Here is a 57,671-nt window from a genome sequence, read left to right on the forward strand (position 1 = left end):
GGTGATGCCTTGTACTTTCGACATGGACGATGTCCCTCTCTACGTCAAAAAAAACTTCAAAAACTGCATCGCCCTACCCTTTTTCAGCGGTCAACTCGTGCCAACTGAATCCCACCGGCCTGAGGGCAGAAACCGGTCATGCCCATAGAATAGAAACTATCCGGGCGCTGAAAAGCGGTTTTTAGAGTAATTAGTCGAAAAAAGCAGAAACGCCCTGTAAATCAGAAACCACTGTGGGAAACGTTACCGGAAATGTCTTGTTTCACAGCCGCGCCATTGTCACGCCATCAATCATTTTTGCTCTGCCACCGAACGGTTTAAGCTATTTGGCATCTGTTTAAAGTCCGTTGCGTTTGGCCGAAGGCATGTCCGAACCTCCATTTTTGATCCCGCACGTGCCAGGAACGGCACGGGATTGTTCACGACAGGTTGTACTTATGCACCGCAGGAATTTGCTCAAAGCGTCCATGGCCATCGCCGCCTACACCGGTTTGTCCGCCTCCGGCCTGCTGGCCGCGCGGGCCTGGGCCGGCAACGACACGGCTGATGGCGAGGCTCAGGCGTTCGATTTCGAAGCCCTGAAGATCCAGGCCAAGCAGCTTGCCGGCAACCGCTATCAGGACACCAAGCAGGTGCTGCCGCCGACCCTGGCGACCATGACCCCACAAAATTTCAACGCGATCCGCTACGACGCCAATCATTCCCTGTGGAAGGATTTGAAAGGTCAGCTGGATGTGCAGTTTTTCCACGTCGGCATGGGTTTCAAGCAGCCGGTGCGCATGTACAGCGTCGACCCCAAGACGCGTCAGGCGCGGGAGGTGCATTTCCGCCCTTCGCTGTTCAACTATGAAAAAACCACGGTCGATACCAAGCAGCTCACAGGGGACCTGGGTTTTTCCGGGTTCAAGCTGTTCAAGGCGCCTGAACTGGACCGGCACGATGTGTTGTCGTTCCTCGGCGCCAGCTATTTCCGTGCGGTAGATGCCACTGGCCAATACGGCCTGTCGGCGCGCGGTCTGGCAGTCGATACCTATGCCAAGAAACGTGAAGAATTCCCGGACTTCACCAAGTTCTGGTTTGAAACCCCGGACAAGGACAGCACCCGTTTCGTGGTGTATGCCCTGCTGGATTCACCGAGCGCGACCGGTGCCTACCGTTTTGACATCGATTGCCAGGCCAGTCAGGTCGTCATGGCCGTCGACGCTCATATCAACGCGCGTACCGCCATCGAACAATTGGGCATCGCACCGATGACCAGCATGTTCAGCTGTGGCACCCATGAGCGGCGCATGTGCGACACCATTCACCCGCAGATCCATGACTCGGATCGCCTGGCGATGTGGCGTGGCAATGGCGAGTGGATCTGCCGACCGCTGAACAATCCGGCCACCCTGCAATTCAACGCCTTCGCCGACACCGACCCGAAAGGTTTCGGCCTGGTACAGACCGATCACGAATTCGCCAATTATCAGGACACGGTCGACTGGTACAGCAAGCGCCCAAGCCTGTGGGTCGAACCTACAACCGCGTGGGGCGAAGGCTCTATCGATCTGTTGGAAATTCCTACGACCGGCGAAACCCTGGATAACATCGTCGCGTTCTGGACCCCGAAAAAACCGGTCGCGGCGGGTGATTCCCTGAACTACGGCTACAAGCTGTACTGGAGCGCTTTGCCGCCGGTCGGCACGCCGCTGGCGCGAGTCGCCGCGACCCGTTCGGGCATGGGCGGCTTCACTGAAGGCTGGGCGCCGGGCGAGCATTACCCCGAGGTGTGGGCACGCCGGTTTGCGGTGGACTTCACTGGCGGCGGCCTGGACCGCTTGCCGGAAGGCACAGGCATTGAGCCGGTGGTCACGTGCTCCAACGGCGAGGTCAAAGACTTCAATGTGCTGGTGCTGGATGACATCAAGGGCTACCGGATTACGTTCGACTGGTTCCCGACCAACGACAGTGTGGCACCGGTGGAGCTGCGGTTGTTCATCCGGACCAATGACCGGACGTTGAGCGAGACCTGGTTGTATCAGTACTTCCCGCCGGCGCCGGAGAAGCGTAAGTACACCTGACGTTAAAGGGTTGTCCGCACAAAAACACAAAAGCCCCGATCACTTCGACCGGGGCTTTTTGCTTTTTCCGCCTCACTCAGTCACGCAAATCCGACTCATGAATCGGCTGATCCCTGTGCGTTGCACGCTGATATTGCGCCGGCCAGATGGCCTTGCGCCCCCCCAAATCATCATCCGCATGCAACGGCCAATACGGATCGCGCAACAGCTCACGGGCGAGGAAGATGATGTCTGCCTGACAGGTGCGCAGGATGTGCTCGGCCTGGGCCGGCTCGGTGATCATTCCTACGGTGCCGGTGGCGATGCCCGACTCCTTGCGCACTCGTTCGGCGAAGCGGGTTTGATAACCGGGACCGGTAGGAATTTCCGCGTTGGCCGCCGTGCCTCCCGACGACACATCGATCAGGTCCACACCCAAACCTTTGAGGCGTCGCGCCAGTTCAACGGTTTCATCCGGGTTCCAGCCGTCCTCCACCCAATCGGTGGCGGAAACGCGCACGAACACCGGCAATTCCTCAGGCCAGACAGCCCGCACCGCTTCGGTGACTTGCAGCACCAGCCGAATTCGATTCTCGAACGAACCACCATATTGATCGCGCCGCTGATTGCTCAGGGGTGACAGAAACTGGTGCAGCAGGTAACCGTGGGCGGCGTGGACTTCGACAACTTTGAAACCGGCGGTCAGCGCGCGTTTCGCAGAGTCGACGAACGCCTGGATAACTTCGGCAATTTCGCCCTCATTGAGCTGCTTCGGTGGAGTGTGTTGCGGGTCGAACGCAATGGGTGAAGGACCGACCGGCATCCAGCCACCGTCTTCCAGTTTGACGCTACCGTGCTTGCCAATCCACGGCCGATGGGTGCTGGCCTTGCGCCCGGCGTGGGCCAACTGAATGCCGGCGACGGCACCTTGGGCGGCGATGAAGCGAGTGATGCGTTGCAGGGGTTCGATCTGTTCGTCATTCCACAAGCCGAGGTCTTCGCCGGTGATGCGTCCATCGGCGGTGACGGCCGTGGCTTCGGTAAAAATCAGACCGGCGCCACCGACAGCACGGCTGCCGAGGTGGACCAGGTGCCAGTCATTGGCCAGGCCATCGACGCTGGAGTACTGGCACATCGGTGACACCGCGATACGGTTGAGCAGGGTCAATTGACGAAGGGTATAGGGTTCAAGCAGCAGACTCATGGGGCACCTCTCGAATCAGTGGGCAGGCTCCAGGGTTCTGTTTGAAAAGTCGACGAGTGACAGGAAAAAGGTGCAGCACCCGCCCCCGCGGGCAAAAAATTCGACAAGACGTCACAAGGCCAATCAAGCAGTGCTTAGAGCCTAGTCGACAATGGGCGATGAGGGAGGGTTCCAAGAGATTCAGCGTCAGCAAAATCGCTATCGCCAGCAAGCCGGCTCCTACAGGGTGTGCGCAAATCCTGTAGGAGCTGACTTGCCGGCGATGGGATCAACGCGGTTCGATGTGGGCAATCATCAACTGGACCGTCTCATTCCCGCGAAACTCGTTGAGGTCGAGTTTGTAGGCCAATTCCACCCACTTGATGGTCGGATTTGGCCAGATATCACGGTCGATGCCAAAGGCAATGCCGTCGAGTTTGACCGAACCACATTCACTTTTGAGCACCACTTTGAGGTGCCGTTCGCCAACAACGCGTTGTTCGACCAACTGGAATACGCCATGGAACAACGGCTCCGGGAAGTGTTGCCCCCAAGGACCGGCATGCCGCAGCGCTCGCGCCAGTTCGAGGTGGAACTCTTCAACGGCTAAGGTCCCGTCCGACAACAGTCTTCCGGTCAGGTCCTCCTCGCGCAATTGCCTACGCACTTCAGCGTCAAAGGCTTCGGCGAACAGCGGAAAATTCGCTTCCGGTAAAGTCAAACCTGCCGCCATGGCGTGACCGCCATACTTGCTGATCAAGTTTGGATGCTGCGCCGCCACCACGCTCAAGGCGTCGCGAATATGGAAGCCCTGCACTGAACGCCCCGAGCCCTTCAGCAATCCGTCGCCTGCATCGGCAAAGGCGAACGTCGGACGGAAATAGCGCTCTTTCATACGCGAAGCGAGGATTCCGATGACACCCTGGTGCCACTCGGGATCGAACAGGCACAGGCCGAACGGCATCGATTCCACCGGCAAGTCCTTGAGCTGGGCCAGCGCCTCGCGCTGCATGCCTTGCTCGATGGATTTGCGGTCCTGGTTCATGCCGTCGAGCTGAACGGCCATTTCCCGGGCGAGTGCGGCATCTTCGGTGAGCAGGCATTCGATGCCCAGACTCATGTCATCCAACCGCCCTGCCGCGTTCAGGCGCGGGCCGACGATGAACCCGAGGTCGGTGGAAGTGATGCGCGCATGATCGCGCTTCGCCACTTCGAGGATTGCCTTGATCCCCGGCCGCGCACGTCCGGCGCGAATTCGCTCCAGGCCTTGATGCACGAGAATCCGGTTATTGGCATCCAGCGGTACCACGTCAGCGACGCTGCCCAACGCCACCAGATCCAGCAATTCACCAATGTTCGGTTGCTGCTGGTTCTCGTACCAGCCGAGGCTGCGCAGGCGTGCGCGCAGGGCCATCAGCACGTAGAAAATCACCCCGACGCCGGCCAGTGCCTTGCTCGGGAACCCGCACCCCGGCTGGTTGGGATTGACGATGGCATCGGCCAACGGCAGTTCATCGCCGGGCAAGTGGTGGTCGGTGACCAGCACCTGAAGGCCGGCCTTTTTCGCCGCCGCCACACCTTCGACACTGGAGATGCCGTTGTCCACGGTGATCAGCAACTGCGGCGTGCGGGTCAGGGCCACTTCGACGATTTCAGGTGTAAGGCCGTAGCCATACTCGAAGCGGTTCGGCACCAGATAATCAACGTGAGCCGCGCCCAACAGGCGCAGGCCCAACATGCCCACAGTACTGGCCGTCGCGCCGTCGGCGTCGAAGTCGCCGACGATCAGAATCCGCTGACGCTGCTCCAGCGCGGTCACCAGCAAATCCACCGCGACATCAATGCCCTTGAGCTGCTGGAACGGAATCAGCCGCGCCAGGCTCTTGTCCAGTTCAGCCTCGGACAGCACGCCCCGCGCCGCGTACAAACGGGTCAGCAGCGGTGGGAGATCACCGAGGAATGGCAGGGTGTCGGGCAACAGGCGAGGTTCGATGCGCATGGGGTAACAGATGCTTCTCTTGAATACGTAGGACAAAACCGAATGACGTGACGAAAAATCAGCCGCGTTCGCCGCTCAGCCACTGCAACTGGACTTCGTGCTGACCACGGTCGTCGGTGACGAAAATCGTCCCTTCGCTGATCATCACGTCCCACTTGATAACGCGAGGCATGTCTTTGGCAAGGGTTTCCAGGACTTCCTGCGGCACAGCAGCAATGTGCACGTTTTTCAGGTTCTTGATCGCCGGGATTACTTTGGTTTCCCAGACGCGCAGGCTGCCGTAGGCCAGCAGGCTGGTACGCTCGGTGCGGCGCGAGCACCAGGTCAGGCGATCGGCGTCGGGCTGACCGACTTCGATCCAGTGCAGGACACGATCATCCAGGCTCTTTTCCCACAAGGCGGGCTCATCCACGTCTGACAGACCACGGCCAAACGACAGCTGCTCGTTGTACCAGAAGGCGTAGGCCAGCAGCCGCACGGTCATGCGCTCTTCGGTCTCCGAAGGGTGACGGGCGATAGTCTGCTTCACCGTCTCGTAAACACTACGGTCGAGGTCGGTGAGGTTCAGTTCAAACTTGTAGGTCGTGGACGGCTGGGCCATGAACGGGCTTCTTGATACGTGGAAAGGCGGCAAGTCTAACCGATGCGGCAGGCAATCAACGAATTCGCGACCATCAACCGTGAGCGACTGACAGCGGGCTGTGCTAAAACGCTCTATCAGCCAAGTCTTTGTCCTACAGGATCCAGCATGCCGTTCACCGCCAAACCCCTCTCAGGCCTGAAAGTCATCGAACTGGGCACGTTGATCGCGGGGCCGTTTGCCTCGCGCATCTGCGGCGAATTCGGTGCCGAAGTGATCAAGATCGAATCCCCCGACGGCGGTGATCCGCTGCGCAAATGGCGCAAGTTGTATGAAGGCACCTCGCTCTGGTGGTTCGTTCAGGCGCGTAACAAGAAGTCCCTGACCCTGAACCTGAAACACCCGGATGGCTTGGCGATCCTGAAAAAGCTGCTCGGTGAAGCGGACATCCTGATCGAGAATTTTCGCCCCGGCGTGTTGGAAAAGCTCGGCCTGGGCTGGGACGTCTTGCACCAACTGAACCCGAAACTGGTGATGGTGCGCCTTTCGGGTTTCGGCCAGACCGGGCCGATGAAGGATCAACCAGGATTTGGTGCGGTCGGCGAATCCATGGGCGGCCTGCGCTATATCACCGGGTTTGAAGACCGGCCGCCGGTGCGCACCGGGATTTCCATCGGCGACTCGATTGCCGCGCTGTGGGGCGTGATTGGTGCGCTGATGGCTTTGCGTCATCGCGAGGTCAACGGCGGTCTGGGTCAAGTGGTGGATGTGGCGCTGTACGAAGCGATCTTCGCCATGATGGAAAGCATGGTCCCGGAGTTCGATGTGTTCGGCTTCATCCGCGAACGCACAGGCAACATCATGCCGGGCATCACGCCCTCCTCGATCCACACCAGCGCCGACGGCAAACATGTGCAGATCGGCGCCAATGGCGACGCGATTTTCAAGCGATTCATGCTGACCATCGGCCGTGAAGACCTGGCCAATGACCCGGCCCTGGCCAGCAACGACGGGCGTGATAGCCGTCGCGACGAGATTTATGGGGTGATTGATCGTTGGGTCAACTCGCTACCGCTAGACACCATCATCGAGCAGTTGAATCAGGCCGATGTCCCCGCCAGCCGTATCTTCAGCGCCGAAGATATGTTCAGTGATCCGCAGTACCTGGCGCGAGAAATGTTCCTGAAGGCAAAGCTTCCGGACGGCAAAGATTTCAAGATGCCGGGAATTGTGCCGAAACTCTCAGAGACACCCGGCAGTTCTGAATGGGTCGGGCCGCAGTTGGGCGAACACAATGCGCAGGTACTCAACGATCTTGGCTACGACAAGGAACAGATCGCAAAGCTGCGTGAAGACGGGGCCATCTAAGCTGAAACGCCTGCTTTCGCTGGTTACCACAGCCTGCCTGTCGCACGGCAGGAGGGTGATGTGCGCGTTCGCGGCGACCGTCCTGCTCGTCGGTCCGACCTCGTCGGCGATGGCGCAGCCCGAGGACACCATGATCTGGCTGTTGCGGGATCTGCCACCGCTGACGATTTTCGAAGGACCGAAAAAGGGCCAGGGCGTTATTGATCAACTGTTGCCACTGTTGATCGCCGGCATGCCGCAATACAAACACACCTTGATGCGGGTCAACCGTGCTCGCGCCTTGCAAATGCTCCACGAGTCGTCCCTTACCTGCGATGCGGCGCTGAACCGGAGCAAGGAACGCGAACGCTGGATCGCGTTTTCCATTCCAGTGTTTCGGGCCATGAGTAACGGCGTCGCCGTGCGGCGCGTTGACCGTGAGACGCTTGCGCCCTTCATCCAGGACGGTGAACTGGACTTGGCGGCCTTCCTGGCGAATGGCGGCGAGAAGTTGGGCATTATCGCCGAGCGTAACTACGGTGATTACCTCGACGCGCTGCTCAAACAAGCACCGCCTGACTCGCTCACCCCGCACTACGGCAACGACGCCTTGGGGAGCCTGTTGCAGATGCAGCGCCTGGGGCGCTTGCGGTTGCTGCTGGGGTACCGTCCGGAAATCCGCTACCAGGCCCAACAGCAAGGGATCGCCGAGGATGAGTTGCAGTTCTACCCGATTCGCGGTGCGGAGAAATTCCTGTCCGGATACATCGGCTGCACCGACACGCCGAAAGGCCGGCAGGCGATTGTCGAGATCAATCAACTGCTGCGCAAAATGCCCCACGATCGCTTGAGCGAGGCGTACGCCGCGTGGCTCGACCCGGAAAGTCGCGGCGCCTACCTGGAAGAATCCCGCAAGTATTTCGAGCAACAGGCTCAGGAATGACAAATCGCGGGCAAAAAGAAACCCCGAGAAGTGGGGAGACGACTCGGGGTTAAACGTGGTCTACAAAAAGACCAGTGGCAGCACGACTACAAGCACCGGAGCACAATGCTTGATCCTGCTGTTACATGCTCTGACTGACCTTGGGCCCGTAAGGTTCCCATAAAAAATAATTCACTTACGGCCGGCCCAGGACCTTGTCCTGTGCCGCATTGCGCAACGCCGCGATTACGCAGGGTTCCAGGCGTCCTTCGGCAATCAGCAAATCGCGATGCAACCCGTCGACCACATCCGTGAGCAGACGCTTGTCGGTCAACTGAGCCTGATTGAACTCCCGCTCGACCACGATGGCGCCGGTCGAGCTCTTCAGTGTCACCAGGCATTCACCGTGGGTGCCTGATGGGGTCAACGTTACTTGGTAAGGGCTCAGAGCCTCGCCGAGCAATAGACTGATACTTTCCATCTCGATCACCACTCAATAGTCCAAAAACGAGGTGCCTGGGGCGTGTCTACAATAAGTGACCACCGGCCCGAGAAGAAAGTTCTGGATTCCAGTTGCAGACGCGTCGGCGTCTCTGGTTGGTAGAGCATGCATGATGCAGATGACAGGTTTGTGTATGGCTTGGGTGGGAGTGGGGGATTGGGATTGGGATTGGGATTGGGATTGGGATTGGGATTGGGATTGGGTGAATATCCGTTTCTTCGGTAACGGCCACTATTGATTTCGCTTTTACAGCGAGTCACTTGGAAAAGCGCCAAGTAACCAAGCGCTCTTGCCCCTTTCGTTCGGTGCCTCGCTGTGGCTCGGCATGCCCTCGCTCCGGTCCTGCTCCGTGGGCCCGCCGCCATCGGCCATCCATGGCCGGGGGCGGCTAACCCGGCATCCCTGCCGGGTTGCCCACTGCGCAGAACCTGCGCTCGGCCTCTCGAGGGGGCGCTCAGATCAAAAGCTGAAGGCGAGCTAACGCTCGGCCTGATGAGTGGTGGAAATCAAAAGCGTACGGCGCCCCTTGTAGGAGCCGGCTTGCCGGCGATAGCGGTGGGTCAGGCAATGAGTGCGCGACTGAACGGACGCCATCGCCGGCAAGCCAGCTCCTACAGGGGATCGGTGTACATATCCGGAATGAGTGGCCGCAGCAGTGAAGGAGAACGCGTACGCAAGATGAGCCAAGTCGGCTATCAAGCCGCCTCGGCGGCTGTGGCGGTAGCCGCCCCCGGCCATGGATGGCCGATGGCGGCGGGCCCACGGAGCAGGACCGGAGCGAGGCACCGAACGAAAGGGGAAAAAGCGCTTGGTTACTTGGCGCTTCTCCAAGTGACTCGCTGTAAAAGCGAAACCAATAGCCGCCGTTACCGCAGCAACGGATCTGCCCCCAATCAATCTACCCGATTACAACGGCTTACCACGATTCCCATGCTGACTGACAAACGCCTGAACAGCCTTCAAGTCATTCGGCAACACGGTGCACCGCTCATCCCGCTCAAACAGATCAGCCAGGTGAACAGGCAGCTCCAGCGCCTTACCGACGCCAGCCTTCTCCACCGCATCCGGGAATTTTACCGGGTGAGCAGTGCCAAGAATCACCATCGGAATATCCAGACTGCGACGGCATTCACGCGCAGCCTTCACGCCGATAGCCGTGTGCGGATCCAGCAACTCACCCGTCTGCTCATAGACTTCAGCGATGGTTTCGCACGTTTGCGCATCATCCACAGCCAGCGAATCGAACAGCTTGCGTGCTTCAGTCCAGCGCTCTTGTTCAACGCTGAAACCGCCGCCCTGCTTGAACGAATCCATCAACCCGGCAATCGCCGCGCCGTTACGACCGTGCAAGTCGAACAGCAGACGCTCGAAGTTCGACGACACCATGATGTCCATCGACGGCGACAACGTGGCGTGCAGGGTTTCCTTGACGTACTGATTGCCACTCATGAAGCGGTGCAGGATGTCGTTGCGGTTGGTGGCGACGATCAACTGGTTGATCGGCAGGCCCATATTGCGCGCCAGGTAACCGGCGAAGATGTCGCCGAAGTTGCCGGTCGGCACCGAGAACGACACCGAACGCGCCGGGCCGCCCAACTGCAGGGCTGCGTGGAAGTAGTACACGATCTGGGCCATGATCCGCGCCCAGTTGATCGAGTTCACGGCTACCAGACGCGTGCCTTTCAGGAAGCTCTGGTCGGCGAAGCTGTTCTTGACCATTTCCTGGCAGTCATCGAAGTTGCCTTCGATGGCGATGTTGTGGATGTTCTCGCCGAAGATGGTGGTCATCTGGCGACGCTGCACTTCCGACACGCGGTTGTGCGGGTGCAGGATAAAGATGTCGACGTTTTCGCAGTGCTTGCAGCCTTCGATGGCGGCCGAACCGGTGTCACCAGAGGTCGCACCGACGATCACCACGCGCTCACCGCGTTTTTCCAGCACATAGTCGAGCAAACGACCGAGCAGTTGCAGGGCGAAGTCTTTGAACGCCAGGGTCGGGCCGTGGAACAGCTCCAGGACCCATTCGTTGCCGTTCAGCTGACGCAAAGGGGCCACGGCGCTGTGGGAAAACACACCGTAGGTTTCTTCAAGGATCTTTTTGAAATCGGCGTCCGGAATGCTGCCGGCAACGAACGGGCGCATCACCCGGAAGGCCAGCTCGTGATACGGCAGGCCGGCCCAGGAAGCAATTTCTTCCTGGGTGAAACGTGGCAGGCATTCCGGCACGTACAAGCCGCCGTCAGTGGCCAGACCGGCCAGCAAAACGTCTTCGAAATTCAGGGCCGGTGCCTGGCCGCGGGTACTGATATAACGCATGACTGGCTCCAATAGACAGTGTTCGCAAACCCGGGCCCGCACGCGGGCCCGGTGAACGATAACGGCTTAGTTCAGGTGCTCGACCCGGATCCGTACAACCGGACCGACCACGCCTGTCAGGGCTTCGAGGGCGGCGATCGCGTCGTTCATGTGCTGTTCCAGCACACGGTGCGTCAGCAGGATCATCGGCACCAGACCGTCATGTTCTTCGACTTCTTTCTGCATGATCGATTCGATGTTGATGCCACGCTCGGACAGGATGCTCGCGACCTGAGCCAGCACGCCCGGATGGTCCTTGGCCTGAATCCGCAGGTAGTAGGCGCTTTCGCAGGCTTCGATCGGCAGGATCGGATGCGCCGACAACGAATCCGGCTGGAAGGCGAGGTGCGGCACACGGTTTTCCGGGTCGGAGGTCATGGCGCGAACCACGTCCACCAGGTCGGCGATCACCGACGAAGCGGTCGGCTCCATGCCGGCGCCGGCGCCATAGAACAAGGTCGAACCGGCAGCGTCACCGTTGACCATCACCGCGTTCATCACGCCGTTGACGTTGGCGATCAGGCGATCGGCCGGGATCAGCGTCGGGTGCACACGCAACTCGATGCCCGCCGCAGTGCTGCGCGCCACGCCCAGATGCTTGATGCGATAGCCCAGCGCTTCGGCGTAGTTCACGTCAGCCGTGGTCAACTTGGTGATGCCCTCGGTGTAAGCCTTGTCGAATTGCAGCGGAATGCCGAACGCGATGGAGGCCAGGATCGTCAGCTTGTGGGCCGCGTCAATGCCTTCAACGTCGAAGGTCGGATCGGCTTCGGCGTAACCCAGGGCCTGCGCCTCGGCGAGCACGTCTTCGAAGGTGCGACCCTTCTCGCGCATCTCGGTGAGGATGAAGTTGCCGGTGCCGTTGATGATGCCGGCGACCCAGTTGATACGGTTGGCGGACAGGCCTTCACGGATCGCCTTGATCACCGGAATGCCACCGGCCACGGCCGCTTCGAACGCCACGATCACGCCTTTCTCGCGAGCCTTGGCGAAAATTTCATTACCGTGAACGGCAATCAGTGCCTTGTTCGCGGTGACCACATGCTTGCCATTCTCGATGGCCTTGAGTACCAGCTCGCGGGCAACGGTGTAGCCGCCCATCAGCTCTATAACGATGTCGATCTCAGGGTTCGTGGCCACTTCGAAGACATCGTTGGTAATCGCAATACCGGTCGTTTGGAACTGAGGCTTTGGCGTGCGCATGGCAATTTGTGCCACTTCGATTTCACGCCCGGCACGACGAGCAATTTCCTCGGCGTTGCGCTGAAGTACGTTGAAGGTACCGCCACCGACGGTCCCTAACCCACAGATGCCTACTTTGACCGGTTTCACTGTGAACTCCCCATAAAACGGCCGACTCAAGGCCGGCCGTGAAAACAGCCGCATGCTCGCGGCTCTCTATTGATGGCCCGGCAAATGTTGCCGCCGGACCATGATCGTCAAAGACTGGCCGTGACGATGCGAATTTACTTCGCGCCCAGCGCCAGTTTGGCGACTTGTGGCGCAGGCTGGTAGCCCGGAATGACCTGACCGTCGGCCAAAACGATGGCCGGTGTACCGTTCACGCCAATCGACTGGCCGAGGGCGAACTGTTTGGAAACCGGGTTATCGCACTTGGCGGCCTTGATTTCCTTGCCGTCGACCATTTTGTCCATGGCCGCTTTCTTGTCCTTGGAGCACCAGACCGCTTGCAGCTGTTCGTCACCCGGCGAGCCCAGGCCCTGGCGCGGGAACGCGACGTAACGCACTTCGATGCCGCGCTTGTTCAGCTCGGGCACTTCGGCATGCAGCTTGTGGCAGTACGGGCAGGTGGTGTCGGTGAACACGGTGATGTGCGATTTGGTTTCGCCGATAGCCGGGTAGACCACGGTTTCCGCGACCGGAATAGCGTTGACCAGCTTGGAAACGCCCAGGCGTTCGGTTTTCTCGGTCAGGTTGACCGGTTTACCGTCCTTGAGCTGAAACATGTAGCCCTGAACGACGTACTGGCCATCGGCGCTGGCATAGAGCACGCGACTGCCCTGCAATTTGACTTCGTACAGGCCCGGCAACGGACTGGCGGAAATGCTTTCCACCGGCACTTCGAGCTGGAGGGTTTCCAGGCTTTTTCGGATGGCTTTGTCGGCCGCGTCATCGGCGACGGCAAAGGTGCTGACCAACGCAATGGCTGCGGCGGCGAAAATCTGGGTCAGACGCATGAGAACTCCTGAAGGCGGACAAATGGGACGATCAGAACGCCCGTGCCAAAACACCGGGTCATAACCGCCCATCGTGCAAACCCGCAAAGCCTACCACATAAGGTCGGCGGGGCCGAATGTGGCTGATGCAGGGCATCGCGGGGTGCCTTGCAGGCGCAAGCGTGCTCGCGATGGTCGTCAACGATGACGCGTGTTGTCTGGATGAATGCGTTTGTGCCTGCGTTTTTCGCGAGCGAGTTCGCTCCTGCTGGGGATGTACTCAACCGCGCGGGTGATGTTTGGCATGCAGATCCTGCAAGCGTGCCCGGGCAACGTGGGTGTAGATCTGGGTGGTCGACAGGTCGCTGTGGCCGAGCAGCATCTGCACCACCCGCAAATCGGCGCCGTGGTTGAGCAGATGCGTGGCGAAGGCATGGCGCAAGGTATGCGGCGACAGCGACTTGCCGATCCCGGCGACCTTGGCCTGATGCTTGATGCGGTGCCAGAACGTCTGGCGGGTCATCTGCTCGCCGCGCTGACTGGGGAACATGACATCACTGGGACGTCCGCCGAGCAGCTCTTGACGGCCATCGCGCATATAACGCTCGACCCAGACAATCGCCTCCTCGCCCATCGGCACCAGCCGCTCCTTGCTGCCCTTGCCCATCACCCGCAGCACGCCCTGGCGCAGGTTGACCTGCTCCAGCGTCAGGCTGATCAGTTCCGTCACCCGCAGGCCGCAGGCATACAGCACTTCGAGCATGGCGCGGTCACGCTGGCCGATCGCATCACTCAGATCCGGCGCCTTCAGTAGCGCTTCCACATCGGCTTCCGACAAGGATTTTGGCAGCGGCCTACCGAGTTGAGGCATATCGACGCGTAACGTCGGATCGACCGCGATCAACTTTTCCCGCAACAGATAGCGATAAAAGCCACGCACACCCGAGAGAAATCGCGCAGTGGAACGGGGCTTGTAGTTCTGCTCCAGGCGCCAGGCCAGGTGATCGAGGATCAACTCACGGCCGGCATTGATCAACTCCAAGCCCTTCTCCTGCAGCCAGCCGTTGAAGAGGGCCAGGTCGCTGCGATAGGCATCGCGGGTGTTATCGGAGAGACCTTTCTCCAGCCATAGCGCGTCGAGAAACTGGTCTATCAAAGGATGATCGATGGCGGGCATAAAGGCTCAGGCAAGACCGGCAGTACGGCCATGGAAGATAAATCGCAGGCAACAAAAAAGCAGCCCGTAGGCTGCTTTTTTCTGCATCGGAAGCTGGACTTAAGCCAGTTTTTCCTTGATGCGAGCTGCTTTACCAGACAGGTCACGCAGGTAGTACAGCTTGGCTTTACGTACGTCACCGCGACGTTTAACGGCCATGCTGTCGATTTGCGGGCTGTAGGTCTGGAAAGTACGCTCTACGCCAACACCGTTGGAGATTTTACGAACGGTGAAAGCACTGTTTACGCCGCGGTTACGCTTGGCGATAACAACACCTTCGAACGCTTGCAGACGCGAACGGTCGCCTTCCTTCACTTTCACCTGAACGACAATGGTGTCGCCCGGGGCAAAGGTAGGGATCTCTTTGGTCATCTGCTCTGCTTCGAGTGCAAGGATGATTTTGTTAGTCATGCTGTGCTCCTAAGGTAAATCAACGGACTTACCATCGATACGTTGTTAACTATCGTCCCGCTCGCGGATGTATTCCTCGAGCAGCTTCTTCTCTTCTCCAGAAAGCGAGCGGCTTTCCAGAAGATCGGCGCGTCGTTCAAAGGTCCTACCAAGGGACTGCTGTAAACGCCAACGCCGGATATGCGCGTGATTGCCACTTAGCAACACGTCGGGAACACGCTGATCCGCATACACCTCCGGTCGGGTGTAGTGCGGGCAATCCAGCAGACCATCCGTAAAGGAATCTTCCTCGGCGGAGTCCGCATGCCCTAAAGCTCCAGGCAGCAGTCGTGTAACCGCATCGATCAGGACCATCGCCGGCAGCTCGCCGCCAGACAGTACATAGTCGCCAATCGACCACTCTTCATCGACATGAGCATCAATAAAACGCTCGTCAATGCCTTCATAGCGGCCGGCAATCAGGATCAATGCATCCAGATTCGCCAACTCGCGCACCGCCGACTGAGTCAGTTGACGGCCTTGGGGGGACAGGTAAATCACCTTCGCCGCCTCCCCGGCTGCTGCCTTGGCCTGAACCAGTGCATCTTCCAGGGGCTTGATCTTCATCACCATGCCCGGACCACCGCCAAATGGGCGATCATCCACAGTGTGATGTCGATCCGTCGTGTAGTCTCGCGGATTCCAACAGGTAAGCTGCAAGAGCCCCTGTTTCACCGCCCGACTGGTGATGCCGTACTCGCTGATGGCGGAGAACATCTCGGGAAACAAACTGATCACTTCTACGCGCAAGTTAGCCACGCTTAGAAGTCCGCGTCCCAATCCACCTTCATCTCGCCTGCGGCCAGGTCGACGGCCAACACGCATTGCTCGGTATAGGGCAACAGGCGTTCGCGATCATCCAGGCTGCCAGCGCAAGGCTTGACCACCATTACATCATTGGCGCCGGTTTCCAGAAGATGATCGATTTTCCCGAGCAATTGCCCGAGTTGATCAATAACCTTCAGACCTTCCAGCTGGTACCAGTAGTACTCGCCGTCGGTCAATTCAGGGAACAGGTTGCGCGGCACGCAGATCTCATAACCGGCCAGAAGACGGGCTTCTTCACGATCATCAAGACCCTTGAGCTTCGCGACCAGGAACTTGTCGTTCCCACGTCCGCTGACCAGCTCGACCTGTTTCACATTGCCTTCGCGCTTGAGCGTCCAGGTTTTGTACTGCAACAGGTTTTCTGTCGGATCAGTAAAGGAATACACCTTCACTTCGCCGCGAACGCCATGAACAGAATAAATCTTGCCGATAACGATCAAATCATCAGCAATGGCTGGCGTCGCGTTCATATTGCTCAGGCCGCAGCCTTAGCCGAGTCCTTCAGCAACTGAGCAACACGCTCAGAAGGCTGTGCACCAACGCTCAGCCAGTAGGCTACGCGCTCTTGGTTCACGGACAGACGGACTTCTTGACCACGAGCAACAGGGTTGAAGAAACCAACCTGTTCCTTGTGCGAACCGTCGCGCGGGTTGCGGCTGTCGGTTACGGTCAAGTGGTAAAACGGGCGCTTTTTGGAGCCGCCAAGGGCAAGACGGATTGTTAGCATGTGAACATCGTTCCTGTAGTCGGTGCTGCAAATCTAAAGGCACAGCGGGCATAGGTGCCCGAAAGGCCGCATATTCTAAGGAATATCCGGACTTTTGCAAATGTCTTTTTCCGGCGGCCTATCGGCCGCCATCCAGATTTGCTATAGAGCCGTCGTTGAAAACGGCCAGTCAGCTCCCGCCAAGTGCGGGTTTGCTGGAGATCCCACTTCCGTGTGGGCTGCGCAAGAGCAAGCCCTTGCGCGAATTCTTTACATTTTCGGCATGCCGCCGCCGGGCAACATACCGCCCATGCCGCGCATCATTTTGGCCATTCCGCCTTTCGCGGAGAATTTCTTCATCATCTTCTGCATCTGCTTGTGCTGCTTGATCAAGCGACCGATGTCCTGCACCTGGGTACCGGAACCCATGGCGATCCGGCGTTTGCGCGAACCGCTGATCAGCTCAGGGTCGCGGCGCTCGGCCGGGGTCATGGAATTGATGATGGCTTCCATCTGCTTGAATTGCTTCTCTGCCGCACCCTGGGCATTGCCCATCTGCGCCAGATTGACACCACCGATGTTTGGCAGTTTGTCCATGAGGCCGCCGAGGCCGCCCATGTTCTTCATCTGTTGCAGCTGATCGCGGAAGTCTTCGAGGTCGAAGCCCTTGCCCTTCTTCAGCTTCTTGGCCAGTTTGTCGGCCTTGTCCTTGTCGAGCGTCGCTTCCGCCTGTTCGATCAGGCTGAGCACGTCGCCCATGCCGAGGATGCGCGATGCGATACGCTCAGGGTGGAACGGTTCGAGCGCTTCGCTCTTCTCGCCCATACCGATGAACTTGATCGGCTTGCCGGTGATAGCGCGGACCGACAACGCGGCACCGCCACGGGCATCGCCGTCGACCTTGGTCAGGATCACACCGGTCAGCGGCAGTGCATCGCCAAAGGCCTTCGCCGTGTTGGCGGCGTCCTGGCCGGTCATGGCGTCGACCACGAACAGGGTTTCGACCGGGTTGATCGCAGCGTGCAGCGCCTTGATCTCGCCCATCATCTCTTCGTCGATGTGCAGACGACCGGCGGTATCGACGATGACCACGTCGATGAATTTCAGTTTTGCTTCTTTAATAGCCGCTTGCGCAATCTCGACCGGCTTCTGGCTCAGGTCGGACGGGAAGAAGGTCACGCCGACTTCACCGGCAAGCATTTCCAGCTGCTTGATCGCCGCCGGACGGTAAACGTCCGCGGACACGACCATCACCGACTTCTTCTTGCGCTCTTTAAGGAAGCGCGCAAGTTTGCCGGCGGTGGTGGTTTTACCCGCGCCCTGCAAACCGGCCATCAATACGACGGCAGGCGGAACAGCGCTCAGGTTCAGGTCTTCGTTGGCCGCGCCCATCAGGCTTTCGAGTTCGGCCTGGACGATCTTCACGAAGGCCTGGCCCGGCGTCAGGCTGCGCGACACCTCGGTGCCGACGGCGCGTTCCTTGACCGAATTGACGAAGTCCTTAACCACCGGCAAGGCGACGTCGGCTTCGAGCAACGCCATGCGCACTTCGCGCAGGGTGTCTTTGATGTTGTCTTCGGTCAGCTTGGCCTTGCCGGTGACATGGCGCAGCGTCTGCGAGAGACGGTCGGTTAAGTTTTCAAACATTGCGCGATCCTTTCAGGCCCTGTGTAGACCGGGATAATGGCGGCCCAGACCGGAATCAACATGTGCTCGGCGAGCCTGCGGCGTGGGCAGGTCGCGGATTATAGCGAAGACTGCGACTCGCGGACACCTCGCACTTTCGTGGTGTGTGGGTTCTATGCCAAACTCAGCGCCTTTCGGGCTTGCCTAACAGGATTTATGCTCCCCTTGTCACCCAGTTTGCTGACTACCCTCGCCGCCGCATGCTTATATGCCGCTGCGACCCTCTATCAAGGCTCTCGCCTGGCCACCGGTGCCAAGGCGAACAAGCGCCTGTTGGTCACGCTCGGCGTGCTCGCCGTGCTGGCTCACAGCGCCAGCCTGTTCACCCATCTGCTGACACCGATCGGCCTGGGCCTGGATTTTTTCAGCGCTGCCAGCCTGATCGCCGCGGCGGTCATTGCCTTGACCCTGCTGGCCTGCTCGCGGATCCCGGTGGAAAACCTGCTGATATTGCTGTTCCCGCTGGGCGCCGCGACCGTGCTGCTGGCACAGTTCGCACCGGCCGGTACGGTGCAGATCATTGATGAAGAGCCGGGCATCCTCGCGCACATCCTGCTGTCGATCCTGGCCTACGGCATGTTCACCATCGCGGTGTTCCAGGCCTTGCTGTTGCTGGTTCAGGACCATCAACTCAAGCACAAGCATCCGTCCGGACTGATCAAGAACTTCCCGCCGCTGCAAACCATGGAAAGCCTGTTGTTCGGCTTCCTGTGGGCCGGCTGGACCTTGCTGTCGCTGTCGCTGATCTCTGGCTGGTTGTTCGTCGAAAACCTGTTCGCCCAGCATCTGGTGCACAAAACCTTGCTGGCGTGCCTGGCCTGGATCGTCTTCAGTGTGCTGCTCTGGGGCCGCAACCGCCTCGGCTGGCGCGGACACAAGGCCATTCGCTGGACCCTCGCCGGTTTCTGCCTGTTGATGCTCGCGTATTTCGGCAGCAAGCTGGTCCGTGAATACATCCTGCACATCTGACGGGCGGCATAAATGGACGACTTGCCCATAGGGCCGATGTTCGCCGTGGTAGCCCTGCTGATTTTATGGTCGGGGCTGTTCACCGCCATCGAAGCGGCTCAGCAGCACTTACTGGCGCAACGCACCGCCTCGCGCTCCAGCGACAAACCGGTGGCAAGGCTGAGTTTTCCGCTCAACAGCCTGATTCTCTGTAACACCTTGTGCCGCGCACTGGTGGTGGTCATCAGCACCCTGCTGGCGATTTTCACCTGGGCCGAGAACGGTCCATGGGCCGCGTGGCTGGGGGCCGGTGCGCTTCTGCTGGTGTTTGCCGATTACCTGCCACGCACCCTCGCCGCTCGCTATCCCGATGCGGTCCTGGCGCTGGGCAACACCCTGCTCCGCGCACCGCTGAAAATCATCTACCCGGCCGCCTGGCTGCTCAATGGTATCAGCCAGCTCCTGATGCGCCCGTTCGCCCGCAAAGCCAAAGTGGTGCAGCAAAGCGAGGACGAAACGCCGAACGATCGTCACGACGATCAACAAGCGGTTTGCCGTCCGCACCCGCTGGCCGGCATCCACGCACTGGACAACATCACGGTTAACGACATTCTGGTGCCGCGCAGTGACGTTGACGGGATCAACCTCGACGACTCGATAGAAGAGATCCTCGAACAGCTGCGGGCCAATCGGCGCACGCGCCTGCCGGTTTTCCACAGCGACATCAATCAGGTCGAGGCGGTGCTCAACACCCGTCAGATCCGCCATCTGCTGCCCGACGGCCTGCTGACTCGCGAAGCACTGCTGGCGGCGTGTCACGACCCGTATTTCGTGCCGGAAAGCACGCCGTTGCAGCTGCAATTGCTGAACTTCCACAAGCAGCAGCGGCGCCTGGGCATGGTGGTCGACGAGTACGGCGAAGTGCTCGGCATCGTCACGCTGGAAGACATTCTCGAAGAAATCGTCGGCGAATTCGAAAGCCAGCACAGCCTGGATAACCCGCACATCCATCCGCAGGCCGATGGACGCCTGGTGATCGATGGTGCGGCGTCGATTCGCGACCTGAACAAAAGCCTCGGCTGGCACCTGCCCAGCGACGGCCCGAAAACCCTTAACGGGCTGGTGACCGAGGCGCTGGAGACGATTCCGGACAGCGCGGTATGCCTGAAGATCGGGCGTTATCGGCTGGAGATTCTGGAGACCGAAGACAACCGCGTTACCCGCGTGTTGATCTGGCATACGGCCGCCATCCCCACACCAGCCTGACAACACGCCCCTGTAGGAGCCGGCTTGCCGGCGATAGCGCACCTCAGATCGCTATCGCCGGCAAGCCGGCTCCTACAAATAGCGCTAAAGTCCATGGCATAATCGGCCCCGCTTACCCAAGCCCCGCCCCACCCCCGTGCTACCCGCACCCCGCATCAAACCCACATCCCTGGGTGTTCGACCATAATAATTCGCTCCACTGGAGCACATGACTGTCAGGGATTACCGCATGACGACCAGCACGACCTCTACCGAAACCACGCCTGCGCAACCGACGAACTCCGCCACCCGCGTGGCCACCGCGAGTTTCATCGGCACCGCCATCGAATTCTACGATTTCTACGTGTATGCCACCGCCGCGGCGCTGGTGATCGGGCCGGTGTTCTTCCCACAAACCTCCGGCACCGCCCAGATGCTCTCGGCGTTTCTCACGTTCGGCATCGCGTTCCTCGCCAGGCCACTGGGCTCGGCGCTGTTCGGCCACTTCGGTGACCGCATCGGGCGCAAATCGACCCTGGTCGCTTCCTTGCTGCTGATGGGCGTGTGCACCACGCTGATCGGCGTGTTGCCGGGTTACGACAGCATCGGGGCCTGGGCACCGATCCTGCTCTGCGTGCTGCGCTTCGGCCAGGGTTTGGGCCTGGGCGGCGAATGGGGCGGGGCGGCGTTACTGGCGACAGAGAACGCGCCCAAGGGCAAGCGCGCCTGGTTCGGCATGTTCCCGCAGCTCGGGCCTTCGATCGGCTTTCTCGCCGCCAACGGGTTATTCCTGACGCTAGCGATGACGCTGAACGACGAACAGTTCCGCTCGTGGGGCTGGCGGATTCCGTTCCTGCTCAGCGCCGCGCTGGTGATGGTCGGCCTGTACGTGCGCCTCAAGTTGCACGAAACCCCGGTGTTCGCCAATGCCATGGCACGGCAGGAGCGAGTGAAGATCCCGCTGGTCGAGCTGTTCAGCCAGTATTGGGCGCCCATGCTGTTGGGCGCCGGTTCGATGGTAGTGTGCTACGCGCTGTTCTACATCTCGACCGTATTTTCGCTGAGTTATGGCGTGTCGACGCTGGGTTACACCCGCGAAACCTTCCTCGCGCTGCTGTGCTTCGCCGTGCTGTTCATGGCCGCTGCGACGCCGTTGTCGGCCTGGGCCAGTGACCGTTACGGGCGCAAACCGGTGCTGATCATCGGTGGTGTGCTGGCGATTCTGTCCGGCTTCTTGATGGAACCGCTGCTGACCCAAGGTTCGACCTGGGGTGTGGCGCTGTTCCTGTGCATCGAGCTGTTTCTGATGGGCGTGACGTTTGCGCCGATGGGTGCGCTGCTGCCGGAACTGTTTCCGACCCACGTGCGCTACACCGGTGCGTCAGCGGCCTACAACCTGGGCGGCATTGTCGGAGCCTCGGCGGCGCCGTTCTTTGCGCAGAAGCTGGTGGCGATGGGCGGTTTGAGTTATGTCGGCGGGTATGTGTCGGGGGCGGCGGTGCTGAGTTTGATTGCGGTGTTGTGCCTGAAAGAGACGCGTAATAACGATTTGAATCGGGTTGCCTGATAGGCCGCCATCGCGGGCAAGCCCGCTCCCACATGACCTGAGTTGTACACAACATCTGCGAACAACCTAAATCCTGTGGGAGCGGGCTTGCCCGCGATAGCCGCGCCTCGGTTTTACAGCTCGACTACAACAGCCTTGGAAGCACGGGTCGCTTTAGCGCGAGCAGCCTCGATCGACTCATCCCGCGCCAGCGCCACACCCATCCGCCGCTGACCATTCACTTCTGGCTTGCCGAACAGACGCAACGCGGTATCCGGTTCGCTCAAGGCAGCGCCGAGATTGGCGAAAGCCGTCTGTGTCGACTGCCCTTCCACCAGAATCACTGCCGAAGCCGAAGGCCCGAACTGACGGATCAATGGAATCGGCAGCCCCAAAATGGCCCGAGCGTGCAGCGCGAATTGCGACAGGTCCTGAGAAATCAGGGTCACCAGGCCGGTGTCATGCGGGCGCGGCGAGACTTCGCTGAACCACACCTGATCGCCCTTGATGAACAACTCGACGCCGAACAGACCACGGCCGCCCAAGGCTTCGGTGACCGCTTTGGCCACGCGCTCGGATTCCGCCAGGGCAATCGGGCTCATGGCTTGAGGCTGCCAGGATTCCTGGTAGTCGCCCTTCTCCTGACGGTGACCGACCGGCGCACAGAATGTGGTGCCGCCGACGTGACGCACGGTCAGCAGGGTGATTTCGTAGTCGAAGTCGATGAAGCCCTCGACGATCACCCGACCTTTACCGGCCCGGCCGCCTTCTTGCGCGTAATCCCACGCGGCTTTCACGTCATCGACGCTGCGCAGCAGGCTCTGGCCCTTGCCCGAAGAGCTCATGACAGGCTTGACCACACACGGGAAGCCCAGGTCCTGAACGGCTTTGCTGTAATCCTCGAAGGTGTCGGCAAAGTGGTACGGCGAGGTCGGCAGGTCCAGCTCTTCAGCGGCCAGGCGACGGATGCCTTCACGGTTCATGGTCAGTTGCGCGGCGCGCGCGGTCGGGATCACGGTGAACCCTTCGGCTTCCAGTTCGACCAGGGTCGCGGTGGCGATGGCTTCGATTTCCGGCACGATGAAGTGCGGTTTCTCGGCTTCGATCACTGCACGCAGGGCGGCGCCGTCGAGCATGTTGATCACGTGGCTGCGATGCGCGACTTGCATGGCTGGCGCGTTGGCGTAGCGGTCGACGGCAATCACTTCAACGCCCAGGCGTTGCAGCTCGATCACCACTTCCTTGCCCAACTCACCACAGCCACACATCAATACGCGGGTCGCGGTTGGCGACAATGGAGTTCCGATACGGGTCATCTCAGGTCCTCAAAGGAGCGGATCATCGAGGGATGCTGTGCCTGGCACGCTTCCCATGGGGAGAAAGCGCGGCATTTTACATGAACCTGAGGGTTTGGCTTCAGCCGGCGACGGCCTGTTTGCGCATGCGCCACGCCATGATCAGCCACACAGCGGTCACGCCGGCGAACTTCGAGCCCATGGCGGTGAGGGTCACGGCCGGGGTGAGGGCGTCGATCATGCCGAAGAAGATGAAGGTATCGAGCGGAATGCTCAGGGCCGAACTTATCCACAGGCGGTCGTGCAGCGGGCGCTTGGTGATGCTGAACACCAGCCAGTCGATGCATTCGGAGACCGCGAACGCCGTGGCGCTGGCCAGAGCGATGGACGGATCGGACGTGACGTAGGACAGCACCAGCGCTGCCAGCATTGCCACGATCGCACCGTGGCCGAAGCGGATTTGCACCATGTCGCGCAGGACGAAGACCAGACCGCCCCAGGCGGACCAGATGATGTCCAGGTGCGGGGCGGTGGAAAAGGCGTAGTTGATCAGCACGACGCTGCTGATGTAGGCGATCAGAAAGAGCATGGAATTAGGGGCGACCTGTCAATTTGGGGCGAAGGGTACTTCAGGGCAGTGGTTCGGCCAAGGAGAGTGATATTGCCGGCAAGGCCCTCATCGCTGGCAAGCCAGCGCCTAAAAGGGCAGCGCAACACCTGTAGGCGCTGGCTTGCCAGCGATCAATTGTCGGATTTGTTGCCTATCATCCAAAGCAGCCCACTGGACTTGGCCCGCTCATGACACAGCCCCAACACCGTTCGGCGTTCGTCATTGCTCATCCGGCTCCAGCGCGTTATCTCTTCCACCGTGCGCTGACACCCGGTGCAAATATCATCCTCGTCCAGCGCACAAATGCTCACGCAGGGCGATAGCACCGGGCGTTCGGGCGTGCTCATTGTTCCTGCTCTGCCAGGTCGCGGGCATAACGTTGCGAGTTATGCACATAGTGCGCAGCGCTGGCCTCGAGCATTTTCTTCTGCGCCTCGGTGAGCTCGCGCACGACCTTGCCGGGCGAGCCCATGACCAGCGAACCGTCCGGAATTTCCTTGCCTTCGCCGATCAGCGAGTTGGCGCCGATGATGCAGTTCTTGCCGATTTTCGCGCCGTTGAGAATCACCGCGTTAATGCCGATCAGGCTGTAATCGCCGACGGTGCAGCCGTGGAGCATGGCGTTGTGGCCGATGGTCACGCCGGTGCCGATGGTCAGCGGGTAGCCCATGTCGGTGTGCATCACGGTGCCGTCCTGGACGTTGCTGTTCTTGCCGATCAGGATCAGTTCATTGTCGCCACGCAGCACGGCGTTAAACCAGACGTTGGCGCCCTCTTCCAGTTTGACCTTGCCCACCAGCACGGCGTTGGGGGCGACCCAGCTCTGTGGATGGGTCTCGACGCGGGCGTCGCCCAGGCGGTATTTCATCGTGTTGTCCTCAGGCTCAGGCAGCCGCGGCTTAACGCCATACGAACGATGGCTTCAGGTGTTGATAAAACTCTTGGGCGGCTGGTGCAGGCTGATTTTGGCGTCATAGAGCAGGTTGATCAACTCGACGATCATGATCGCCGTCAGGCCCCAGATCTTGTATTCGCCGTAACGATAACTCGGCACATACCAGCTGCGGCCCTGGTAATCGATGCGATGGGTATGTTCACGCGGGTCCTTGCGGAAGAATTCCAGGGGCACGCTGAACACCGCGGCGATCTCGGCGTCGTTGGCCAGATACTCGACAAAATCCGGAACCACGCCGACATAAGGCGTGACCTTGATGCCATGCAGGGAAATCAGCGGGCTCAACGGCCCGATCACTTCGACCAGTCCCGGTGGCAGGCCGATTTCTTCTTCGGCCTCACGTAGCGCGGTGAAAATCAGGTCAGGGTCTTCCGGGTCGCGGCGTCCGCCGGGGAAGGCCACTTCGCCGCCATGGGTCGAGAGCCCGCTGGCGCGCAGGGTCAGAACCAGTTCCGGTTCATCACTGCGAGTGATGGGCACCAGAACCGCGGCCTCCGGGAAACGCTTGTCGGTTTCCAGTGTGCGTGGGGTGTGGTTGCTTACTCGATGCAGTAGCTCGTCCAGCATGAGTCTTCTCGATTTATTCGCTACCTCGCATCATGCACCAATCACACCGACCGCCCAAGCCCCGAACTGCCGTGTGTCGCTAAACGACAACTTGCCGACAGACACCGCCGCACGCCAAGATAGGCGCAGCATTCAGGAACCCAAGCATGAAATTTTGCAGTCAGTGCGGCAACCCGGTCACCCAACGCATTCCCGAAGGCGATTCGCGTCTGCGTTTTGTCTGTGACAGCTGTCAGGCGATTCACTACCAGAACCCCAATATCGTCGCCGGTTGTGTGGCGACCTGGGGCTCGAAAGTGTTGCTGTGCCGACGCGCCATCGAGCCACGGCTCGGTTACTGGACCCTGCCCGCCGGTTTCATGGAAAACGGTGAAACCATCGAGCAGGCGGCCATTCGCGAGACGGCCGAGGAAGCCTGCGCGCGGGTGCGCAACCTGAACATCTATACATTGATCGATGTGCCGCACATCAGTCAGGTGCATGTGTTCTTTCGCGCAGAGCTGGTCGACCTGGATTTTTCCGCCGGTCCCGAGAGCCTGGAAGTGGCACTTTTCGACGAAGCCGACATCCCGTGGTCCGACCTCGCTTTCCGCACGGTGGGCCGTACCTTAGAATGCTTCTTCGCTGACCGGCGGACCGAGGTCTACCCCGTGCGATCCGAGTCGATCCCGCCGCTTGCTCAGCCTGCCATCACCTAAAAAACCTCTATAAATAAAATAGCCGCGACACCTCTCAGGGATATCGTTTCAATGCGCTGGTTGCTTGCCGTGTTTTGCTTGTCGTTCGTCGCTCTGTCACAGGCTTCCGTTGCGGAAACCCTGAACGGCAAAGTCATCGAAAAAGTTCTGGTGCTCAAATCCGCCCACCAATTGCAATTGATCAACGACGGCAAGCCGCTGAAGACCTATCGCATCTCCCTGGGCAAACGCCCCAAGGGGCCGAAGCTGATGGAAGGCGACAAGCGCACGCCGGAAGGTTTCTATTGGCTGGACTGGCGCAAGGTCAGCGATAAATTCAACCTGGCGATGCACATTTCCTACCCGAACATCAGCGACTCCGCGCGCGCGCGGCGCGAAGGCGTCGAGCCCGGCGGCATGATCATGATTCACGGTACGCCGGACACCGAAGAAAACCCCGAAGACCTGTTCCACACACTGGACTGGACCGACGGCTGCATCGCCATGCGCAACATGGACATGCGCGAAGTGTGGGGGTTGGTGCCGGACGGGACGATGATCGAGATTCGTCCGTAAAAAGACCGTCCTCGCGGGCAAACCTTGTACCTGCAGGGACTGCACAGACCCCGTAGAAGCGAGGTCGCCCGCGCCGCGCCCCGAGCAACCGGAACGTTACTTCTCGATCACGTCCCCGCGCATCGGCGCCAACCGCGCAATCAACCGATTCTGTACCGGCACAGCAATGCCCTGCGCATCCATCGCCGCAATCAGATCTTCCACCAGTGCATTGAAATCGCTGCGACTGACGTTCTGCCCCTTGTGGCTCTCGGCCATACTGTCGCCGGTATAGCTACAGGGCCCGCCCGCCTCCACGCAAAACTGCTCGATCAGCTTGTCGCGCAAACGCTGGATATCGATTTTGCGAAAGCGATCGACGATGCGTTCGTCCCGAGCAATGTTCAGCAACATGCCTTCCACAATCAGAGTGATGCCCGGTCGTTCGCCGAGCGCCCGATAAAGGTGATCATCCTTGGCTGGCTGTTGTGCACAACCACTGAGTAATACCACCAGGATCAGCAATACAAAGCGCATCAAAAACTCCCCTGCACGGACAGATACGTGCCGTTTTGATGATCCAGCGTGGCGATTTCGCCTAGGCGGGCGTAGGCCAATACCCACGACAAGTGCTTATTGGGGAAATACCCGACAAACACATCCGCCCAATCGCTTTCCCCGGCAAACGACAGATTGTCCGGCTTCTCGCGGTACTCGACGCCTACGGCCCAGCGCGGATTAAACAGTACCGCCAACGAACCTTCCTTGAGCAGACTGCGGGTATCACGACGGTCGCCACCGAACCCCAGCAACCCCAATTCGTTCGCCCGGCTGTAACGCAGACTGCCATTGACCAGCACGTTGTAGCCAAACGCCGCCCCCATGAACAAACGACTGGCGGCCAAATAGCCTTCGGTGTCGCTGTCACGGTTGGCGCCCACCAGGCTCGGAATCAGGAAATTGCGCTGATGCTTGTACTCAAACCCCAGGGACACCTGCGGCAGGTCATCGTAGATAACGTCGCCAAACAACCGCACTTTCACCCCGAGTACGTCCTGACCAAGGCTGTCTTCGGGCAGGCTCAACTTGCTCACCAGCGAGCCCAGATCAAACCGTTGCCGGGCGAAAGACAGCTCGACCCGATTGTCATAGGCCACCGCCAATCCGGCCACATCGAGTCGATAATCCGGCAGGTTGACCGTAGTGGCGAACGCCGTAGCGCCCCACTCACCCTTCTCTCCATAACCGGCGAGCACCGCCCACGGCGTGATTCCACCCCCCGCCGCACCTTCAAGGCTGCTGGCACCACCGGTGGCGATCAGTCGGCCGTTATCGGCCAGAGCGGTTTGCAGGGTCAGGCCGACAAGGCAGCCGATCAACAGGGAAATACGCGACGTCATGACCATCAATGAACCATGGAAGTTTGAGCAGCCAGGGGTAACGCGACCCAGGCTTCGAAAGCCGCCGCAGTCAGCGGGCGGCTGATGAGATAACCCTGCGCCGTGTCGCATTGCCAGCGTTCGAGCAGGCGCAGGCTGTGTGCGTACTCGACGCCTTCGGCAACCACTTTGAGCCCAAGGTTGTGGCTCATTTCGATGGTGGAACGGACGATCACCGCGTCCTCGCTGGTTTCATCCAGATCGCGCACAAAGGACTGATCGATTTTCAGCTCCTGCACCGGCAAACGCTTGAGGTGAGCCAAGGACGAGTAACCCGTGCCGAAGTCATCAACCGACAGACTGATGCCACAATCGCGTAACTGATGCAGGACTTTCAGCGCGTGTTCCGGCTCACGCATGACCGCGCTTTCGGTGATTTCGAAAATCAATTGCTCGGCCGGCAAACGATGAACTTTGAGCAACGCCGAAACCCGACCTGCCAGATCATCGCCAAGCAAGTCATCGGCCGAAATGTTCAGCGACAACTGCAAGCGCAAACCACGGCGGTTCCACTCCGAGAGCTGGCGCATGCCTTCGCCGATCACCCAATTGGTCAAGGTGCGAATGCTGCCGGTGCGTTCGGCCAAGGGAATGAATTCCGCCGGTGACACCATTCCGAACTGCGGATGCTGCCAACGCAACAAGGCTTCGGCCTGACGCACGTGACCTTTGCGGATATCCAGTTTCGGCTGGTAATGCAGTAAAAGCTCACCGTTGACAGCGGCCTGACGCAAGTCGCGGATCAGGGTGACTTGACGACGATGAGCGAGGTCGCGCCCCTGCTCGTAGATTTGCAGCCGGCCGGGTATTTGAGCCGCATCTTTCATGGCGATGGCCGCACGCTCAAGCAAGGTTTGCGCGCTTTGCCCGTCGACCGGAAATGCAGCAATCCCGAGCCGGCAGTCCAGGGCTACATCGTGGCCATTGATACGCTGCGACTTGAGCAGCAATTGCTGAAGCTGGTCGGCCACCGCCACCGCCGCATCACTGTCGAAACCATCGAGCAACAGCAGAAACTCATCGGCAATCAGGTGAGCCACCGTATCACCGGGGCGCAGCGCGACTTGCAGGCGCTCGCCCGTTTGCCTGAGCAGTTGGTCAACCGACTCGGGGCCGGCGGCCTCACTGATTGCGCGCAAGTTGTCGATGCCCAGGTAGACCAGAGCCATCGGTCGCTGCGCCGAGATCGCACTGCCCAGGCGTTCCATGGCCAGCGCACGGTTTGGCAACCCGGTCAGCCGATCGTGCAACGCGTTGTGAGCCAGTTGCTGCTCACGTTCGGCGATGCCGCTTTGCATCGAATTGAAGGCTCCGGCCAGCAGGCCAAGTTCGTCGCTGCGCTGAAGGTTGACCGGCGTCTGGTAATCGCCCTGACCAATGCGCTCGGCAGCCTCGGCCAGCGCTCGCACTGGCTGTGACACGCTACGCGCCAGCAACAAAGCGCCCGCCAGGGAAGCAAGCAACGCCACCAATGCAATGCCGAGGATCTTTTCATCCAGCGGCGCAAACGCCTGCATCGCGGCATTCAGCGGACTTTGCAGCAACGCGATGACTTGGTTGTCGCGGCCCTCGAGAGCACCGGCCAACATTAATGTCCGGCCCAGAAAATTCGGGTCCTGACGTTCGCTCAACGGCACCTGACTGTCCTGCCGACTGGCGAGCATCAAGCGCACCAGGCTGTCGTTCATCGAATCCGGCTGAGTGCTGACCAACTGACCGAGCTGCTGGCGGTCTACGGTGATGAACGACACCTCCAGATTGGTCAACGAACGCAGCTCTTCAGCCCACGAGGCGTCCATCCTGAAGCCCATCACCACTCGCGCGATTGGCAGCGGCGCCAGCACCGTGGCTTCCACCAGCAAATGAGGCTTGCCCTGTAACGGCACGATGACCATGGTTTGTTGATTGCGTCGGGCTTCGCGCAAGGCCTGGTCATAACGGAAGGGCGAGCCCTCAACCACATCGTCGAGGGTGCTGGAGAGAACTTTACCGTCCATGCCCAGCAGGATCATGTCACTGGCATTGATGCGTTTGCCATGATTTAACAGCACCGAAGCCATCGTCGCCGAATCGCCGCTGGCCACCGCATCGCGAAAGCCAAAATCTGCCGAGAGCAATTGCGCACCATCGGCCAGGCGCCGGCCACGTACGTCCAACAGGCGCTCGAATACTCGTGTCCCCACGTCCAACTGAGCGTTGGCCTGAGCACGGACCGCCGAGTTGGTCACCGCTTTCACGCTGAAATACAGCGCGCCGACCACCACCAGCAACAGCAGAATCAGAACGCAGGCGATGCGAGCCTGAAAACTACTGCGCAGTTTCATGGGCGGCTCGCTTGAACGCATCGCCAAAGGCACTGGATGTCGGCGCGGTTGGGCTTTGCGTGGCCTGGGCTTCGAGGTTCAGAGCAAAAACTTGCTGCAGACCTTGAGCGGGAATCTTCACTTCACCGCCGTTCACCGGTTGCATGTCCAGCGCCTGCGGATGCCACAGGGTGACGTGGTAAACCCCGGCCGGCACATTGAGCGCCAATTGGCCCTGGGTATCGGTCACGCCGAAACGCGGGTCTTCGGTGACGTAGACGTAGCCAAGCATCCAGTCGTGAATGTTGCAGCCGAGCACCACGACGCCGGGTTTGTCGAACAGCACCGGATCTGATGGCGTGCCTTCATACAGTCGCAATTCGAAGCGCTTGGCCGGTGAGAAGGAATACACCTGATGGCGAATGTTGTCGCTGTTGGGAAACTTGATCGGCGTGCCGGTATGCACCGCCAGCACGTGAGGGGCAAATTGCTGAGAACGCTGATCCATGTCGGCCTTGAGCGCACCCGCAGGCTGACCGGCCGGGCCTTGCAAAGTGACCACGGCATCGACCAATGGCTGGCCACGCTGGTCATGCATCTGGATTTGCAGCGTCGCGGCGCTGGCCATGCCACTGGAGCAAAGGGTTGCGGCGATAAAAAACAGCGAACGAAAACGGGCCATGGGGCTTCCGAAAAAGTCAGGGAGTCGAAATCGCCTGCCTTGGCTATAAGCTGATGCAAATGCTTGAGCGAGGGAGATAATGCCTGAGATAAGGCTAAGTGCCACTACCTATTATTGCTTGGTACATGACCGCTTGTCCGAGAAAAACTTATGCAATCGATCAGCTTCTGTATAGGTTATCGACCACCCGTGAAAAAGCTGAAGCAAGGTCTTTGCCGCGGCCTCATTGATTGGTGGGTCAACTGTCAAATACCTGAACACCCGCGCTGAAATTCCCCCATCCATTGAAACCACCCTCCACCTGCCCCATCTAAGACCCATACCCCATTGCGCAGGTGCCCCATGAGCGACCAGCAAGAATTCCCCGAAGACCCGAGCGAATACGCCGACCCCGAGAACGCCGAACACCACTCCACCGGCACAGGCCTCGCCCTGCCCGGCCAGAACTTGCCAGACAAGGTCTACATCATCCCGATCCACAACCGCCCGTTCTTCCCGGCCCAAGTGCTGCCGGTCATCGTCAACGAAGAACCGTGGGCTGAAACGCTGGATCTGGTGAGCAAGTCCGATCATCACTCCCTGGCCCTGTTCTACATGGACACGCCCCAGGAAGACCCGCGCCATTTCGACACCTCGGCCCTGCCGCTCTACGGCACGCTGGTCAAGGTGCACCACGCCAGCCGCGAAAACGGCAAACTGCAATTCGTCGCCCAGGGCCTGACCCGCGTGCGCATTCGCACCTGGCTCAAGCACCATCGCCCGCCGTACCTGGTGGAAGTCGAATACCCGCACCAGCCCACCGAGCCGACCGACGAGGTCAAGGCCTACGGCATGGCGCTGATCAACGCGATCAAGGAACTGCTGCCGCTCAACCCGCTGTACAGCGAAGAGCTGAAAAACTACCTCAACCGCTTCAGCCCCAACGATCCGTCGCCGCTGACCGACTTCGCCGCCGCCCTCACCTCGGCGACAGGGATTGAGTTGCAGGAAGTGCTCGACTGCGTGCCAATGCTCAAGCGCATGGAAAAAGTCCTGCCGATGCTGCGCAAGGAAGTCGAGGTCGCGCGCCTGCAGAAAGAAATCTCCGCCGAAGTTAACCGCAAGATCGGCGAGCATCAGCGCGAGTTCTTCCTCAAGGAGCAACTCAAGGTCATCCAGCAAGAGCTGGGGCTGACCAAGGACGACCGCAGCGCTGACATCGAACAGTTCGAACAGCGTCTGACCGGTAAGGTGTTGTCGACGCAGGCACAGAAACGCATCGAAGAGGAAATGAACAAACTGTCGATCCTCGAGACCGGTTCGCCGGAGTACGCGGTGACCCGCAACTACCTCGACTGGGCCACCTCGGTGCCGTGGGGCGTGTACGGCGAGGACAAACTCGACCTCAAGCACGCGCGCAAGGTCCTGGACAAACACCACGCCGGCCTCGACGACATCAAGGACCGCATCCTCGAATTCCTCGCGGTCGGTGCCTATAAAGGTGAAATCAGTGGCTCCATCGTGCTGCTGGTCGGTCCGCCGGGCGTGGGTAAAACCAGCGTCGGCAAATCCATCGCCGAATCCCTCGGCCGGCCGTTCTATCGCTTCAGCCTCGGCGGCATGCGCGACGAAGCCGAAATCAAGGGCCACCGCCGCACCTACATCGGCGCGCAACCGGGCAAACTGGTGCAGGCGTTGAAAGACGTCGAAGTGATGAACCCGGTGATCATGCTCGACGAGATCGACAAGATGGGCCAGAGCTACCAGGGCGATCCGGCCTCGGCGTTGCTGGAAACCCTCGACCCGGAACAGAACGTCGAATTCCTCGACCATTACCTCGACCTGCGCATGGACCTGTCGAAAGTGCTGTTCATCTGCACCGCCAACACCCTGGATTCGATCCCCGGCCCATTGCTGGACCGGATGGAAATCATTCGCCTGTCGGGTTACATCACCGAAGAAAAAATCGCCATCGCCAAGCGCCACTTGTGGCCCAAGCAGCTTGAGAAAGCAGGCGTATCTAAAGGCAGCCTGAGCATCAGCGACAGTGCGCTGAAGGCATTGATCGACGGTTACGCGCGTGAAGCCGGGGTGCGCCAGTTGGAAAAACAACTGGGCAAACTGGTGCGCAAAGCCGTGGTGAAGTTGATCGACGAGCCGAAAGCGGTAATCAAAATTGCGCCTAAGGACCTTGAAGCTTCGTTGGGGCACCCAGTGTTCCGCAACGAACAAGTGCTGTCCGGCACCGGCGTGATCACCGGCCTGGCCTGGACCAGCATGGGCGGCGCGACGTTGCCGATCGAAGCGACGCGGATTCACACGCTGAACCGTGGCTTCAAACTCACCGGGCAATTGGGCGAGGTGATGAAAGAGTCGGCGGAAATTGCCTACAGCTACGTCAGCTCCAACCTGAAATCGTTTGGCGGGGATCCGAAGTTCTTCGACGAAGCCTTCGTCCACCTGCACGTCCCGGAAGGCGCCACACCGAAAGACGGCCCGAGCGCCGGCGTGACCATGGCCAGCGCCCTGCTCTCGCTCGCCCGCAATCAGCCGCCGAAAAAAGGCGTGGCCATGACCGGGGAGCTGACGCTGACAGGGCATGTTTTGCCGATTGGCGGGGTGCGCGAGAAGGTGATTGCGGCGCGGCGGCAGAAGATTTTTGAATTGATCTTGCCGGAGCCTAACCGTGGCAGCTTTGATGAGCTGCCGGATTACCTGAAGGAAGGGATTACCGTGCATTTCGCCAAGCGCTTTGCGGATGTGGCGAAGGTGTTGTTCTGATGGTCATGTAGCGTCTGCGGGATCGCCATCGCCGGCAAGCCGGCTCCTACACGGGGTTGTGTCATTCACCTGTTTTGTGGCTGACACCCCATCCTCTGTAGGCGCCGGCTTGCCGGCGATGGCGTCAGTTCTGACAACGCAAACTCCCGCAGCTCGTCACACTTTGTCTCATCTTCAGTTATGCTCGCCGTTCGTCGTGAATGCCGGAGCCGCTGACCTCATGTCCCCCACCCGCCTGTTTGTCCCCCTCGCCCTCGCCTTGCTGGCCGCGTGCGCCACGCAACCGAAACACAATGTGACCGTGGAAAAACAAAGCGAATGCCCGGTGAAACTCACCAGTGGGCAAAACCTGATCCTGACCCTGCCGAGCAACCCGACCACGGGTTACCGCTGGGCGATCCAGGATTCGGCCGGTGGCGTGTTGCGCGCGTTAGGGCCAGAGGTTTATCGAAATCCGGAGGATGCTGGCGTCGTCGGTGCTGCCGGTGTTTCTACCTGGCGTTTCCAGGCATTCGCAAACGGTGACGGACGCTTGCGCCTGACCTCGCAACAGCCGTGGGCACCGGAAGTGTTGCCGGTTGAGACCTTCGATTGCGCGATTTCGGTTAACTGATCATGGGCTGGCTGATTCTGGCGCTGATGGGCGCGGTGACCTTTCTTTACGGCCTGAGCGTGCACGCCGCGCTGCTCTGCCTGCTGGTCAAACCGTTGCCCGTGTTGGCTCTGCTTGGCTGGCTGCACGACGCGCCGCCCAGCGAATATCGACGGTGGATCAGCCTTGGATTGATGTTCTCTCTACTGGGCGATGTGTTGCTGGCGTGGCCGGGGGATTTGTTCGTGTTCGGCCTCGGGGCGTTTTTGGTCGCGCACCTCGCCTATTTGAAAGCGTATTTGAGCGATTGCCGGCGATTGGCGCTGTTGCCACTAGTGATCGCGCTGGGTGTTGGCGCGGTGCTGTTGGGGATTTTGATTGCCAATGGCTTGGGCCCGTTGCTGATCCCGGTGATCGTCTACGGTCTGGCCATCAGCGCCATGCTTTGGCGGGCACTGGCTCGACTGGGTACCGATGTGCCAAAACGCTCGGCATTGCTGGCGGCGGGCGGCGCGTTGGCGTTTGTGTTCTCGGACAGCGTGATTGGCATCAACCGGTTTGTTGCACCGTTTCATGCCGCGCCTTACGTGATCATCCTCAGTTACTGGCTGGGGCAGTGGGGGATAACAGCGTCGGCGTTCACGCAAAAACCGAGTTCAATTCATCGCGGGCAAGCCCGCTCCCACAAGGATTGAGATAACCCTGTGGGAGCGGGCTTGCCCGCGATGGCGGTATCACGAACGAAACGAATTTCTGCCTGCCCGCCGGTTTATCAGACAACCCGCGCATCCCCGCGCCAAGTTGGCTAAAATGCCGGCCTTTTCCACATACGCCGCTGGAACCGCCGTGAGCAAAGAACCCGATCGCCTTTTCGCCCAGCCCTTGGCCCAGGTGCCCGACTTCGCCTTTAACGAGGACGTGGTGCGGGTGTTCCTGGACATGATCAAGCGCTCGGTGCCCGGCTATCCGACCATCGTTGAAAACCTCGGCGTGCTCGCCGCGCAATTCGCCCAGCCCCACAGCGTGCTCTACGACCTCGGCTCGTCCCTCGGCGCCGTGACCCAGGCGTTGCGCCGTCACGTGCGCACCGACGGTTGCCGCGTCATCGCTGTGGATAACTCCGCGGCGATGGTCGAGCGCTGCCGCGAATACCTCAACGGCCAGGATTCGATGTTCCAGGAGTTGCTGCCGGTCGAAGTGATCGAAGGCGACATCCTCGCCCTCGACTTTCAGCCGGCCTCAGTGGTGGCGCTGAACTTCACCCTGCAGTTCATCGCCCCCGAGCAGCGCACCGCGTTGCTCAGCCGTATCCATCAATCGCTGCTGCCCGGTGGTGCGCTGATTCTCTCGGAGAAGCTGCGCTTCAACGACGCCGAAGAACACACGTTGCTCACCGACCTGCACGTCGCGTTCAAACGCGCCAACGGCTACAGCGAACTGGAAATCGCCCAGAAGCGCAGCGCCATCGAAAACGTCATGAAGCCCGATAGCCTCGAAGAACACCGCGAGCGCCTGCTGGCTGCCGGGTTCTCGAAAGTCGTGCCGTGGTTCCAGTGTCTTAACTTTGCCTCGTTGATTGCCTTGCCATGATTGATCTATCCCCCCTCGTCCGCCGTCTGGCCGGCACACCGCTGGCCGATTGGGCTAACACCCTGCAAGCGCAACTCGACAAGAAAATGGAAAAGGGTCACGGCGACCTGGAGCGCTGGCAAAGTGCGCTGGACGCCTTGCCGAAGATCCAGCCTGGCGAAGTCGATTTACTCAACGGCCTGACCCTGGACACCGATTGCGACGACGCCACCCGTGCGCAAATGCACACGGCGCTGATGGGCTTGTCGCCGTGGCGTAAGGGTCCCTTCGATCTGTTTGGCGTGCACGTCGACACCGAATGGCGCTCGGACTGGAAGTGGTCGCGCGTCGCGCCGCATCTGGACCTGAAGGGCAAACGCATCCTCGATGTCGGCTGCGGCAATGGCTACTACATGTGGCGCATGCTCGGCGCCGGTGCGGACAGCGTGATCGGCGTCGATCCGAACTGGCTGTTCTTCTGCCAGTTCCAGGCCGTTCAGCGCTATTTGTCCGAGCCGAATGCCTGGCACCTGCCCTTCCCCTTCGAAGACCTGCCACCGGAGCTCGAAGGCTTCGACACGGTGTTTTCCATGGGTGTGTTCTACCACCGCCGTTCACCGATTGAGCATTTGCTGGCGTTGAAGGATTGCCTGGTCAAGGGCGGTGAACTGGTGTTGGAAACGCTGGTGATCGAAGGTGATCAACAACAGGTGCTGGTGCCGGAAGATCGTTACGCGCAGATGCGTAACGTGTGGTTTTTGCCATCGGTGCCGGCGCTTATGCTCTGGTTGCGGCGTGCCGGTTTCACGGACGTGAAGTGTGTGGATGTCAGTGTAACGACCGTCGAGGAACAACGCGGGACGGAGTGGATGAAGTATCAGTCGCTCAGCGACTTCCTCGATCCGGAAGATCACAGCAAGACGATTGAAGGGCTGCCGGCGCCGATGCGTGCGGTGATCGTGGCGCGCAAGTAACCCCCGATCTCCAGGCAACCAATAACCCTGTGGGAGCGGACTTGCCCGCGATGGCGGTGTTTCAGTCGACATCATTGTTGGATGTGCCGCCGCCATCGCGAGCAAGCTCGCCCCTACAGGGGCGCGGTGCTCAGTCTGCGGGTTTCGCGCGTCTTGCCTTGAAGAACTCGCTAAGCACCGCCCCACATTCCTCCGCCAACACCCCGCCTTCAAACAAAACCCGATGGTTGAGAAACCCTTGGGTAAAAAACTGCCCCTGACTTTGCACAATCCCGGCTTTCGGTTCCAAAGCGCCATACACCACGCGCGCAATCCGCGAATGCACGATCAGCCCGGCGCACATGCTGCACGGTTCAAGCGTCACGTACAGCGTGCTGCCCGGCAGGCGATAGTTGCTGGCCGCTAATGCCGCGGCGCGGATCGCGACCATCTCGGCATGCGCGCTCGGGTCGTTGCCGCTGATCGGGCAATTGAAGCCGCGACCGATGATTTCACCGTCCTGCACCAGCACCGCGCCCACCGGCACTTCACCCAGAGCCGCACCTTGAGCGGCGAGGGCCAGGGCTTCGCGCATGAAGTCGCGGTCACGACTGCGGTCAATGATCGCCGCAGGACGAATCTGTCGCATCACGCCACCTCGATGGCGGCCATCAGGCCGGTTTCCATGTGGTCGATCACATGGCAATGGAACATCCAAACCCCTGGGTTATCCGCCACCAGCGCCACTTGTGCACGCTCGTTCTTGCCCAACAAGTACGTGTCGGTGAAATACGGGATGACCTTGTGCCGGTTCGAGGCAATGACCTTGAAGCTCATGCCGTGCAGGTGAATCGGGTGCTGGTATTGAGTCATGTTTTTCAATTCGAAAATGTAGCTCTTGCCCTTCTCGAGCTTGGCAATCGGGCGGTCGGCGCAGGTCTTGTCGGTGATGTCCCAGGCCTTGCCGTTGATCTGCCACAGGCTCGGCGGCTTGCCGTTGTCGACGTTCACCGACACCGACCCCACCCATTCGAAATTGAAGTTGAGTTTCTCGGCATTGGCCATGTCCGGTTCAGCTACCGGGTTGGCGGGCAGCGCGGGCGGCCACTGGGTCGGTGCATCGCTGTTCGTCACGGAGCGGAACGTGCCCAAACGTACCGGGCCGTTACGCAGCGATAATTCTTCGCCCGCCGGTGGTGCTTTTATGGCCAGGCAAATACGCATGCCGGGGCCGAGCCAGTATTCCTTGCCCAGCGGCCGTGGCTCTACTGGATTGCCGTCCAGCGCGTAGATCTGCGCTTCGACACCCGGGATGTTCAGGCGGTAGGTCAGGGTGTTGTCGAGGTTGAGCAGACGCACGCGAGTGATCTGCCCGGCGGGCAAGTCGATCACCGCTTGCGAGACACCATTGATGGTCGACAGGCGCCCCGCCGTACCGCCACGAGCCGCTTCGCGAGGAATGCTGAAGGCGACGAACGCCCCTTCTTCATCGACGTGCCAGCTCTTGAGGCTCAGGGTTTTTTCGTACTTGAAACCGGTCGGCTCGCGTTCCTCGACGATCAATGGGCCAACCAGTCCGCGACCGAGTTCTTCGCTGCTGTTCACGTGCGGGTGATACCAGTAGCTGCCGGCATCGGGCACGCGGAACTTGTAGTCGAAGTATTCGCCCGGCAGCACCGGCAGCTGCGAAACGTACGGCACACCGTCCATTTCCAGTGGCAGGCGGATGCCGTGCCAGTGAATGGTGGTCGCCACCGGCAAGTGGTTGATGAACCGCACCCGCAGCCATTCGCCCTGACGCACGCGCAACTCGGTGCCCGGCGCCGACGGGCCGAACGCCCAGGCTTCGGTCTTGTGCCCGGCCACCAGTTCGACGTCCAGCGGCGCGGCGATCAGCTCATAGTCGTGACCTGCGTCAGCGTCGGCCATCTTGCCCAGCCAGTACCGCGACGCGCCCCCCGCACCGACGCCAACGACAACAAGACCGGCCAGGCCACCGAGGATTTGGCGACGGGTAAAGGACATGAACTCAACTACCTCACGTATCAGCGACAGGTCCGGGGACCTGCAAAAGGCGAATACGATACACCTGCGGTTGAGAAACAGTAAGGGCGACCGAGAGACGCACAGCATCGGTGGCGAAGGATCGGTTATGGCTGAAGACCGATAATCAGGTGCACCACCCCGCCCTCCAGCATCATGACGCCGGGCACACCTGCCAGATTCAACGCCTGCCGATTCATCCGCCCCGCGTCGAACAATTCCACCCGAACCCGGGTCAGCGCCACAGGCTGCTGCGACTTGAGGTTATCCACACCACCCAACGCGGCCACGACCTTCGCTGCCAGGCCAGGCGCCGATGGCACGACCACCTTCGGTTCATCCACGATCAGATCCGGCGTCAAGGCTTTCCAGAACGCTCGCTGCATTTTCTCGAACATGTTCAGTTCTCCATCACCAGTGAGGTTTCGACCGTCGCGTCGCGATACATCTGTAAGGCCTCGCGTACTTGCCCGGCACTTTCCAGGCCCAGGATCTGTTGGGCGATGGCCTGGCAATCCACCAGGTCCACTGTGCGAACTGCCGCTTTGACCGCCGGAATCAACGGCACACTCACCGATAACTCGTCCACGCCCAGCCCCAGCAACAGCGGCGTGGCCAAGGTTTCGGAGGCCAGCGCGCCGCACACGCCCACCCACTTGCCGTGGGCATGGGCGGCTTTCACGGTGCTGGCGATCAGGCGCAGCACCGCAGGATGAAAACTGTCCGCCTGACTGGCCAGCCGCGGATGATCGCGGTCCATGGCCAGGGTGTATTGGGTCAGGTCGTTGGTGCCTATGGAGAAAAAATCCACTTCGGGCGCAAACAGGTCTGCCATCAGCGCGGCCGCTGGCACCTCGATCATGATCCCCAGCTTCGGCAGTTCCGTGAGGCCCAGGGCCAGCGCCTCCTCTTCGAGCAGTTGCCGAGCCACACGCAACTCCGACAGTTGCGTCACCATCGGCAGCATGATGTGCAAACGCGTCTGTCCCGCACAGCTCAGGATTGCCTTGAATTGATCGCGCAACAGTTGCGGACGCTCCAGGCACAGACGAATCCCGCGCACCCCCAGAAAGGGGTTGGTTTCACTGTCCATCGGGACGTAGGCCAAAGGCTTGTCACCGCCAACATCCAGCGTGCGCACCACCAGATTACGCGCGGGCCCGAGGGCTCGGGCGATGGCGCTGTAGGTGGATGCCTGCTCGTCATGGCTCGGCGCATGATGGCGATCCAGATAGAGAAACTCCGATCGCAACAAACCGACACCCGCGCCTCCCAGCGCCATGGCCTGTTCGGCCTCCGCCAGCGAAGCGATGTTGGCCGTCACCTCGACATGATGTCCGTCGCGGGTACAGGCTGCGAGTGACGCCTGCGCCAATTCATGCTGTTGGCGTTGTTGCGCAAGCTTGCGCCTGGCTTGAAGGTGTTCGATGGCGGCCAGATCCGGTTCGAGCTGCAACTCGCCCTTATCGGCATCGAGCAACACCTGGGTGCCGTTGACCAGCGCCAGCACTTGCACCGGCAACCCGCAGATCGCCGGCAAACCGAACGCCCGCGCCAGAATCGCGACGTGGCTGGTGGCGCCACCGCCGACCGTGGCAAAACCCAGCACCTTACGGGTATCGAGCCCGGCGGTCTGGGACGGCGTCAGTTGTTCAGCAATCAGGATGGCGCCTTCAGGCAACTCCAGCTCGCGGTCCCGCACGCCGAGAAGCAATTTGAGCACTCTCTGACTGACATCGGCCAAGTCTGCCGCTCGTTCGGCCAGCAGCGCATTGCCCAGGCTTTTGAACAAGGTTGCCGTCGATTCGGTGGCCGCGCGCCAAGCGAACCCGGCGCTTTTGCCTTCGTCGATCAGCACATGAGCCACCTCCAACAAACCCGGGTCTTCGAGCAGTTCCTGGTGAGCCCGGAAAATCTCTGCCTGGGCATCGCCCGTGGCGTTGTCGCGCAGCTGCTGCAAAGCTGAAATGGCCTCGGTCAACGCGGCGGACAAATGATCGCGCTCAACCTGCGCACCTTCACCCCATTCGCTCACCTCAAGGGCCTGCTCGGCGATCTGCAGCACTTGGCCAAATGCCGAACCCGCCGAAGCACATACCCCACGCAGCACCTTGGGCGATGAAATCTCCAGGGGCAGCGGCGTAACATCCGTCATCACAGTCACTGTCTCGCCACAACCGGCGGTCAGCAGCTCCGTCAGCGTCTTGATCGCCGCCTCGGCATCCGGGCCGACCGCACTGACTTGCACAACTTCATGGTGAGCCGTCTGCAACGCCATGATCGCTACCAGGGATTTCGCGTTCGCACTCTCCTGCTGTTTGTGCAGATGAATGCTTGCCGAAAAACCTTTCGCCGCCTGGGCGAACACCGCCGCAGGACGGGCGTGCAAGCCGTTCGGGTTGGGTAACGTCACCGGTTTGGAGAACAGCGCCTCGCCCGCTTGCGCCACAGACGCCTGCGTTGTCGGCTCGACAGCGTTCAAACCCAGCAGCGGCTGACCACTGTCGACCCACCCATTGTCCGCCGCCAGCCAAGTGAACGGCTCACCGCTGACCACCAGCATCAGGGTCAGCAGGCTGCGCGCATTCAACGCAACAAAATCGGCATCGAACTCGATCAGCGGCTGCCCGACGTCAACCTGCTGCCCCTCCTCCACCAACCGCGTGAACCCTTTCCCTGCAAGGTTCACCGTGTCGAGCCCGATATGCATCAACACCTGCACACCCTTTTCATGGGTGATGCTGATCGCATGCCCACTGGCCTGCACATTGCTGACCACCCCTGCCAGCGGCGCGCACAACGTTGTTGACGCCGGATCGATGCACAGCCCATCGCCGATGAACCGCTGGGAAAACACCGGATCGGGCACAAGGTCCAGAGGCATCAATACGCCGGACAGGGGTGCGTGGAGCTGCAATTGTTGGGGTGTGGCCATGACGTCACCTGCTGTTTTGTTCTTTGAAGTGCCGATGGAGCGCGACGCTCCGACAGCATCGCTTATTTCCACCAGTACTCGACCTGCAATCCGACGTTCGCACCGTGCCGCGCCGTGCCGAAGGCACCGGTGTCGGACAACGCCGAACCCGCTGCCAGTTCATTGGCCGCACGCTTGGCCGCCTCGTTCCAGCTGGCATAGGTGTAATACAAGCGCACTTCGGGCCGCGCCCAGAACTCAGGGCCCTTGGGCGACCAGGTCGGGGCAAAGGTGAACTTGCTCAGCTTGCGCGTGCCACCCGTGGCTTCGACCTGGTCGTGACCCAGTTCGGTCACCAGTTTGAATTGCTCGGTGATCGCGTACGCCGGGCGAATCCCGAGGGAAATCCAGTTCTGATCGGCACCGTCCGGACGAATGTCTTTCTGGTAAACCGCCTCGACCTGCCCGCCAAACCGGGGCGTCACCTGCCAGTCGAAGAACTCCACCACTCGGTAGCTTTTGTTACTGTCATCGAGCTTCACGTTACCGGTATAGCCCAACCCCGTGCCCGGCCCTTCGCCGTACTGAAACGCGAGTTTGTTCTTGCCACCCAAAAAACCTTTTTGCACATGCTGAGTGGTAATCGCCCAGCCACGATGAGCGTCACGGCTGTCGGGTTTGTCGATGTAGCTCAGGCCAAACTCCAGTTCACCGCCGGGGTTGGTGTTGAAACCGGCGACGTTGAAGTCGTGACGAGTGATGTAATCCTTCTGGTACAGGTTGTCCTTGCGTGAAAAGGCGTAGCTGTATTTCAGGTCACCGATCAGTACGTCCTCGATGCCGCCGCCGGTGGCGCTCTGGTTCCAGTAGTAAAAGTCGGAAATGTGGATGTCGTTTCGCTTGTAGTAACGCCGACCAGCCCACAGCGAACCGCCGTTAAGGCTGGGCATGTTCGACCACTGCGCGTACATCTGCGGCATGCGCACCGAGCCGTTATCGCCGTTGAACGTCAGGTCCTTGTCGTACTGGTTATACAGCGAAGCCATGCCGTCGACACTGAGCACCGAACCGTCATCCAGGGTGAACAAGTCCTGACGAAGTTCCAGTTCCCCATATTGCTCGCACTCGTTACCGAGGCGGTATTTGGTCTGTGCTCCGGGCAGTTGGAAACACTGTTGTTTACCGCTGTTGACCGACGTTCCGACGCCGCTGCGCAGGTAACCGCCGAATTCCAGCGCATGGGCCGTCAGTGGCAACGCCAGGCAAAAGCCTGCGGCTGCAAGGCTGCGATTTATTGTTGTTTTCAAGAACCACCCCATTATTTTTATTGTGTTGTTCGGCAAAATCAGCGCGCAAAACGCCCCCGCGCAGTGTTCTGCGTGTTTTTAAAGACGGTGTTTTTAGTGGTCGGTCAGGTGCAAAACAAACGACTCATACGGTCGTAGAAACACCTGCCGGTTTCGCGGCGGACAGTCCGGGTAGTTGCTGATGACCAGGCGTTGGTTCATGAATTCACTGATCACTTCATCCGGCAATTCGACGTCGCAAGGCGTCCCATAGAAGTTGTTCAGTACCAGCAAACGCTCGCCAGTGCCTTCCCGTAAATACGCCCAGACCTGCGCATGCCCGGGCAGCAACTGACGGTAAATCCCCTCGGACATCAGCACTTCGGTACGCCGCAAGTTGATCAGTCGACGGTAGTGATGCAGCACGGAATCCGGGTCGTCGAGTTGAGTGGCAACGTTGATCTGCGCCGAGTTGGCCGGCACGCCAATCCAGGGTTCCACCGCGCTGAAACCGGCGTTCGGTTCGGTACTCCAATGCATTGGCGTACGGCCGTTGTCGCGGGACTTCTGCATGATCGCCGCCATGTTATCGGCATCGCTTGCACCCGCCTCGCGCTTGAGCCGGAAGATGTTCAGGGTCTCGACGTCGCGGTATTGATCGATGTGATCGAAGCCCGGATTGGTCATACCCAGTTCTTCACCCTGATACACAAATGGCGTGCCCTGGAGAAAATGCAGCGCGGTGCCGAGCATCTTCGCCGACACCACCCGATGCTCGCCGTCATGACCAAACCGCGAGACCACTCGCGGTTGGTCGTGATTACACCAGAACAGTGCGTTCCAGCCGCCGCCGGCCTGCATGCCGGTTTGCCAGTCGGAGAGGATGCGCTTGAGTTCGAGGAAGTCGAAATCAGCGCGAATCCACTTCTGCAGGTTCGGGTAATCGACCTTCAGGTGATGGAAATTGAAGGTCATCGACAGCTCTTTGGAGTCCGGTCGCGAGTAGCGAATGCAATGTTCGAGACTGGTTGACGACATCTCGCCGACATTGATCAGGTCATGGCCTTCGAACACTTCGCGGTGCATTTGCTGCAGGTACTCGTGAACATTCGGGCCGTCGGTATAGAAGCGGCGGCCGTCGGTATTGTCGTCGGGAAAGTCCGCCGGTTTCGAGATCAGGTTGATCACGTCCAGGCGGAAACCGCCCACGCCTTTATCGCGCCAGAAACGCATCATCTTGAAAACTTCGGCGCGCACCTGCGGGTTGTCCCAGTTCAGGTCGGCCTGAGTGTGATCGAACAGGTGCAGGAAATACTGGCCGGTCTGCGCCTCGTATTCCCACGCCGAACCGCCGAACTTGGATTCCCAGTTGTTTGGCTGATCGCGCCAGATGTAGAAGTCGCGATACGGATTGTCGAGACTGCTGCGCGCCTGCTGGAACCAGCTGTGCTCGATCGAGGTGTGGTTGACCACGATATCGAGCATCAACTTGATCCCGCGCTTGCCGGCCTCGGCAATCAGCAACTCACAATCGGCCATGGTGCCGTAGCTCGGATCGATGGCGTAGTAATCGCTGATGTCGTAACCGTTATCGCGCTGGGGCGAACGCAGGAACGGTGTGATCCACAGGCAATCGACGCCCAGCCAGTGCAGGTAGTCGAGCTTGGCCACGACGCCGAGCAAATCCCCCGTAGGGTTGCCCGCGTGGCTGTGAAAACTCTTCGGGTAGATCTGGTAGATCACCGAATGTTGCCAGTCTTGCATGGCGGTTTCCTTCAGTAAGTTTTGTACTGGCCTTTCGGGCCTCTTCGCGGGCAAGTCGAATGCGATCTGTCAGGCGACCCGATACCCAGGCCGAACAATCTTCATGCTCAACCCACAGGTCAAAACAAACGGCACGACCATGGCGATGATCATCCCGATCACAAACATCGGGATGAACTGAGGAATAATCGAGATAAATCCGGGCAAACCGCCGACACCGATGGCCGAGGCCTGGACCTTGTTCAGCGACAGGAAGATGCACCCCAGCGCGGAACCAGTCAGTGCGGCGTAAAACGGAAACTTGTAGCGCAGATTGACCCCGAACATTGCCGGTTCGGTGATGCCAAAATAGGCCGAAATCGCTGAGGTCGACGCCATGGATTTGTCCCGCGTATTACGGGTCATGTAGAACACCGCGAGCGCCGCGCTGCCTTGGGCGAGGTTGGACATGACAATCATGGGCCAGATAAAGGTGCCGCCCTGGGTCGAGATCAGCTGCAAGTCGACCGCGAGAAACATGTGGTGCATGCCGGTGATCACCAGGGGTGCGTAAAGCAGGCCGAAGATCGCACCGCCGACCATCGGCGCCAGATCAAACAGGGTGACCACCCCTTCGGTGATAAGAATCCCCAGATGCCGGGTCACTGGGCCAATGACCGCCAGCGCCAGCACACCGGTGACCACGATGGTGGTGATCGGCACTACCAGCAATTGCACGGCATTAGGCACTCGCGCCCGCAGCCATTTTTCGATGACGCTCATCACGTAGGCCGCCAGCAGGATCGGCAGGATCTGCCCCTGATAACCGACCTTTTCGATCTGGAACAAACCGAGGATGTCGAAATACGGCAGGCTCTGGCCGTCGAGACCGGCGACGGCCTTGCCGTAGTTCCAGGCATTGAGCAGATCGGGGTGAACCAGCATCAGGCCGAGCACGATGCCGAGAATTTCGCTGCCGCCAAACCGTTTGGCGGCTGACCAGCCCACCAATGCAGGCAGGAACACGAACGACGTGTTGGCCATCAGGTTGATCAGGCTCCAGAGCCCGTCAAGCTTGGGGTAAGCCTCCAGCAGGGTCTGGCCCTCGATGAACATGCCCTTGGCACCGATGAGGTTGTTGATGCCCATCAGCAGGCCCGCAATGATCAGCGCCGGCAGGATCGGCATGAACACGTCGGAAAACACCCGCACCAGGCGTTGCATGGCGTTTATCTTGTCGGCGCTTTTCTGTTTGACGTCGGCGATTGTTGACGCGGCAAGACCGGTTTGACGGCGCAGTTCTGCGTAAACCTTCTCCACCTCGCCGGGACCGATGACCACCTGGAACAGGCCGCCGGTAAAGAATGAGCCTTTGACCAGGTCGATCTGGTTCAGCGTGGCGCTGTTGACCCGGCTCGGGTCCTTGAGGGCAAGACGCAGACGTGTGACGCAATGCGCGGCCTGCTCGAGGTTGTCGCTGCCACCGAGGCTTTGCAGCAACTCGCTGACGATGTTCGGATAGTCGTGGCTCATGCTTTTTTTTCCGCTGTAGTTTTTTGTTATTGGCAGCACGCCGAAGCGAAAAGTACTCGTCTGTACGAGTTAAATCAACAACTCGTACAGACGAGTTTGAATTTGTTTGTTTATCAGCCGACCAGTGGCGACTTTTCCCACCGACTCAGACGATGAAAACCCAAACCCGCATGGACAAACCCCTACCCTGCCCTTAAGGTTCGAAACCTTGAGCACATTGCGGCACAGAGCCATCCCCATGAGTAAATACAACCAGATCTACAACGATCTGCTTGCCAGCATCACGACCGAACGCCTGGAACGCGGCGCCCGGTTGCCTTCCGAAACCGAACTGATGGACAGCTACCAGGCCAGTCGCGGCACCGTGCGCAAGGCCATCGAGCAACTACAGGAGCGCGGTTTCGCCCAGAAAGTCCACGGAAAAGGCACCTTTGTGTTGTCGACCGACCCGATCGAATTTCAGTTGGGTGGCATCGTCAGCTTTCAGGAAACCTATCCGCGACTGGGCAACAACGTCAGCACCGAGGTGGTCGAGTTCAGCCAGATCCCGCTCGAAGGAGCACTGCTGGAACATATCAAGGCCGAAGAAGGCAGCCTGATCACCAGGATCAAACGCGTACGGCGGATCGATGGAAAACGTGTGATCCTCGATATCAACCATTTCGTCAGTGACGTCATTCCCGGACTATCGCGGGACATCGCCGAACACTCGATCTACGCCTTCATCGAACAGACCCTGCAACTGCAAATCGCCTACGCCCAGCGCACCATCGAAGCCGTGCCCCGCAGCAAGGACGACCAGCAACACCTCGATCTCGACGGCCAGAGCCATGTGATCGTGGTCAGCAACCATACGTTTCTGCAGGACGGCCGGCAGTTCGAGTACACGGAATCACGGCACACCCTCGACAAGTTCTACTTTTCGGACGTGGCGCGGCGCTGAGACCCTACAGGTTCTTCAATCACGTGTGGGCATAACTATGTAGTGCACCTCCTGCATGGAAACGGGCAATCATCGCGGCCCATTTCTCAAGGAGCGAGAGCATGTCCACCGAACAAAATACCCCCGCATCAAGCAATGCCGCCGACCAGGAAAAACTCAAACTCATCGCGCCGGTCGTGGTGACCGCCTGCCCCGGCTTGCAGGAGGAAGCGCATGCAGTAGCCAGTGAAATCCTGCAAAAACACGGCATCACCCACCTGGACCCCGATCAGGTCTGGTGGCATCGCTTCGACAACGTCTCGGCCAGCAGCACCAAGGCCTTTCTGGGCTGGGAGCACGCGCCCAAACCCAGTGAATCCTTCACCCTGACGCAACTGGTCATCCATCGCTACCGTGTGACCGACCAGGACGACGCCCTCGAACTGAACAGCAATGGCGGGTTTTACACCGCGGATGCCAACGCCAGCATTTACAACGAAACCAATGAAGTGCGGATGTACCCCAGCAAGGTGCTCGCCGACCTGTGGGAGAAGAACCTCAGTGAGCGCTATCTGAATAAACTCAATGCGTTCTGGGCCACCCATTTCGATGACTACCGCGCCCTGGCCAAATGTAATTACCTGAGCAAAGCCATCGAGGCCCGCGAAAGCAGTCAGCTGGGGGAAGAGGATTTCCAGACCGTCATCAGGGCCGTCGTCGGTGACGCACCCTGGCCGATCACCCTGGCAACCCTGCAAGCGCAAACCACCACGCCTGCGGATCTTCGGGTCTGCGCGCTGGATGCCGCCGGGCATGTCGCCACCGATATTCTGCGCATCGTTGATCGCAACGGCCGGCAGATCACCTACGTTCCCGGGGCCGCTGAGTCCTTCCACGTGCACCCGACAGTGACGGACATGCACTGGTGGATGTTGCTGTAACTGAACGAAGAAAAGCCCCGTCGCGAATTCATGACCCATTTCCCGCTGTCGGTGCGCAAGGAAGTGCAGGACAACATCACCCCGTTGATGAATCAGCTGGTCGCCACCTGGGGCAAGTACGACCATCATTTGATCAATCAAAAAGACCTCACCCTCAGCGGTGACGTGTTCACCTGGCAGAGCCAGGCAGTCAAGAGCGCGATGCTGGAAGAGGCCAATCTGACCCTGGTGACCAATGGGCAGATGCGCGAGCACCTGTGGTTGGGTTATCTGACCGTCGGCCTGAAGGTCTTCGGCCCATTGGCAGTACTCGGCTGGCCCATCGCCCTGCCCGTGATCGGGGCCAGCATCGCCGCGATGGGTTTGAACATCGACAAGGCCGTCAATGGCAAGACAGCAGCGGAACGCAAGGCGGGTGTCATTGGCGCGGTGCTCGCCGGCGTCAATACCCTGTTCAATATCCCGTTACTCAAGGAAGTCAACGTATTGGACGAAGTCGGGGCCGTGGCTGAGGCGGCGGAAGCGGCCGAAATGGCGGATTTGAACAAGCCGCTCGATCCGCAAGAAACCGTCGACACGCAAGACCCGAAGGCGCCCTTAGAGTCAGAGGAAAGCCCCGTGCCCGCGGGTCTGTTGCCCACCCTGCCCGATGAAACCGCACCAGCGTTTGAAGTGCCGGAGCACTGGCAAAGCAATGAAATCCTCGAAAACCACCCCATGGCCACCAGTGGCAAATTCCAGGGTGTCTACACACTCGATTCACAGCCTTCCCACGCCATCCTGATAAACGATCAGGCCTACTACGTGCGCTATGAAGCGGACGTCAACGGCGGCGGGACCTGGGCCATCATCGATCCGGAAAACCCGAATGCCTTTACGGGGTCGATTCCCGTACGTCTGAATGCCGAGGGGGAATGGGAGCTGGCGCCGAAAAGCCGGTTGACGGGCGGCGGCAAAGGCCTCAGCAAGCCTGTTCCGGGCCCCTCCGCACCGCATACTCATGTACGGCCAAAGGCTGATTTTTACAGGCACTTGACCCGATACGATGCCCCCAATGGACGCTCACTGAACTTCCTGGCCTTGGGAGAACAAGAGACTCATATAAAAATCGTGACGATGCCTAACGGGGATCTCAGAGGCGTCGCCCCCTATGAAGAGTTCGTCGCAGGACGTCGCACGGTACTGGTCAGGGATGCGACCGGTTTCCAGAGTCGGGAGGGCTTTTTTGCGTCGTTGCCCGCTCGCCCGGTTCAGCCCGTGATCACCCCATCCACCACCGTTACAGAACTCATCGAGAAGGTATTCGACGCGGCGCCGGGGCTGGTGGTCGGTGAAAGCCAGGATCGCATCGCCAGCATGCGGTTCCTGATCGAAAACATGCCGACGCTGGCGAAACAAGGCGTCAAGACGATTTACATGCATCGCCTGCTCAACGACTTCAATCAAGTCGACCTGAACAAATTCGCCGAAACCGGGCTGATGGATGGCATGCTGGAAAGGTATCTGCAAAAACTGCCAGGTGATCCCGCCGAACAGTTCACGCCTCTGGAAGTCGTCAGGACGGCCCAACAGAACGGCATTCGAATCCAGGCCACCGATTGCCTGGCAAGTTATCGCTACACCGACCCGAACTTCCGCGCCCTATCAAGGCAATCCGTCAAGACCTACCTCACCCATACCATCATGCAAGCCACTCATGCCCGCAACGGCGGCGGAAAATGGGTGGTGCTCACCGACCAGGAGAGTACCAACACGTTCAGGGGAATGGCCGGCATCAGCGAAACAGAGGGAGGTATCGGCTTACGCATCGAAGAAGTGCGCCCAGACCAGAGTCCGCACCTGGACATCGACCATGGCATCGACATAGGCCGTGACTTTACGGAGGCTACCACCCAGATGCTCGGCAATGTCGACACGTTGTACGCCGACATCAGCCTGCAGGTGCCGACTCAGGTCATTCAAAGAACATCCAAGCAAATCGATCAGTTGCTGTTCCGCCAGGGCATGTTCACCATTGAAAGGTCAGACGAAACCCTGACGCTGATCCATCGCAGCCGGACCAACCAGATTGTACGAACGATGATTGAGCGCACAGCGGATGGCGGCTTACTGATCAACCGTCCGGCCTGGACCTCCGTGCATCAGGTGACCTACGCGAATCTGATCAGCCTTGTCCACGCACTCAACCGCATGGGCCTGGCACTGGAAGGACGCCTGCCCACTGTAGCGGCCTGATCGCAAAAAGGCCCCGTGAACTCACATTCACGGGGCCTTTCGGGTGTTACGGACGATCAGTCAGACCGGGATCACTTCCAACCGGGCTTCCGTCTACTGGCTCGGCCCCGGCAAGGGCCAGTGCTTGGGTTGCAGCTACTCATGAAATCCCTGCGCGGTCAGTTTGCGCCGGCATCTTTTTTTGGAACGCCAATGGTTTTGCGTTCACCGGTTGCGGAAACTTCGTACACGTTCATGACCCAAGTGTCGGCGATCACGGTTTCAACCACGTAATTCTTCTTGGCTTGCGGCATGAATTGCTGCGCAACAGGCTGCTCCTTGTCGAACGGCGTAGGCATGGGAATACCGTTAAAGGTAAACGGTTTGTCCTTGACCTCCCCTTGCACGTACACCGTTTTGTCCGCCTCGACCAGCTTACTGATGCTGTCAGTACCTCCGGCGATTTTCTTCAGATAAGCCGGTATGCGCTTGAAGTAAGCAGAGTCATAAACCCGCTCGCCCGCGCTCTCGAATCCAGTATTGGCATACCCGTACGTGTAACTGACAGGACGATCACCCTCGCCGCCTATGGTACGGAAAGTCACGCTGGCTTGATGGTCATTCATAGCCAGTGGAACGACCGGCTCTGACGTAAGATCACCCGCCTGACGGCTGCTGCAGCCGGTCATGATAAGAGCGAAAGTGATTGCTAATGGAAACGCCAAAGAAGTTTTCATTCGATCCCTGAATTGTCTAAAAGAAGGCCTGAATTGAGCTATTTGCAGAGCAAAAGTTCCTTGTACGCTGTCGCGTGCTGCTGTGGAATTGACCGGTCTGCGGATACCACACCGATCCTATAATACCTACTCAAGATCCAATGTCGTCAAGAGCTCGCAGGCCAGGAGTCATGGTCAGAGAACTATTGGTAATTGGGTCAATACTTCATAAGCTGAAACAGTGACGGCTACATATAGCCCGTTGCTCACGCACCACAAGAAAACCCAATGAAACCGGGTGGATCATGAGACTTGATACCAAGCCCCTCCCTAAGGAGGCGACATGGTATCGAGCACCAAGCATGGCATTTGGCTCAGCCAATGCCCCGTACCAGGCCACATAAACACGGTGCCTGGCGATGCAGAAAGCTTCCAGCGTTTGCCAGACCCAAAAAGCCAAAAGCCCGCAATTACGCGGGCTTCAGGGTGATTCTTGCTAGTTGGTGCCGGTCAGTACCGGACGCCCAATCATTCCCACTCAATCGTCGCTGGCGGCTTGCTCGACACGTCGTAAGTGACGCGGGAGATGCCTTCGATTTCATTGATGATACGGCCGCTGACGGTTTCCAGCAGTTCGTAAGGCAGGTGAGCCCAACGCGCGGTCATGAAGTCGATGGTTTCCACGGCACGCAGGGCCACGACCCAGGCGTAACGACGGCCATCGCCTACAACGCCAACCGATTTCACCGGCTGGAACACCACGAACGCCTGGCTGACCTTGTGGTACCAGTCGGCTTTGCGCAGTTCTTCGATGAAGATGTGGTCGGCACGACGCAGCAGGTCGGCGTATTCCTTCTTCACTTCACCGAGGATCCGCACGCCCAGGCCCGGGCCCGGGAACGGGTGACGGTAGACCATGTCGTACGGCAGGCCGAGTTCCAGGCCCAGACGACGGACTTCGTCCTTGAACAGCTCGCGCAGGGGTTCGACCAGCTTGAGGTTCATCTCTTCCGGCAGGCCACCCACGTTGTGGTGCGACTTGATCACGTGAGCCTTGCCGCTTTTCGCGCCAGCCGACTCGATCACGTCCGGGTAGATGGTGCCTTGGGCGAGGTACTTGATGTTGTCCAGTTTGTTGGACTGGGCATCGAAGACGTCGATGAAGGTACGGCCGATGATCTTGCGCTTCTTCTCTGGGTCGGACTCGCCAGCCAGGTTGTTCAGGAACTGGTCTTCAGCGTTGGCGCGGATCACCTTGACGCCCATGTTCTCGGCGAACATGGCCATCACTTGCTCGCCTTCGTGCAGACGCAGCAGGCCGTTGTCGACGAAGACGCAGGTCAGCTGGTCGCCAATGGCTTTGTGCAGCAGCGCGGCGACCACCGAGGAGTCCACACCGCCGGACAGGCCGAGCAGTACGTTGTCGGTGCCGACCTGGGCGCGGATGTTGGCGATGGCGTCTTCAGCAATCTTCGACGGCGTCCACAGCGCTTCGCAACCGCAGATGTCGAGGATGAAGCGCGAGAGGATGCGACCGCCCTGTTTGGTGTGGGTCACTTCCGGGTGGAATTGCACGCCGTAGTAGCCGCGAGCATCGTCGAACATGCCGGCGATCGGGCAGCTCGGGGTGCTGGCCAGGATGTGGAATTCCTGAGGCATCTTGGTGACTTTGTCACCGTGGCTCATCCACACGTCGAGGCCGAACAGGCCGTCGGCGTCGATGTGGTCTTCGATGCCGTCGAGCAGCTTGCTCTTGCCGACCACGTCGACACGGGCGTAACCGAACTCACGCAGTTCGGAACCTTCAACCTTGCCACCCAGCTGCTCAGCCATGGTCTGCATGCCGTAGCAAATACCGAAGACTGGTACGCCCAGGTCGAATACGGCTTGCGGGCAGCGCGGACTGTCGGCTACGTGCACGGACTCGGGGCCGCCGGCGAGAATGACGCCTTTTGGAGCGAATTCGCGAATCGCTTCGTCATCCATGTCGAACGGATGCAGTTCGCAGTACACGCCGATTTCACGCACGCGGCGGGCGATCAGTTGGGTGTACTGGGAACCGAAGTCGAGGATCAGGATGCGGTGGGCGTGAATGTCGAGGGCCATGATTCAGTCTCGTCTAAGTAATTCAGAAACAGTCGTGATTCAGAAACAACTCGGGGCTGAATAAAACAGCCCCGGTTACTTAACTTTTTGCTTGAAGGCTCAACCTACGCGGTAGTTTGGCGCTTCTTTGGTGATCTGTACGTCATGAACGTGGGACTCGGCCATGCCAGCGCCGGTGATCCGCACGAACTCAGGCTTGGTGCGCATTTCTTCGATGTCGGCACTGCCGGTGTAGCCCATCGAGGAACGCAGGCCGCCCATCAGTTGATGGATGATCGCGCTCAGGCTGCCCTTGTACGGAACACGCCCTTCGATGCCTTCCGGAACCAGTTTCTCGGCGCCTGCCGAGGAGTCCTGGAAGTAACGGTCGGAGGAACCTTGAGCCTGAGACATGGCGCCCAGCGAACCCATGCCGCGGTAAGCCTTGTACGAACGACCCTGGAACAGTTCGATCTCGCCCGGCGCTTCTTCAGTACCGGCGAACATCGAGCCCATCATCACGCAGGAAGCACCAGCCACGATGGCCTTGGACAGGTCACCGGAGAAACGGATGCCGCCGTCGGCGATCAACGGAACACCGGTGCCTTCAAGGGCGGCGGCAACGTTGGCGATGGCACTGATTTGCGGGACGCCGACACCGGCGACAATGCGGGTGGTGCAGATCGAGCCAGGGCCGATACCGACCTTGACCGCGTCAGCACCAGCTTCGGCCAGGGCCTTGGCAGCGGCGCCGGTGGCGATGTTGCCGCCGATGACCTGCACTTCAGGGAAATTCTGTTTGACCCAGCGAACGCGGTCGATCACGCCTTTGGAGTGACCGTGAGCGGTGTCGACCACCACCACGTCAACGCCGGCATTGACCAGGGCAGCTACGCGGTCACCGGTGTCTTTACCGGTGCCGACCGCAGCGCCAACGCGCAGACGACCTTGATCGTCCTTGCTGGCCAGCGGGTACGCCTTGGCTTTTTCGATGTCGTTGACGGTCATCATGCCTTTGAGGGCAAATTTGTCGTCGACGATCAGTACGCGTTCGATGCGGTGTTTGTGCAACAGCTCACGAACGTCGTTCTTGTCGGCGCCTTCCTTGACCGTGACCAGACGCTCTTTCGGCGTCATCACTTCGCGGACAGTAGCTTCCAGACGATTTTCGAAACGCACGTCACGGGAAGTGACGATGCCGACCAGGTCGCCATTGTGCAAAACCGGAACGCCGGAGATGTTGTGCATGCGGGTCAGTTCGAACAGTTCACGAACCGTGGCTTCAGCCTCGATGGTGATCGGGTCCTTGACCACGCCGGCTTCGTAACGCTTGACCTTGCGCACTTCGGCAGCTTGCTGCTCGATGGTCATGTTCTTGTGGATAATGCCGATGCCACCTTCCTGAGCCATGGCGATTGCCAGACGGGCTTCAGTAACGGTGTCCATGGCGGCAGAAACCAGAGGAATATTCAGCTCGATGCCACGGGTAAGGCGGGTCTTGAGACTGACTTCGTTAGGAAGCACCTCGGAATAACCAGGCACTAGGAGAATGTCGTCGAATGTCAGAGCTTCTTGGCTGATACGCAGCATCGCGGGGGCTCCCGAGCGGGAAAATGGAAGCGCGCCATTATAGTCAGACACCCCCTCGGGTTCAATGTAAAACTCTGTCTATTATTGGCATTACTGATATACGGAGATTGTCGCCGCCTACAGCTCGACTTTGACCCAACTGACAGGCTGATCCAGCCAGTCGGCGAACTCATCGATAAAGCTCTGCTTGAACCCAGCCTCCGCCCAGTTGTTGAAAATGAATCCCAGGTTGGAAAACCCGCATTCCTGCAGGAACAGAAACCCGTTGATGTCGTCTTCATGCCCGCATTCCGGGCAGGTGAAGTTATCGGTGCGCCCCGGCATCCAGTCTTCGAGGCTTTCGAACAGCGCTTCGCCGACTTCCTTGCGACACTCGGCGCAGCCTGCTTCCTCAAGAAAACCCTTGGCCGGCGCATAGATGCAGCGCTTGGTAACAATCTCCAGGCCATTGACCGGCTCGCCGAACGGCAGCGCTTGCGGGTGCAGGACCACCGCGCGGGCCCCGTCAGCGATCGCGTGGCCCATGCGGTTGCCGGTGCGGCCGCAGGTGGTCAGCTCTTCCTTGATGATGTTCTTGCGCACCAGCCACCGCACGACTGCCCTGGCCCGGGGTTCGTGCACCGGCAGCGTGGAGATTTTCGGGACGATGATGCTTTGAGAGTTCATGGGTGCAAGCCTGCTGCGTCAAAATGGAAAGTTCTGCGGCGTACCGTTTGACGCCTTCGCGGGCAAGCCCGCTCCCACAAGGCTTGGTGGTGTACATAAAAATCATGTCCACCCCGGTCACTGTGGGAGCGGGCTTGCCCGCGAAGGCGTCGGAATGGCGGGCAGCTTAATCCCTGACGAAATCCGGTCAAGTACTCAAATACCGCCCGATCAACGCAATCCCGCTGACCAGCACCAGCCACGTCACCAGCCGCACAAACGCCTCGCGGGACAATCGCCTGGTCAACCGCCGGCCGATCCACAACCCCAGCGCCATGGCGGGCAACAAACACAGCGCCAGTACCAACAAGGGTAGCTCGGCATACACACCCGCGACAGCAAACAGACTCAGGCGCACCACGGTGCTGCAACTGATCAGCGCGCTCTGGGTCGCCCGCGCGGCGTCTTTGGGCAACCGACTGTTCAAATAGATCGCATATAAAAAGCCGCCACTGCCAAACAGCGCACCGAACATCCCGCCGATCGTGCCCATCGGTACCGCCCAACCTGCCGACAACTGCGTCGGGCGGGTTTTGACCCACAGGCTGTAAATCGCATAGGCGCTGATAAACAGCCCCATCAACAGCAACAACAGGTCGGACTTCAGGTTCAGCAGAAAAATCACCCCCAGCGTGCACCCCACCGCCATGCACGGCAGCAGCCGCAGCAATTCCGGCTTGGCCACATCCCGTCGCGACGGCAGCAGATTGCCGAACGCGGCGACGAAATCCAGCAACACCAGCAACGGCACGATTTTCGACAACGGCATGAACAGAATCAGAATCGGGCCCGCCACCAACGCAGTGCCGAACCCGGCAATGCCAAATACGATGTACGCCAAAGCGATGCCCAGGCCGATCACCAGCCAATCCGTCGCGCCGAATGGCCATTGGTTTAACAACTCCAGCACGTTCATCTGCACGCCTTTATCAAATACCTGTGAAGACTTTAGCCAGTGCCGAGCCTTGCGACTAATATCTTCAAAGCCGACCACCCATCTCAAAAAGGCATGCCTCGTGCTTTCAACCCGTCAATTGCGTTACTTCGTGGAAATCGCCGAGTGCGGGAGTTTCAGTGCCGCCGCCGAGCGTTTGTTTGTTGCTCAGTCAGCCTTGAGCCGGCAGATCAAAGAGATGGAAACCCGCCTGCAAACCCCGTTGTTCGAACGCACGGCGCGCCAGCCGCGACTGACCGCCGCCGGGGAGGCGTTCTTGCCGCGCGCCAGAAACCTGCTGAGCGAGCTGGCCAAGGCCAGTGAAATGGCGACCCAAGTGGGCAACGGGCAACTGGGCACCTTGCGCCTGAGTCACTCCAGCACCGTGCCCATGAGTGGTCGCCTGCTGCGGGTTATCAGTGCTTATCTGGATCAGCAGGCCGACGTGTCCATGGAGATCGTCAAACTGTCCTCCGAAGCGCAACTGGAAGAATTGGCCGAAGGTCGGCTGGATGTCGGGGTGCTGCGCCTGCCGGTGTTGCGTCAGCGTGAGGGGGTGCACATTGCTCCGCTGTACAGCGAACGCCTGCTGCTGGCGGTCCCGCCGAATCACCGCCTGGCTGTGGATAAGTCCACAACGGGCATCGATCTGGCGCAGTTGAAGGATGAAGCCTTTATCTCCATCCCGCACCCGCAACGGGGCGGGTTGAGTTACCTGTCCGCCGAGTTGTGCATGCGTCAGGGATTCTTCCCGAAAGCGGCGCGGGTGGTGTCGCGCAAAACCACGCAACTGCAATTGATCCAGGCTGGATTCGGCATCGCCCTGCTGCCGGAGTCGATGCAGGACATCGCCCCACCCGACATTCATTTCCTGCCCCTGGCCGCCCCGGATTGCCGCAGCACCGTCGCCCTCGCCTGCCGGCAGAATCCCACGGCGCTGGTTCAACACTTCATCAACACCTGCACAAATCATTGTGGGAGCGAGCTTGCTCGCGATAGCGATGTGTTAGTCGACATCAATGGTGAATGTTAAACCGTCATCGCGAGCAAGCTCGCTCCCACAGGGATTTACGCTGACGCATGGAGATTCAGCGCCGAATGCCTTTAAACTGCGCCCCATGATTAAAGATCCCTTTGCAAGACTCGGCCTGGACCGTGAAGTCCTGACCGTCAGCCAGCTCAACGGCCGCGCGCGGGTGTTGCTCGAAGACGTGTTCAGCAATATCTGGGTCGAAGGCGAAATATCCAACCTCGCCCGCCCGGCGTCCGGCCATGTGTATTTCACCCTAAAGGACAGCGGCGCCCAGGTGCGTTGCGCATTGTTTCGGCAGAACGCGGCGCGGGTTCGTCAGGCGC

General features: G+C 59.7%; 51 protein-coding genes and 1 pseudogene (2 of these 52 cut by a window edge). 17 read left to right on the plus strand and 35 right to left on the minus strand.

Features of this window, described 5'->3' with window-relative positions; all coding sequences use genetic code 11:
- Positions 1-24, minus strand: the beginning of a protein-coding gene (locus tag ACI77H_RS13165) for a hypothetical protein (protein ID WP_017340256.1). Its footprint begins 162 nt before the window's first position; 24 of the gene's 186 nt are visible here — the first part of the coding sequence; the start codon lies at positions 22-24; its stop codon lies off the left edge, out of view.
- A gap of 413 nt (positions 25-437) precedes the next feature.
- Between ACI77H_RS13165 and ACI77H_RS13170 the strand changes: the two genes are divergently transcribed.
- Positions 438-2,063, plus strand: coding sequence for a glucan biosynthesis protein D (locus ACI77H_RS13170; RefSeq protein ID WP_407012283.1), 1,626 nt, complete (start codon positions 438-440; stop codon positions 2,061-2,063).
- Positions 2,064-2,139: 76 nt separating this feature from the next.
- Here the strand turns inward: ACI77H_RS13170 and ACI77H_RS13175 are convergent, their stop codons facing one another.
- The 3 genes from ACI77H_RS13175 to ACI77H_RS13185 form a co-directional block, all read right to left on the minus strand.
- Positions 2,140-3,246 (minus strand): NADH:flavin oxidoreductase/NADH oxidase, encoded by a 1,107-nt coding sequence (locus ACI77H_RS13175; RefSeq protein ID WP_407012284.1) that lies wholly within the window; start codon positions 3,244-3,246, stop codon positions 2,140-2,142.
- 268 nt (positions 3,247-3,514) lie between these two features.
- The gene (gene recJ / locus ACI77H_RS13180; RefSeq protein WP_407012285.1) at positions 3,515-5,224 is read right to left on the minus strand and encodes a single-stranded-DNA-specific exonuclease RecJ; all 1,710 of its coding nucleotides are present in this window, start codon (positions 5,222-5,224) and stop codon (positions 3,515-3,517) included.
- A 58-nt stretch (positions 5,225-5,282) separates the two neighbouring features.
- A complete protein-coding gene (locus ACI77H_RS13185; RefSeq protein ID WP_007944886.1) occupies positions 5,283-5,825 on the minus strand; it encodes a YaeQ family protein in 543 nt (180 codons plus the stop codon).
- Positions 5,826-5,972: 147 nt separating this feature from the next.
- Here ACI77H_RS13185 and ACI77H_RS13190 point away from each other — a divergent pair, with 147 nt between their 5' ends.
- Both ACI77H_RS13190 and ACI77H_RS13195 read left to right on the plus strand, forming a co-directional pair.
- Positions 5,973-7,172 carry a CaiB/BaiF CoA transferase family protein gene (locus ACI77H_RS13190; protein WP_407012286.1) on the plus strand — a complete coding sequence of 400 codons (1,200 nt, stop codon included), beginning with the start codon at positions 5,973-5,975 and terminating at the stop codon, positions 7,170-7,172.
- A 58-nt stretch (positions 7,173-7,230) separates the two neighbouring features.
- On the plus strand, positions 7,231-8,094 hold the full coding sequence (locus tag ACI77H_RS13195) for a TIGR02285 family protein (protein ID WP_407012287.1): 864 nt from the start codon (positions 7,231-7,233) through the stop codon (positions 8,092-8,094).
- A gap of 175 nt (positions 8,095-8,269) precedes the next feature.
- Here the strand turns inward: ACI77H_RS13195 and ACI77H_RS13200 are convergent, their stop codons facing one another.
- The 10 genes from ACI77H_RS13200 to ffh all read right to left on the minus strand — a co-directional run bounded on the left by ACI77H_RS13200 (position 8,270) and on the right by ffh (position 17,954).
- Complete coding sequence (locus ACI77H_RS13200; protein ID WP_407012288.1) at positions 8,270-8,554, minus strand: DUF3509 domain-containing protein; 285 nt, start codon at positions 8,552-8,554, stop codon at positions 8,270-8,272.
- A 927-nt stretch (positions 8,555-9,481) separates the two neighbouring features.
- Positions 9,482-10,891 carry a threonine synthase gene (thrC, locus tag ACI77H_RS13205; protein WP_407012289.1) on the minus strand — a complete coding sequence of 470 codons (1,410 nt, stop codon included), beginning with the start codon at positions 10,889-10,891 and terminating at the stop codon, positions 9,482-9,484.
- A gap of 66 nt (positions 10,892-10,957) precedes the next feature.
- Positions 10,958-12,262 carry a homoserine dehydrogenase gene (locus tag ACI77H_RS13210; protein ID WP_407012290.1) on the minus strand — a complete coding sequence of 435 codons (1,305 nt, stop codon included), beginning with the start codon at positions 12,260-12,262 and terminating at the stop codon, positions 10,958-10,960.
- A gap of 134 nt (positions 12,263-12,396) precedes the next feature.
- Positions 12,397-13,128, minus strand: a complete 732-nt coding sequence (gene dsbC, locus ACI77H_RS13215) for a bifunctional protein-disulfide isomerase/oxidoreductase DsbC (protein ID WP_017340265.1) — start codon at positions 13,126-13,128, stop codon at positions 12,397-12,399.
- A 259-nt stretch (positions 13,129-13,387) separates the two neighbouring features.
- On the minus strand, positions 13,388-14,284 hold the full coding sequence (xerD, locus tag ACI77H_RS13220; protein WP_150638934.1) for a site-specific tyrosine recombinase XerD: 897 nt from the start codon (positions 14,282-14,284) through the stop codon (positions 13,388-13,390).
- Between the two features lie 99 nt (positions 14,285-14,383).
- Positions 14,384-14,734, minus strand: a complete 351-nt coding sequence (gene rplS, locus ACI77H_RS13225) for a 50S ribosomal protein L19 (RefSeq protein WP_003175895.1) — start codon at positions 14,732-14,734, stop codon at positions 14,384-14,386.
- A gap of 45 nt (positions 14,735-14,779) precedes the next feature.
- Positions 14,780-15,532 (minus strand): tRNA (guanosine(37)-N1)-methyltransferase TrmD, encoded by a 753-nt coding sequence (gene trmD / locus ACI77H_RS13230; RefSeq protein ID WP_007897583.1) that lies wholly within the window; start codon positions 15,530-15,532, stop codon positions 14,780-14,782.
- Positions 15,533-15,534: 2 nt separating this feature from the next.
- A complete protein-coding gene (rimM, locus tag ACI77H_RS13235) occupies positions 15,535-16,071 on the minus strand; it encodes a ribosome maturation factor RimM (RefSeq protein ID WP_407012291.1) in 537 nt (178 codons plus the stop codon).
- Positions 16,072-16,076: 5 nt separating this feature from the next.
- Positions 16,077-16,328, minus strand: coding sequence for a 30S ribosomal protein S16 (rpsP, locus tag ACI77H_RS13240; RefSeq protein ID WP_045059142.1), 252 nt, complete (start codon positions 16,326-16,328; stop codon positions 16,077-16,079).
- A gap of 249 nt (positions 16,329-16,577) precedes the next feature.
- Positions 16,578-17,954, minus strand: a complete 1,377-nt coding sequence (ffh, locus tag ACI77H_RS13245) for a signal recognition particle protein (protein ID WP_017340267.1) — start codon at positions 17,952-17,954, stop codon at positions 16,578-16,580.
- A gap of 195 nt (positions 17,955-18,149) precedes the next feature.
- Between ffh and ACI77H_RS13250 the strand changes: the two genes are divergently transcribed.
- The 3 genes from ACI77H_RS13250 to ACI77H_RS13260 all read left to right on the plus strand — a co-directional run bounded on the left by ACI77H_RS13250 (position 18,150) and on the right by ACI77H_RS13260 (position 21,753).
- Positions 18,150-18,962, plus strand: a complete 813-nt coding sequence (locus ACI77H_RS13250; protein ID WP_407012292.1) for an inner membrane protein YpjD — start codon at positions 18,150-18,152, stop codon at positions 18,960-18,962.
- A gap of 12 nt (positions 18,963-18,974) precedes the next feature.
- A complete protein-coding gene (locus ACI77H_RS13255) occupies positions 18,975-20,207 on the plus strand; it encodes an HlyC/CorC family transporter (RefSeq protein WP_407012293.1) in 1,233 nt (410 codons plus the stop codon).
- A gap of 229 nt (positions 20,208-20,436) precedes the next feature.
- Entirely contained in the window at positions 20,437-21,753 is a 1,317-nt protein-coding gene (locus ACI77H_RS13260; RefSeq protein ID WP_407012294.1) for an MFS transporter, read from the plus strand.
- 113 nt (positions 21,754-21,866) lie between these two features.
- Here ACI77H_RS13260 and purT read toward each other — a convergent pair whose 3' ends face one another.
- From purT to ACI77H_RS13285, 5 genes are all read right to left on the minus strand, one after another.
- A complete protein-coding gene (purT, locus tag ACI77H_RS13265; RefSeq protein ID WP_407012295.1) occupies positions 21,867-23,048 on the minus strand; it encodes a formate-dependent phosphoribosylglycinamide formyltransferase in 1,182 nt (393 codons plus the stop codon).
- Positions 23,049-23,148: 100 nt separating this feature from the next.
- The gene (locus tag ACI77H_RS13270; RefSeq protein ID WP_407012296.1) at positions 23,149-23,616 is read right to left on the minus strand and encodes a preQ0 transporter; all 468 of its coding nucleotides are present in this window, start codon (positions 23,614-23,616) and stop codon (positions 23,149-23,151) included.
- Positions 23,617-23,768: 152 nt separating this feature from the next.
- Entirely contained in the window at positions 23,769-23,984 is a 216-nt protein-coding gene (locus tag ACI77H_RS13275; RefSeq protein ID WP_407012297.1) for a DUF1289 domain-containing protein, read from the minus strand.
- Positions 23,981-24,505, minus strand: coding sequence for a gamma carbonic anhydrase family protein (locus ACI77H_RS13280; protein WP_407012298.1), 525 nt, complete (start codon positions 24,503-24,505; stop codon positions 23,981-23,983). The genes ACI77H_RS13275 and ACI77H_RS13280 overlap by 4 nt, the downstream gene beginning before the upstream one ends.
- Before the next feature lie 54 nt (positions 24,506-24,559).
- Positions 24,560-25,159 carry a CoA pyrophosphatase gene (locus ACI77H_RS13285; protein WP_407012299.1) on the minus strand — a complete coding sequence of 200 codons (600 nt, stop codon included), beginning with the start codon at positions 25,157-25,159 and terminating at the stop codon, positions 24,560-24,562.
- A 146-nt stretch (positions 25,160-25,305) separates the two neighbouring features.
- Between ACI77H_RS13285 and ACI77H_RS13290 the strand changes: the two genes are divergently transcribed.
- Positions 25,306-25,857: an NUDIX hydrolase gene (locus ACI77H_RS13290; protein WP_407012300.1), complete on the plus strand. Its 552-nt coding sequence runs from the start codon at positions 25,306-25,308 to the stop codon at positions 25,855-25,857.
- Between the two features lie 51 nt (positions 25,858-25,908).
- Positions 25,909-26,412, plus strand: a complete 504-nt coding sequence (locus tag ACI77H_RS13295; protein WP_150653681.1) for a murein L,D-transpeptidase family protein — start codon at positions 25,909-25,911, stop codon at positions 26,410-26,412.
- Between the two features lie 96 nt (positions 26,413-26,508).
- Here the strand turns inward: ACI77H_RS13295 and ACI77H_RS13300 are convergent, their stop codons facing one another.
- The 4 genes from ACI77H_RS13300 to ACI77H_RS13315 are packed head-to-tail and all read right to left on the minus strand — an operon-like array spanning position 26,509 to position 30,815.
- Positions 26,509-26,928 (minus strand): group 1 truncated hemoglobin, encoded by a 420-nt coding sequence (locus tag ACI77H_RS13300; protein WP_407012301.1) that lies wholly within the window; start codon positions 26,926-26,928, stop codon positions 26,509-26,511.
- Positions 26,928-27,791 (minus strand): DUF3034 family protein, encoded by an 864-nt coding sequence (locus tag ACI77H_RS13305; RefSeq protein ID WP_407012302.1) that lies wholly within the window; start codon positions 27,789-27,791, stop codon positions 26,928-26,930. Before ACI77H_RS13305 ends, ACI77H_RS13300 begins: the two co-directional genes overlap by 1 nt.
- A gap of 5 nt (positions 27,792-27,796) precedes the next feature.
- The gene (locus ACI77H_RS13310; RefSeq protein WP_407012303.1) at positions 27,797-30,154 is read right to left on the minus strand and encodes a putative bifunctional diguanylate cyclase/phosphodiesterase; all 2,358 of its coding nucleotides are present in this window, start codon (positions 30,152-30,154) and stop codon (positions 27,797-27,799) included.
- On the minus strand, positions 30,138-30,815 hold the full coding sequence (locus ACI77H_RS13315) for a methylamine utilization protein (protein WP_407012304.1): 678 nt from the start codon (positions 30,813-30,815) through the stop codon (positions 30,138-30,140). The genes ACI77H_RS13310 and ACI77H_RS13315 overlap by 17 nt, the downstream gene beginning before the upstream one ends.
- A gap of 342 nt (positions 30,816-31,157) precedes the next feature.
- Between ACI77H_RS13315 and lon the strand changes: the two genes are divergently transcribed.
- The 5 genes from lon to cmoB all read left to right on the plus strand — a co-directional run bounded on the left by lon (position 31,158) and on the right by cmoB (position 36,710).
- The gene (gene lon, locus ACI77H_RS13320; protein WP_407012305.1) at positions 31,158-33,575 is read left to right on the plus strand and encodes an endopeptidase La; all 2,418 of its coding nucleotides are present in this window, start codon (positions 31,158-31,160) and stop codon (positions 33,573-33,575) included.
- A 220-nt stretch (positions 33,576-33,795) separates the two neighbouring features.
- Complete coding sequence (locus tag ACI77H_RS13325; RefSeq protein WP_407012306.1) at positions 33,796-34,188, plus strand: protease inhibitor I42 family protein; 393 nt, start codon at positions 33,796-33,798, stop codon at positions 34,186-34,188.
- Between the two features lie 2 nt (positions 34,189-34,190).
- Positions 34,191-34,862 carry a lysoplasmalogenase gene (locus ACI77H_RS13330; protein WP_407012307.1) on the plus strand — a complete coding sequence of 224 codons (672 nt, stop codon included), beginning with the start codon at positions 34,191-34,193 and terminating at the stop codon, positions 34,860-34,862.
- A gap of 115 nt (positions 34,863-34,977) precedes the next feature.
- Positions 34,978-35,757 carry a carboxy-S-adenosyl-L-methionine synthase CmoA gene (gene cmoA / locus ACI77H_RS13335; RefSeq protein ID WP_407012308.1) on the plus strand — a complete coding sequence of 260 codons (780 nt, stop codon included), beginning with the start codon at positions 34,978-34,980 and terminating at the stop codon, positions 35,755-35,757.
- A complete protein-coding gene (gene cmoB, locus ACI77H_RS13340) occupies positions 35,754-36,710 on the plus strand; it encodes a tRNA 5-methoxyuridine(34)/uridine 5-oxyacetic acid(34) synthase CmoB (RefSeq protein WP_407012309.1) in 957 nt (318 codons plus the stop codon). Before cmoA ends, cmoB begins: the two co-directional genes overlap by 4 nt.
- Positions 36,711-36,840: 130 nt before the next feature.
- Here cmoB and tadA read toward each other — a convergent pair whose 3' ends face one another.
- The 7 genes from tadA to treP all read right to left on the minus strand — a co-directional run bounded on the left by tadA (position 36,841) and on the right by treP (position 46,208).
- A complete protein-coding gene (gene tadA / locus ACI77H_RS13345; RefSeq protein ID WP_407012310.1) occupies positions 36,841-37,338 on the minus strand; it encodes a tRNA adenosine(34) deaminase TadA in 498 nt (165 codons plus the stop codon).
- Positions 37,338-38,714, minus strand: a complete 1,377-nt coding sequence (locus ACI77H_RS13350) for a multicopper oxidase family protein (protein ID WP_407012311.1) — start codon at positions 38,712-38,714, stop codon at positions 37,338-37,340. Before ACI77H_RS13350 ends, tadA begins: the two co-directional genes overlap by 1 nt.
- A 125-nt stretch (positions 38,715-38,839) precedes the next feature.
- Positions 38,840-39,130, minus strand: a complete 291-nt coding sequence (locus ACI77H_RS13355; RefSeq protein ID WP_407012312.1) for a PTS glucose transporter subunit IIB — start codon at positions 39,128-39,130, stop codon at positions 38,840-38,842.
- A gap of 2 nt (positions 39,131-39,132) precedes the next feature.
- Complete coding sequence (gene ptsP / locus ACI77H_RS13360; protein WP_407012313.1) at positions 39,133-41,667, minus strand: phosphoenolpyruvate--protein phosphotransferase; 2,535 nt, start codon at positions 41,665-41,667, stop codon at positions 39,133-39,135.
- A 62-nt stretch (positions 41,668-41,729) separates the two neighbouring features.
- Complete coding sequence (locus ACI77H_RS13365; protein WP_407012314.1) at positions 41,730-42,953, minus strand: maltoporin; 1,224 nt, start codon at positions 42,951-42,953, stop codon at positions 41,730-41,732.
- Between the two features lie 93 nt (positions 42,954-43,046).
- Positions 43,047-44,696 carry an alpha,alpha-phosphotrehalase gene (gene treC, locus ACI77H_RS13370; RefSeq protein WP_407012315.1) on the minus strand — a complete coding sequence of 550 codons (1,650 nt, stop codon included), beginning with the start codon at positions 44,694-44,696 and terminating at the stop codon, positions 43,047-43,049.
- A 69-nt stretch (positions 44,697-44,765) separates the two neighbouring features.
- Positions 44,766-46,208 carry a PTS system trehalose-specific EIIBC component gene (gene treP, locus ACI77H_RS13375; RefSeq protein WP_407012316.1) on the minus strand — a complete coding sequence of 481 codons (1,443 nt, stop codon included), beginning with the start codon at positions 46,206-46,208 and terminating at the stop codon, positions 44,766-44,768.
- Positions 46,209-46,446: 238 nt separating this feature from the next.
- Here treP and treR point away from each other — a divergent pair, with 238 nt between their 5' ends.
- Together treR and ACI77H_RS13385 are read left to right on the plus strand one after the other, a co-directional pair.
- Positions 46,447-47,151 (plus strand): trehalose operon repressor, encoded by a 705-nt coding sequence (treR, locus tag ACI77H_RS13380; protein ID WP_407012317.1) that lies wholly within the window; start codon positions 46,447-46,449, stop codon positions 47,149-47,151.
- Positions 47,152-47,252: 101 nt separating this feature from the next.
- Positions 47,253-50,306: pseudogene (locus tag ACI77H_RS13385) on the plus strand (membrane-targeted effector domain-containing toxin).
- 158 nt (positions 50,307-50,464) lie between these two features.
- Here ACI77H_RS13385 and ACI77H_RS13390 read toward each other — a convergent pair.
- From ACI77H_RS13390 to ACI77H_RS13410, 5 genes are all read right to left on the minus strand, one after another.
- Positions 50,465-51,022, minus strand: coding sequence for a hypothetical protein (locus tag ACI77H_RS13390; protein WP_407012318.1), 558 nt, complete (start codon positions 51,020-51,022; stop codon positions 50,465-50,467).
- 507 nt (positions 51,023-51,529) lie between these two features.
- Positions 51,530-53,107 carry a glutamine-hydrolyzing GMP synthase gene (gene guaA, locus ACI77H_RS13395; protein ID WP_407012319.1) on the minus strand — a complete coding sequence of 526 codons (1,578 nt, stop codon included), beginning with the start codon at positions 53,105-53,107 and terminating at the stop codon, positions 51,530-51,532.
- Between the two features lie 99 nt (positions 53,108-53,206).
- Positions 53,207-54,676 (minus strand): IMP dehydrogenase, encoded by a 1,470-nt coding sequence (gene guaB, locus ACI77H_RS13400; RefSeq protein ID WP_150633824.1) that lies wholly within the window; start codon positions 54,674-54,676, stop codon positions 53,207-53,209.
- Between the two features lie 117 nt (positions 54,677-54,793).
- Positions 54,794-55,342 carry a sugar ABC transporter ATPase gene (locus tag ACI77H_RS13405; protein ID WP_407012320.1) on the minus strand — a complete coding sequence of 183 codons (549 nt, stop codon included), beginning with the start codon at positions 55,340-55,342 and terminating at the stop codon, positions 54,794-54,796.
- A 187-nt stretch (positions 55,343-55,529) separates the two neighbouring features.
- On the minus strand, positions 55,530-56,297 hold the full coding sequence (locus ACI77H_RS13410; RefSeq protein WP_407012321.1) for a sulfite exporter TauE/SafE family protein: 768 nt from the start codon (positions 56,295-56,297) through the stop codon (positions 55,530-55,532).
- Between the two features lie 100 nt (positions 56,298-56,397).
- Between ACI77H_RS13410 and ACI77H_RS13415 the strand changes: the two genes are divergently transcribed.
- Both ACI77H_RS13415 and xseA read left to right on the plus strand, forming a co-directional pair.
- A complete protein-coding gene (locus tag ACI77H_RS13415) occupies positions 56,398-57,348 on the plus strand; it encodes a LysR family transcriptional regulator (RefSeq protein WP_407012322.1) in 951 nt (316 codons plus the stop codon).
- An 85-nt stretch (positions 57,349-57,433) separates the two neighbouring features.
- Positions 57,434-57,671, plus strand: the beginning of a protein-coding gene (xseA, locus tag ACI77H_RS13420) for an exodeoxyribonuclease VII large subunit (RefSeq protein WP_407012323.1). 1,142 nt of this gene lie beyond the right edge of the window; the window shows 238 of its 1,380 coding nt (coding positions 1-238); its start codon is at positions 57,434-57,436; its stop codon lies off the right edge, out of view.

The sequence above is a fragment of the Pseudomonas sp. O230 genome (assembly GCF_045447035.1).
Lineage (GTDB): Bacteria > Pseudomonadota > Gammaproteobacteria > Pseudomonadales > Pseudomonadaceae > Aquipseudomonas.

Excerpts from the sequence above, each read along its gene's own strand:
- ACI77H_RS13285 (WP_407012299.1), bottom strand. The coding sequence starts at position 25,159 with ATGCTGGACGAGCTACTGCATCGAGTAAGCAACCACACCCCACGCACA.
- rimM (WP_407012291.1), bottom strand. The coding sequence starts at position 16,071 with ATGAACGCGACGCCAGCCATTGCTGATGATTTGATCGTTATCGGCAAG.
- ACI77H_RS13200 (WP_407012288.1), bottom strand. The coding sequence starts at position 8,554 with ATGGAAAGTATCAGTCTATTGCTCGGCGAGGCTCTGAGCCCTTACCAA.
- ACI77H_RS13255 (WP_407012293.1), top strand. The coding sequence starts at position 18,975 with ATGGACGACTTGCCCATAGGGCCGATGTTCGCCGTGGTAGCCCTGCTG.
- ACI77H_RS13270 (WP_407012296.1), bottom strand. The coding sequence starts at position 23,616 with ATGCTCTTTCTGATCGCCTACATCAGCAGCGTCGTGCTGATCAACTAC.
- rplS (WP_003175895.1), bottom strand. The coding sequence starts at position 14,734 with ATGACTAACAAAATCATCCTTGCACTCGAAGCAGAGCAGATGACCAAA.
- ACI77H_RS13305 (WP_407012302.1), bottom strand. The coding sequence starts at position 27,791 with ATGACGTCGCGTATTTCCCTGTTGATCGGCTGCCTTGTCGGCCTGACC.
- ACI77H_RS13300 (WP_407012301.1), bottom strand. The coding sequence starts at position 26,928 with ATGCGCTTTGTATTGCTGATCCTGGTGGTATTACTCAGTGGTTGTGCA.
- treR (WP_407012317.1), top strand. The coding sequence starts at position 46,447 with ATGAGTAAATACAACCAGATCTACAACGATCTGCTTGCCAGCATCACG.
- treP (WP_407012316.1), bottom strand. The coding sequence starts at position 46,208 with ATGAGCCACGACTATCCGAACATCGTCAGCGAGTTGCTGCAAAGCCTC.
- purT (WP_407012295.1), bottom strand. The coding sequence starts at position 23,048 with ATGACCCGTATCGGAACTCCATTGTCGCCAACCGCGACCCGCGTATTG.
- ACI77H_RS13355 (WP_407012312.1), bottom strand. The coding sequence starts at position 39,130 with ATGTTCGAGAAAATGCAGCGAGCGTTCTGGAAAGCCTTGACGCCGGAT.
- ACI77H_RS13330 (WP_407012307.1), top strand. The coding sequence starts at position 34,191 with ATGGGCTGGCTGATTCTGGCGCTGATGGGCGCGGTGACCTTTCTTTAC.
- ACI77H_RS13250 (WP_407012292.1), top strand. The coding sequence starts at position 18,150 with ATGCTCCCCTTGTCACCCAGTTTGCTGACTACCCTCGCCGCCGCATGC.
- ACI77H_RS13175 (WP_407012284.1), bottom strand. The coding sequence starts at position 3,246 with ATGAGTCTGCTGCTTGAACCCTATACCCTTCGTCAATTGACCCTGCTC.
- ACI77H_RS13350 (WP_407012311.1), bottom strand. The coding sequence starts at position 38,714 with ATGTCCTTTACCCGTCGCCAAATCCTCGGTGGCCTGGCCGGTCTTGTT.
- cmoA (WP_407012308.1), top strand. The coding sequence starts at position 34,978 with ATGCCGGCCTTTTCCACATACGCCGCTGGAACCGCCGTGAGCAAAGAA.
- treC (WP_407012315.1), bottom strand. The coding sequence starts at position 44,696 with ATGCAAGACTGGCAACATTCGGTGATCTACCAGATCTACCCGAAGAGT.
- tadA (WP_407012310.1), bottom strand. The coding sequence starts at position 37,338 with ATGCGACAGATTCGTCCTGCGGCGATCATTGACCGCAGTCGTGACCGC.
- guaA (WP_407012319.1), bottom strand. The coding sequence starts at position 53,107 with ATGGCCCTCGACATTCACGCCCACCGCATCCTGATCCTCGACTTCGGT.
- ACI77H_RS13280 (WP_407012298.1), bottom strand. The coding sequence starts at position 24,505 with ATGAAATACCGCCTGGGCGACGCCCGCGTCGAGACCCATCCACAGAGC.
- rpsP (WP_045059142.1), bottom strand. The coding sequence starts at position 16,328 with ATGCTAACAATCCGTCTTGCCCTTGGCGGCTCCAAAAAGCGCCCGTTT.
- ffh (WP_017340267.1), bottom strand. The coding sequence starts at position 17,954 with ATGTTTGAAAACTTAACCGACCGTCTCTCGCAGACGCTGCGCCATGTC.
- recJ (WP_407012285.1), bottom strand. The coding sequence starts at position 5,224 with ATGCGCATCGAACCTCGCCTGTTGCCCGACACCCTGCCATTCCTCGGT.
- ACI77H_RS13390 (WP_407012318.1), bottom strand. The coding sequence starts at position 51,022 with ATGAAAACTTCTTTGGCGTTTCCATTAGCAATCACTTTCGCTCTTATC.
- ACI77H_RS13325 (WP_407012306.1), top strand. The coding sequence starts at position 33,796 with ATGTCCCCCACCCGCCTGTTTGTCCCCCTCGCCCTCGCCTTGCTGGCC.
- ACI77H_RS13185 (WP_007944886.1), bottom strand. The coding sequence starts at position 5,825 with ATGGCCCAGCCGTCCACGACCTACAAGTTTGAACTGAACCTCACCGAC.
- xerD (WP_150638934.1), bottom strand. The coding sequence starts at position 14,284 with ATGCCCGCCATCGATCATCCTTTGATAGACCAGTTTCTCGACGCGCTA.
- ACI77H_RS13315 (WP_407012304.1), bottom strand. The coding sequence starts at position 30,815 with ATGGCCCGTTTTCGTTCGCTGTTTTTTATCGCCGCAACCCTTTGCTCC.
- ACI77H_RS13275 (WP_407012297.1), bottom strand. The coding sequence starts at position 23,984 with ATGAGCACGCCCGAACGCCCGGTGCTATCGCCCTGCGTGAGCATTTGT.
- thrC (WP_407012289.1), bottom strand. The coding sequence starts at position 10,891 with ATGCGTTATATCAGTACCCGCGGCCAGGCACCGGCCCTGAATTTCGAA.
- ACI77H_RS13195 (WP_407012287.1), top strand. The coding sequence starts at position 7,231 with ATGTGCGCGTTCGCGGCGACCGTCCTGCTCGTCGGTCCGACCTCGTCG.
- ACI77H_RS13295 (WP_150653681.1), top strand. The coding sequence starts at position 25,909 with ATGCGCTGGTTGCTTGCCGTGTTTTGCTTGTCGTTCGTCGCTCTGTCA.
- ACI77H_RS13190 (WP_407012286.1), top strand. The coding sequence starts at position 5,973 with ATGCCGTTCACCGCCAAACCCCTCTCAGGCCTGAAAGTCATCGAACTG.
- ACI77H_RS13410 (WP_407012321.1), bottom strand. The coding sequence starts at position 56,297 with ATGAACGTGCTGGAGTTGTTAAACCAATGGCCATTCGGCGCGACGGAT.
- ACI77H_RS13405 (WP_407012320.1), bottom strand. The coding sequence starts at position 55,342 with ATGAACTCTCAAAGCATCATCGTCCCGAAAATCTCCACGCTGCCGGTG.
- guaB (WP_150633824.1), bottom strand. The coding sequence starts at position 54,676 with ATGCTGCGTATCAGCCAAGAAGCTCTGACATTCGACGACATTCTCCTA.
- ptsP (WP_407012313.1), bottom strand. The coding sequence starts at position 41,667 with ATGGCCACACCCCAACAATTGCAGCTCCACGCACCCCTGTCCGGCGTA.
- ACI77H_RS13260 (WP_407012294.1), top strand. The coding sequence starts at position 20,437 with ATGACGACCAGCACGACCTCTACCGAAACCACGCCTGCGCAACCGACG.
- dsbC (WP_017340265.1), bottom strand. The coding sequence starts at position 13,128 with ATGCGTCTGACCCAGATTTTCGCCGCCGCAGCCATTGCGTTGGTCAGC.
- ACI77H_RS13170 (WP_407012283.1), top strand. The coding sequence starts at position 438 with ATGCACCGCAGGAATTTGCTCAAAGCGTCCATGGCCATCGCCGCCTAC.
- lon (WP_407012305.1), top strand. The coding sequence starts at position 31,158 with ATGAGCGACCAGCAAGAATTCCCCGAAGACCCGAGCGAATACGCCGAC.
- ACI77H_RS13310 (WP_407012303.1), bottom strand. The coding sequence starts at position 30,154 with ATGAAACTGCGCAGTAGTTTTCAGGCTCGCATCGCCTGCGTTCTGATT.
- cmoB (WP_407012309.1), top strand. The coding sequence starts at position 35,754 with ATGATTGATCTATCCCCCCTCGTCCGCCGTCTGGCCGGCACACCGCTG.
- ACI77H_RS13290 (WP_407012300.1), top strand. The coding sequence starts at position 25,306 with ATGAAATTTTGCAGTCAGTGCGGCAACCCGGTCACCCAACGCATTCCC.